This window comes from Enterobacter sp. EGD-HP1 (assembly GCF_000733275.2).
Lineage (GTDB): Bacteria > Pseudomonadota > Gammaproteobacteria > Enterobacterales > Enterobacteriaceae > Enterobacter.
Window position 1 is genome coordinate 1 of sequence record NZ_AVOP01000011.1, and the last position, 57,671, is coordinate 57,671.

Annotated in this window: 49 protein-coding genes (1 of these 49 running past the window's edge); 19 read left to right on the plus strand and 30 right to left on the minus strand. The window is 57.3% G+C overall.

Translation table 11 applies throughout. The annotated features are described in order from the left end of the window. Positions 1-16 precede the first annotated feature (16 nt). Together malQ and malP are read right to left on the minus strand one after the other, a co-directional pair. Positions 17-2,095, minus strand: coding sequence for a 4-alpha-glucanotransferase (malQ, locus tag N037_RS08725; RefSeq protein ID WP_032640350.1), 2,079 nt, complete (start codon positions 2,093-2,095; stop codon positions 17-19). A gap of 9 nt (positions 2,096-2,104) precedes the next feature. Continuing rightward, positions 2,105-4,498: a maltodextrin phosphorylase gene (gene malP / locus N037_RS08730; protein ID WP_032640352.1), complete on the minus strand. Its 2,394-nt coding sequence runs from the start codon at positions 4,496-4,498 to the stop codon at positions 2,105-2,107. 586 nt (positions 4,499-5,084) lie between these two features. Here malP and malT point away from each other — a divergent pair. After that, entirely contained in the window at positions 5,085-7,790 is a 2,706-nt protein-coding gene (gene malT / locus N037_RS08735) for an HTH-type transcriptional regulator MalT (RefSeq protein WP_032640354.1), read from the plus strand. A gap of 81 nt (positions 7,791-7,871) precedes the next feature. Here malT and N037_RS08740 read toward each other — a convergent pair whose 3' ends face one another. From N037_RS08740 to glpE, 3 genes are read right to left on the minus strand one after another with little or no spacing between them, the layout of a single operon-like run. After that, complete coding sequence (locus N037_RS08740; protein ID WP_008503060.1) at positions 7,872-8,630, minus strand: DeoR/GlpR family transcriptional regulator; 759 nt, start codon at positions 8,628-8,630, stop codon at positions 7,872-7,874. A 16-nt stretch (positions 8,631-8,646) separates the two neighbouring features. Beyond that, positions 8,647-9,477, minus strand: a complete 831-nt coding sequence (glpG, locus tag N037_RS08745; protein ID WP_023309506.1) for a rhomboid family intramembrane serine protease GlpG — start codon at positions 9,475-9,477, stop codon at positions 8,647-8,649. Positions 9,478-9,524: 47 nt separating this feature from the next. Continuing rightward, a complete protein-coding gene (glpE, locus tag N037_RS08750; protein WP_006177908.1) occupies positions 9,525-9,857 on the minus strand; it encodes a thiosulfate sulfurtransferase GlpE in 333 nt (110 codons plus the stop codon). A 188-nt stretch (positions 9,858-10,045) separates the two neighbouring features. Between glpE and glpD the strand changes: the two genes are divergently transcribed. Further along, positions 10,046-11,554: a glycerol-3-phosphate dehydrogenase gene (glpD, locus tag N037_RS08755; RefSeq protein WP_032640357.1), complete on the plus strand. Its 1,509-nt coding sequence runs from the start codon at positions 10,046-10,048 to the stop codon at positions 11,552-11,554. An 88-nt stretch (positions 11,555-11,642) separates the two neighbouring features. On the opposite strand, the gene glgP is transcribed toward glpD, so the two are convergent. The 6 genes from glgP to asd all read right to left on the minus strand — a co-directional run bounded on the left by glgP (position 11,643) and on the right by asd (position 22,364). Next, a complete protein-coding gene (glgP, locus tag N037_RS08760; RefSeq protein ID WP_023333723.1) occupies positions 11,643-14,090 on the minus strand; it encodes a glycogen phosphorylase in 2,448 nt (815 codons plus the stop codon). Positions 14,091-14,108: 18 nt separating this feature from the next. After that, positions 14,109-15,542, minus strand: a complete 1,434-nt coding sequence (glgA, locus tag N037_RS08765) for a glycogen synthase GlgA (protein WP_023309509.1) — start codon at positions 15,540-15,542, stop codon at positions 14,109-14,111. Continuing rightward, entirely contained in the window at positions 15,542-16,837 is a 1,296-nt protein-coding gene (glgC, locus tag N037_RS08770; RefSeq protein WP_023333724.1) for a glucose-1-phosphate adenylyltransferase, read from the minus strand. Before glgC ends, glgA begins: the two co-directional genes overlap by 1 nt. 17 nt (positions 16,838-16,854) lie before the next feature. Then, positions 16,855-18,828: a glycogen debranching protein GlgX gene (gene glgX, locus N037_RS08775; protein WP_032640359.1), complete on the minus strand. Its 1,974-nt coding sequence runs from the start codon at positions 18,826-18,828 to the stop codon at positions 16,855-16,857. Further along, a complete protein-coding gene (gene glgB / locus N037_RS08780) occupies positions 18,825-21,011 on the minus strand; it encodes a 1,4-alpha-glucan branching enzyme (protein ID WP_032640414.1) in 2,187 nt (728 codons plus the stop codon). The genes glgX and glgB overlap by 4 nt, the downstream gene beginning before the upstream one ends. A gap of 249 nt (positions 21,012-21,260) precedes the next feature. Beyond that, complete coding sequence (asd, locus tag N037_RS08785) at positions 21,261-22,364, minus strand: aspartate-semialdehyde dehydrogenase (RefSeq protein ID WP_023333727.1); 1,104 nt, start codon at positions 22,362-22,364, stop codon at positions 21,261-21,263. Between the two features lie 177 nt (positions 22,365-22,541). Between asd and yhgN the strand changes: the two genes are divergently transcribed. Next, on the plus strand, positions 22,542-23,135 hold the full coding sequence (yhgN, locus tag N037_RS08790) for an NAAT family transporter YhgN (RefSeq protein ID WP_003861574.1): 594 nt from the start codon (positions 22,542-22,544) through the stop codon (positions 23,133-23,135). A gap of 64 nt (positions 23,136-23,199) precedes the next feature. Here yhgN and tusA read toward each other — a convergent pair whose 3' ends face one another. Continuing rightward, positions 23,200-23,442, minus strand: coding sequence for a sulfurtransferase TusA (gene tusA / locus N037_RS08795; RefSeq protein ID WP_008503071.1), 243 nt, complete (start codon positions 23,440-23,442; stop codon positions 23,200-23,202). A gap of 167 nt (positions 23,443-23,609) precedes the next feature. Here tusA and N037_RS08800 point away from each other — a divergent pair, with 167 nt between their 5' ends. Together N037_RS08800 and N037_RS08805 are read left to right on the plus strand one after the other, a co-directional pair. After that, positions 23,610-24,275, plus strand: a complete 666-nt coding sequence (locus tag N037_RS08800) for a 7-cyano-7-deazaguanine/7-aminomethyl-7-deazaguanine transporter (protein WP_023333728.1) — start codon at positions 23,610-23,612, stop codon at positions 24,273-24,275. Positions 24,276-24,347: 72 nt separating this feature from the next. Continuing rightward, entirely contained in the window at positions 24,348-24,905 is a 558-nt protein-coding gene (locus tag N037_RS08805; RefSeq protein WP_023309515.1) for a DcrB family lipoprotein, read from the plus strand. 4 nt (positions 24,906-24,909) lie between these two features. On the opposite strand, the gene N037_RS08810 is transcribed toward N037_RS08805, so the two are convergent. After that, positions 24,910-26,127 carry an MFS transporter gene (locus N037_RS08810; RefSeq protein ID WP_023333729.1) on the minus strand — a complete coding sequence of 406 codons (1,218 nt, stop codon included), beginning with the start codon at positions 26,125-26,127 and terminating at the stop codon, positions 24,910-24,912. Positions 26,128-26,272: 145 nt separating this feature from the next. Here N037_RS08810 and N037_RS08815 point away from each other — a divergent pair, with 145 nt between their 5' ends. Together N037_RS08815 and acpT are read left to right on the plus strand one after the other, a co-directional pair. Beyond that, the gene (locus N037_RS08815) at positions 26,273-27,322 is read left to right on the plus strand and encodes an AI-2E family transporter (protein ID WP_023333730.1); all 1,050 of its coding nucleotides are present in this window, start codon (positions 26,273-26,275) and stop codon (positions 27,320-27,322) included. 104 nt (positions 27,323-27,426) lie between these two features. Continuing rightward, a complete protein-coding gene (gene acpT, locus N037_RS08820; protein WP_023333731.1) occupies positions 27,427-28,047 on the plus strand; it encodes a 4'-phosphopantetheinyl transferase AcpT in 621 nt (206 codons plus the stop codon). On the opposite strand, the gene arnF is transcribed toward acpT, so the two are convergent. From arnF to N037_RS08860, 8 genes are all read right to left on the minus strand, one after another. After that, a complete protein-coding gene (gene arnF, locus N037_RS08825; RefSeq protein ID WP_023333732.1) occupies positions 28,004-28,384 on the minus strand; it encodes a 4-amino-4-deoxy-L-arabinose-phosphoundecaprenol flippase subunit ArnF in 381 nt (126 codons plus the stop codon). The genes acpT and arnF overlap by 44 nt on opposite strands. Next, complete coding sequence (gene arnE / locus N037_RS08830; RefSeq protein ID WP_023333733.1) at positions 28,381-28,716, minus strand: 4-amino-4-deoxy-L-arabinose-phosphoundecaprenol flippase subunit ArnE; 336 nt, start codon at positions 28,714-28,716, stop codon at positions 28,381-28,383. The genes arnF and arnE overlap by 4 nt, the downstream gene beginning before the upstream one ends. Then, positions 28,716-30,371: a lipid IV(A) 4-amino-4-deoxy-L-arabinosyltransferase gene (gene arnT, locus N037_RS08835; RefSeq protein WP_023333734.1), complete on the minus strand. Its 1,656-nt coding sequence runs from the start codon at positions 30,369-30,371 to the stop codon at positions 28,716-28,718. The genes arnE and arnT overlap by 1 nt, the downstream gene beginning before the upstream one ends. Beyond that, positions 30,368-31,270 carry a 4-deoxy-4-formamido-L-arabinose-phosphoundecaprenol deformylase gene (arnD, locus tag N037_RS08840; RefSeq protein ID WP_032640363.1) on the minus strand — a complete coding sequence of 301 codons (903 nt, stop codon included), beginning with the start codon at positions 31,268-31,270 and terminating at the stop codon, positions 30,368-30,370. Before arnD ends, arnT begins: the two co-directional genes overlap by 4 nt. After that, positions 31,267-33,249, minus strand: a complete 1,983-nt coding sequence (gene arnA, locus N037_RS08845; protein ID WP_023333736.1) for a bifunctional UDP-4-amino-4-deoxy-L-arabinose formyltransferase/UDP-glucuronic acid oxidase ArnA — start codon at positions 33,247-33,249, stop codon at positions 31,267-31,269. The genes arnD and arnA overlap by 4 nt, the downstream gene beginning before the upstream one ends. Further along, the gene (arnC, locus tag N037_RS08850) at positions 33,246-34,229 is read right to left on the minus strand and encodes an undecaprenyl-phosphate 4-deoxy-4-formamido-L-arabinose transferase (protein ID WP_023333737.1); all 984 of its coding nucleotides are present in this window, start codon (positions 34,227-34,229) and stop codon (positions 33,246-33,248) included. Before arnC ends, arnA begins: the two co-directional genes overlap by 4 nt. A gap of 1 nt (position 34,230) precedes the next feature. Further along, on the minus strand, positions 34,231-35,370 hold the full coding sequence (gene arnB / locus N037_RS08855) for a UDP-4-amino-4-deoxy-L-arabinose aminotransferase (RefSeq protein ID WP_023333738.1): 1,140 nt from the start codon (positions 35,368-35,370) through the stop codon (positions 34,231-34,233). Positions 35,371-35,822: 452 nt separating this feature from the next. After that, positions 35,823-36,329 carry a phenolic acid decarboxylase gene (locus tag N037_RS08860; RefSeq protein WP_024908855.1) on the minus strand — a complete coding sequence of 169 codons (507 nt, stop codon included), beginning with the start codon at positions 36,327-36,329 and terminating at the stop codon, positions 35,823-35,825. A gap of 99 nt (positions 36,330-36,428) precedes the next feature. Between N037_RS08860 and N037_RS08865 the strand changes: the two genes are divergently transcribed. Next, positions 36,429-37,310 (plus strand): LysR family transcriptional regulator, encoded by an 882-nt coding sequence (locus N037_RS08865; RefSeq protein WP_032640365.1) that lies wholly within the window; start codon positions 36,429-36,431, stop codon positions 37,308-37,310. A gap of 32 nt (positions 37,311-37,342) precedes the next feature. Continuing rightward, complete coding sequence (locus N037_RS08870; RefSeq protein WP_021242161.1) at positions 37,343-38,137, plus strand: SDR family NAD(P)-dependent oxidoreductase; 795 nt, start codon at positions 37,343-37,345, stop codon at positions 38,135-38,137. A gap of 5 nt (positions 38,138-38,142) precedes the next feature. Here N037_RS08870 and N037_RS08875 read toward each other — a convergent pair whose 3' ends face one another. Next, positions 38,143-38,589: an NlpC/P60 family protein gene (locus tag N037_RS08875; protein WP_023333742.1), complete on the minus strand. Its 447-nt coding sequence runs from the start codon at positions 38,587-38,589 to the stop codon at positions 38,143-38,145. Between the two features lie 320 nt (positions 38,590-38,909). On the opposite strand from N037_RS08875, the gene N037_RS08880 reads away from it, so the two are divergent. Next, positions 38,910-39,569: an HAD family hydrolase gene (locus N037_RS08880; RefSeq protein WP_023333743.1), complete on the plus strand. Its 660-nt coding sequence runs from the start codon at positions 38,910-38,912 to the stop codon at positions 39,567-39,569. A gap of 84 nt (positions 39,570-39,653) precedes the next feature. Here N037_RS08880 and N037_RS08885 read toward each other — a convergent pair whose 3' ends face one another. Both N037_RS08885 and N037_RS08890 read right to left on the minus strand, forming a co-directional pair. Next, entirely contained in the window at positions 39,654-40,679 is a 1,026-nt protein-coding gene (locus N037_RS08885; RefSeq protein ID WP_023333744.1) for a TerC/Alx family metal homeostasis membrane protein, read from the minus strand. 164 nt (positions 40,680-40,843) lie between these two features. Continuing rightward, on the minus strand, positions 40,844-41,242 hold the full coding sequence (locus N037_RS08890) for a potassium channel family protein (RefSeq protein WP_023309546.1): 399 nt from the start codon (positions 41,240-41,242) through the stop codon (positions 40,844-40,846). Between the two features lie 318 nt (positions 41,243-41,560). Between N037_RS08890 and N037_RS08895 the strand changes: the two genes are divergently transcribed. After that, a complete protein-coding gene (locus tag N037_RS08895; RefSeq protein WP_032640369.1) occupies positions 41,561-42,895 on the plus strand; it encodes an MFS transporter in 1,335 nt (444 codons plus the stop codon). 37 nt (positions 42,896-42,932) lie between these two features. Here the strand turns inward: N037_RS08895 and N037_RS08900 are convergent, their stop codons facing one another. Further along, complete coding sequence (locus tag N037_RS08900) at positions 42,933-43,670, minus strand: IclR family transcriptional regulator (protein WP_029740245.1); 738 nt, start codon at positions 43,668-43,670, stop codon at positions 42,933-42,935. A 169-nt stretch (positions 43,671-43,839) separates the two neighbouring features. On the opposite strand from N037_RS08900, the gene N037_RS08905 reads away from it, so the two are divergent. Beyond that, entirely contained in the window at positions 43,840-44,532 is a 693-nt protein-coding gene (locus tag N037_RS08905) for an RraA family protein (protein WP_032640372.1), read from the plus strand. Continuing rightward, the gene (locus N037_RS08910) at positions 44,532-45,470 is read left to right on the plus strand and encodes an NAD(P)-dependent oxidoreductase (protein ID WP_032640374.1); all 939 of its coding nucleotides are present in this window, start codon (positions 44,532-44,534) and stop codon (positions 45,468-45,470) included. Before N037_RS08905 ends, N037_RS08910 begins: the two co-directional genes overlap by 1 nt. Positions 45,471-45,502: 32 nt before the next feature. On the opposite strand, the gene N037_RS08915 is transcribed toward N037_RS08910, so the two are convergent. Then, positions 45,503-46,699, minus strand: coding sequence for an NAD(P)/FAD-dependent oxidoreductase (locus N037_RS08915; protein WP_032640418.1), 1,197 nt, complete (start codon positions 46,697-46,699; stop codon positions 45,503-45,505). 228 nt (positions 46,700-46,927) lie between these two features. Here N037_RS08915 and pitA point away from each other — a divergent pair, with 228 nt between their 5' ends. Together pitA and N037_RS08925 are read left to right on the plus strand one after the other, a co-directional pair. After that, positions 46,928-48,427: an inorganic phosphate transporter PitA gene (pitA, locus tag N037_RS08920; RefSeq protein WP_008503116.1), complete on the plus strand. Its 1,500-nt coding sequence runs from the start codon at positions 46,928-46,930 to the stop codon at positions 48,425-48,427. A 185-nt stretch (positions 48,428-48,612) separates the two neighbouring features. Further along, positions 48,613-49,020, plus strand: a complete 408-nt coding sequence (locus N037_RS08925; protein ID WP_032640376.1) for a hypothetical protein — start codon at positions 48,613-48,615, stop codon at positions 49,018-49,020. A 43-nt stretch (positions 49,021-49,063) separates the two neighbouring features. Here N037_RS08925 and uspB read toward each other — a convergent pair whose 3' ends face one another. Next, positions 49,064-49,399, minus strand: coding sequence for a universal stress protein UspB (gene uspB, locus N037_RS08930; protein ID WP_003861224.1), 336 nt, complete (start codon positions 49,397-49,399; stop codon positions 49,064-49,066). A 283-nt stretch (positions 49,400-49,682) separates the two neighbouring features. Here uspB and uspA point away from each other — a divergent pair, with 283 nt between their 5' ends. Then, positions 49,683-50,120, plus strand: a complete 438-nt coding sequence (gene uspA / locus N037_RS08935; RefSeq protein ID WP_003861223.1) for a universal stress protein UspA — start codon at positions 49,683-49,685, stop codon at positions 50,118-50,120. A 133-nt stretch (positions 50,121-50,253) separates the two neighbouring features. Here the strand turns inward: uspA and rsmJ are convergent, their stop codons facing one another. Both rsmJ and prlC read right to left on the minus strand, forming a co-directional pair. Beyond that, the gene (rsmJ, locus tag N037_RS08940) at positions 50,254-51,006 is read right to left on the minus strand and encodes a 16S rRNA (guanine(1516)-N(2))-methyltransferase RsmJ (protein ID WP_032640378.1); all 753 of its coding nucleotides are present in this window, start codon (positions 51,004-51,006) and stop codon (positions 50,254-50,256) included. Between the two features lie 7 nt (positions 51,007-51,013). Continuing rightward, positions 51,014-53,056, minus strand: coding sequence for an oligopeptidase A (gene prlC, locus N037_RS08945; RefSeq protein WP_023333752.1), 2,043 nt, complete (start codon positions 53,054-53,056; stop codon positions 51,014-51,016). A gap of 207 nt (positions 53,057-53,263) precedes the next feature. Here prlC and N037_RS08950 point away from each other — a divergent pair, with 207 nt between their 5' ends. The 3 genes from N037_RS08950 (at position 53,264) to N037_RS08960 (ending at position 57,362) form a co-directional block, all read left to right on the plus strand. Next, entirely contained in the window at positions 53,264-54,106 is an 843-nt protein-coding gene (locus tag N037_RS08950) for a 23S rRNA (adenine(2030)-N(6))-methyltransferase RlmJ (RefSeq protein ID WP_032640380.1), read from the plus strand. 71 nt (positions 54,107-54,177) lie between these two features. Beyond that, on the plus strand, positions 54,178-55,530 hold the full coding sequence (gene gorA, locus N037_RS08955) for a glutathione-disulfide reductase (protein WP_032640382.1): 1,353 nt from the start codon (positions 54,178-54,180) through the stop codon (positions 55,528-55,530). Between the two features lie 182 nt (positions 55,531-55,712). After that, complete coding sequence (locus N037_RS08960; protein WP_032640384.1) at positions 55,713-57,362, plus strand: alpha,alpha-trehalase; 1,650 nt, start codon at positions 55,713-55,715, stop codon at positions 57,360-57,362. A gap of 120 nt (positions 57,363-57,482) precedes the next feature. On the opposite strand, the gene N037_RS08965 is transcribed toward N037_RS08960, so the two are convergent. Beyond that, positions 57,483-57,671 carry the 3' portion of an STY4199 family HEPN domain-containing protein gene (locus N037_RS08965; RefSeq protein WP_032640386.1) on the minus strand. 1,401 nt of this gene lie beyond the right edge of the window, so the window shows 189 of its 1,590 coding nt (coding positions 1,402-1,590); its start codon lies off the right edge, out of view; it ends in the stop codon at positions 57,483-57,485.

Here is a 57,671-nt window from a genome sequence, read left to right on the forward strand (position 1 = left end):
CTGGCGGGTTTTTTTATCACTTCTTCGCGGCCGCTTTTCGCCGCTTGTCCAAATCCTTAATCAGCCTGTTCACCCCGTCATCGGCAAACATCTTCTCAAGCGTTGTGGAGAGCTTGCGACGCCAGTTCTTGTACTGATAGCTGGTACCCGGGATGTTCACCGGTTCCGCCATATCAATCCAGTCTTCCGGCTGCAGGCCCAGCAGGGCGCTGTTGCTGTCGGCGATATAGCGCTGCAGGCCGCGATTGAGGGTAGCGGTCATCGACATCAATGACGCCTTATGTCCGGCACGTTTCGGCAGACAGCCCTGCTTGTGCAGCGCATCCAGCAGCCCCTGTTTCGAGAGCTCGCGATCCTGATACAGGCCGCGCAAAACCTCTTCATCAGGATACAGGCCCAGCGTTTTGCCGAGCGTCAGATCGCCGCTTTCCCAATAGCCACGAAGCGTAGGAAGGTCATGCGTCGTCGCGACTGCCATTGACTGTTCAGGGTACGCTTTCGGCGCGCGGAAGGTTTTCTCATGGTCGTTTTCAAAATAGAGCACTTTATAGGAGTAGACGCCGCTGTCGCGGAGCTTGCTGACAATTTCCACCGGCACGGTACCGAGATCTTCGCCGATCACCATGCACTGGTGACGCTTACTTTCCAGCGCCAGGATCGACAGCAGATCGTCAACCGGATACTGCACGTACGCCCCGTGATCCGCGGTTTCACCGTACGGGATCCACCACAGGCGCAGCACGGACATCACGTGGTCGATACGCAGTGCGCCGCAGTTCTGCATGTTCGCGCGCAGCAGGTCGATAAACGGCTCGTAGGCGCGCGCCGCCATGACGTGCGGATCCATCGGCGGCAAACCCCAGTTCTGCCCGAGCGGGCCAAGAATATCCGGTGGTGCACCCACGGAGGCTTTCAGACAGTAAAGTTCACGGTCACACCAGGTTTCCGCGCCGCCTTCTGCCACGCCCACGGCCAGGTCACGATACAGGCCGATCGGCATCTTATAGCCCTGGCTCACCTGCCAGCAGGCGGCAAACTGGCTGTACGCCAGCCACTGCAGCCACAGGTAGAAGTCCACCTCGTCGGCATGATTTTTACAGAACGCTTTGACTTCCGGCGTGTCGACGGACTGATACGCTTCCGGCCAGACCGGCCAGCCCCAGCGCATTTCATCCTCTTTCACCTGATACGCGTGCAGCGCATCAAACGCCGCCTGCCAGTACAGGCTCTCGCCCTCCTGCGTCACAAACTGGCGGAACGCGGCCATCTGCTCGTCGTCACGCTGTGAAAAGCCTTTCCACGCCAGACGCAGCGCGGCCATTTTCAGCGCCGTGACGGTGGAATAGTCCACCCAGTCTGCGTCGCGCGCCTGCTTGAGAGCCTGCTGCGTGGTACTGAGTTTCCACCACGCCTGCGCCTCTTTGCTGTTTTTGAAGTCATCTAACGCGTTAACGTCGATATAAATCACGTTCAGCCAGCGGCGGGACGACGGGCTATACGGGCTGGCGCTCTCCGGATTGGCCGGATAGAGCGCGTGGATCGGGTTGAGGCCGATGAACGCGCCGCCGCGCTCGCCCACGGATGCCAGCATCTTTTTCAGATCGCCAAAATCACCGATGCCCCAGTTGCTGTCGGAACGCAGCGTGTAGAGCTGCACGCAGGCGCCCCACAGCTTTTTGCCTTCGAGCAACGCCTGCGGCTCGTAGCAGCGTTTTGGCGCGACGATCACCCGGCAGTGGAAACGCCGATCGTCCTGGGTGAGCGTGAGGGTGTGATAGCCCTCCGGCAGCTTCGCCGGAAGGTTTAACGTTTTGCCGCCGGTGGCGTGGCCTTTGTGCTGATGCCCCTCTTCGGTGGTAAGCAGCCAGCTAAACTCGCCGCGCCCCTCCACCGCCAGCGGCATCTTTTTGCCAGCGGTGAATACCTTCACGTTCGGCACCGGCGCAACCGACGCTTTCGCGTCGGCTTTGTGCATGGCATCCAGCAAACGTCTTTTGGTATCGGCGCCAATAGACTGCGGTTTGCCGTGAGCATTAATGTAACTGAGGCTGATCCCCGCCGCCTGCGCGGCGCTGTCCAGACGTTTACTCTCCATCGCGCTTCCTTAGCGTTTTGCCTGCCAGATACGGGCCTGATAATCACGGATTGAACGGTCAGAGCTGAACATACCGCAGCGGGCGGTGTTCAGGATGCACGCGCGGGTCCACGCTTCCTGGTCACGATACAGCACGTCGACCTGCTTTTGCGCTTCGACATAGGCCGTGAAGTCCGCCATCACCAGATACGGGTCACCGCCGTGTTTGTCCATGCTGTGCAGCATCTGGTCAAACGCGTGCTTGTCGCCGTCGCTGTATTTACCGCTTTCCAGCTCCTTCAGCACCGCGTCGAGCACTTTGTCTTTCTTACGCCATTTCACCGGGTCGTAGCCTTTGGCCTTGATGGCTTTCACCTCTTCCACGGTATGGCCGAAGATAAAGATATTCTCTTCACCCACCTTCTCGGCGATTTCGACGTTTGCCCCGTCGAGCGTACCGACGGTCAGCGCGCCGTTCAGCGCCAGCTTCATGTTGCCGGTACCGGACGCTTCTTTCCCTGCGGTTGAGATCTGCTCGGAGATATCCGCCGCCGGGATCAGCATTTCAGCCGCCGAGACGCAGTAATCCGGCAGGAACACGACCTTCAGCTTGTCGCCCACTTTCGGATCGCTGTTGATCGCCGCCGCCACTTTATTGATGGCGAGGATAATGTTTTTCGCCAGGTAGTAGCCCGGCGCCGCTTTCGCACCGAACAGGAACACGCGCGGCACGCGGTCGGCCTGCGGGTTCTCGCGGATCTCTTTATACAGCGCCAGAATGTGCAGCAGGTTCAGGTGCTGACGTTTGTACTCGTGCAGGCGTTTGATCTGGATATCGAAAATAGCATTCGGGTTGATCTCAATCCCGGTACGCACTTTCACGAACTCCGCCAGGCGAACCTTGTTCTCCAGCTTGATCGCGCGGTACTGCTCGCGGAACTTCGCGTCGTCGGCGTATTTTTCCAGGTTGATGAGCTGGTCCAGATCGTTGGCCCACTCTTTCTTCAGGGTCTTGTCCAGCAGGCCGGCCAGCAGCGGATTGCACTGCTTGATCCAGCGACGCGGCGTGATGCCGTTGGTCACGTTGTGGAATTTGGTCGGCCACAGCTGGTGGTATTCCGGGAAGAGATCTTTGACCACCAGGTCCGAGTGCAGCGCCGCCACGCCGTTAACGGCAAAGCCGCTGACCACGCACATGTTCGCCATGCGCACCTGCTTATCGTGAACCACCGCCAGCTTCGCCCAGACCGCTTTGTTGCCCGGCCAGGTTTTATCCACGAGCTTTTTAAACTGGTCGTTAATCTTGTTGATGATCTGCATATGACGCGGCAGCAGCGTTTTCACCAGCTTCTCATCCCAGCACTCCAGCGCTTCCGGCATCAGGGTGTGGTTGGTGTAGGCAAAGGTACGGCTGGTGATGGCCCAGGCGTCGTCCCAGCTCAGCTGATGCTCGTCGATCAGCACGCGCAGCAGTTCCGGGATCGCAATCGTCGGGTGCGTGTCGTTGAGCTGAATCACTTCGAAGTCCGGCAGCTGCGCCAGCTTGCGGCCCGCCAGGTGATGGCGACGCAGAATGTCCGCCACGGAGCAGGCGCACTGGAAGTACTGCTGCATCAGGCGCAGCTTTTTACCCGCCAGGTGGTTGTCGTTCGGGTAGAGGACTTTGGTCAGCTTCTCGGCGTCGATACCCTGCTGCTCGGCGCGCAGGAAATCGCCGTCGTTAAATTTGGTCAGGTTAAACGGATGCGCGTGCTTCGCCTGCCACAGACGCAGCGGCTGCGCCACGCCGTTACGGTAGCCGAGCACCGGCAGATCCCAGGCTTCACCGGTAAGGGTGAACGCCGGTTCCCAGAGCCCCTGCTTTGTGACTTTCCCGCCAATGCTTACCTGCACGTCCAGCTGCGCATTGTGGCGGAACCACGGGTAGGTATTGCGATGCCAGTCGTCCGGCGCTTCCATCTGATGTCCATCGGCAAACGACTGACGGAACAGGCCGTACTGATAGTTCAGACCATAGCCGATCGCCGACTGGCCGACGGTCGCCATAGAGTCCAGGAAACAGGCCGCCAGACGTCCCAGGCCGCCGTTGCCGAGCGCCGGGTCAATCTCTTCTTCCAGCAGGTCGGTCAGGTTAATGTCGTGCTCTTTCAGCACGTCCCCTACCTCCTGATACCAGCCGAGGTTCAACAGGTTGTTGCCCGTCAGACGGCCAATCAGGAATTCCATTGAAATGTAGTTTACATGACGCTGGTTCTTCACCGGCTTTGCCAAAGGCTGAGCATCCAGCTGTTCTGCGAGCGCACCGCTCACTGCCTGCCACCACTGGTGAGGCGTCATTTCGTTTGCAGCATGAAGGCCAAAACGCTGCCACTGACGCGTCAGGGCAGCCTGGAATTGAGCTTTGTTGAAGGTAGGCTGTGACATAGGGGATCGGCATCCTTTAGAAAGAAAACACAAGTTGGCGCTAGTGTGCCTGGCTCATTTCCCCTCTTCCTCCTCCCGTGGGGGATTAGACAGGGAGGAGTAGCGGGGATGAGCAGAAAAGTGTGATCAAGGCCACTCTCAGAGCATAGTTCGAGTGTGCCCTGAAGATAAAAAAGTAACCATCGAGAATGTCAAAGAAATGAAATGTGGTTTCGGGTGAAATTAAAACCCGCTGAAATGATTACTTACGTAGAATAATATTTCTGCAATCGGGTAATAACTAAGGAGATTATTAATCTCCCTTAACTTTACCCAGACTTTATTAAATTTGACGTCACTATCCCTTTCTGAAACCAGTTTCAGCGCAGCCGCAGCACAGCCATACAAGCCAGCATTGACGCGGCGTCAACGCCCTTTTCACAAAGTTCCATCATCTGTCTGAATGTTTTGTGACAGAGTGCAAATTCAGAGCCACCAAATCCAGACATAACTTGCAATAGTTCTCTTTCTGGCCGACCTTATATCGTATTAATTACGAAGCGCAAAAAAAATAAAAACTCTCGTTCCCCACAGTGAAGTGAAACCTATGTTGATTCCGTCTAAATTAAGTCGCCCGGTTCGTCTTGACCATACAGTGGTCCGCGAGCGTCTGTTGGCTAAACTTTCCGGCGCGCATAATTTCCGACTGGCGCTGGTTACGAGCCCTGCAGGCTATGGAAAAACAACGCTCATTTCGCAATGGGCCGCGGGTAAAAGCGATCTCGGCTGGTACTCCCTCGACGAGGGCGATAACCAGCAAGAACGTTTTGCCAGCTATCTGATTGCCGCCATACAGCAAGCAACCCATGGACACTGCGTCGCCAGTGAGGTGATGGTGCAAAAGCGCCAGTACGCCAGCCTGTCCTCCCTTTTCTCGCAGCTGTTTATCGAACTGGCCGAATGGCATCGCCCGCTTTACGTGGTGATTGATGATTACCATCTCATCACTAACCCGGTGATTCATGAGTCGATGCGTTTCTTCCTGCGCCATCAGCCGGAAAACCTGACCTTAGTCGTGCTGTCACGCAACCTGCCGCAGCTGGGTATTGCCAACCTGCGCGTGCGCGATCAGCTTCTGGAAGTGGGCAGCCAGCAGCTGGCCTTTACCCACCAGGAAGCGAAACAGTTCTTTGACTGCCGCCTGACATCACCTATTGAGGCCGCCGAAAGCAGCCGTCTATGTGATGACGTTGCCGGCTGGGCCACGGCGCTGCAGCTCATCGCGCTCTCTGCCCGACAAAACAACAGTCCGGCGCATCAGTCTGCGCGGCGTCTGGCGGGCATCAACGCCAGCCACCTTTCTGACTACCTCGTGGATGAGGTGCTGAACAGCGTCGATCCCTCGACGCGTAATTTCCTGCTGAAAAGCTCCCTGCTGCGTTCCATGAACGATGCGCTCATCGTGCGCGTGACGGGCTGTGAAAACGGTCAGCTGCAGCTCGAAGAGATTGAACGTCAGGGCCTTTTCCTGACGCGCATGGACGATCCGGGCGAGTGGTTTAGCTATCACCCTCTGTTTGGTAGCTTCCTGCGCCAGCGCTGTCAGTGGGAACTGGCGGTTGAACTGCCGGAGATCCACCGCGCCGCTGCCGAAAGCTGGATGGCGCAAGGCTTCCCGAGCGAGGCCATCCACCACGCGCTGGCCGCCGGTGATGCCAGCATGCTGCGCGATATCCTCCTCAATCATGCGTGGGGCCTGTTTAACCACAGCGAGCTGACCCTGCTGGAAGAGTCTCTCAAAGCCCTGCCGTGGGAAAGCCTGCTCGAGAACCCGCGTCTGGTACTGCTGCAGGCCTGGCTGATGCAGAGCCAGCACCGCTACAGCGAAGTGAACACCCTGCTGGCGCGCGCCGAGCAGGAGATGGAAAGCGAAATGGATACCACCCTGCACGGCGAGTTCAACGCGCTGCGCGCTCAGGTGGCCATTAACGACGGCGACCCGGACGAAGCTGAACGGCTGGCGATGGTCGCGCTGGATGAACTGCCGCTGGCTAACTTCTACAGCCGCATCGTTGCGACCTCAGTACACGGCGAAGTGCTGCACTGTAAAGGCGATCTCACGCGTTCGCTTTCACTGATGCAGCAAACCGAACAGATGGCGCGTCGTCATGATGTCTGGCATTACGCGCTGTGGAGCCTGATCCAACAGAGCGAGATTTTATTCGCGCAGGGGTTCCTGCAGGCCGCCTGGGAAAATCAGGAAAAAGCGTTCCAGCTGATTCGTGAACAGCACCTGGAACAGCTGCCGATGCACGAGTTTCTGTTGCGTATTCGCGCCCAGCTGCTGTGGGCATGGTCGCGTCTGGATGAAGCGGAAAGCTGCGCCCGCCAGGGTGTGGATGTCCTTTCCAGCTTCCAGCCTCAGCAGCAGCTGCAGTGTCTGGCGCTGCTGGTGCAGTGCTCGCTGGCGCGCGGCGATCTCGATAACGCCCGCAACCATCTTAACCGCCTGGAGAACCTGCTCGGCAACGGTCAGTATCATAGCGACTGGGTCTCTAACGCCGATAAGGTCCGGGTGATTTACTGGCAGATGACCGGCGATAAAAAATCCGCCGCCAACTGGCTGCGTCAGACGCCAAAACCGGAATTTGCGAACAACCACTTCCTGCAGAGCCAGTGGCGCAACATTGCCCGCGCGCAGATCCTGCTCGGTGAAGTAGAGCCCGCAGAGATTGTGCTGGAGGAGCTGAACGAGAACGCGCGCAGCCTGCGTCTGATGAGCGACCTGAACCGCAACCTGCTGCTGCTGAACCAGCTCTACTGGCAGGCGGGTCGTAAAAACGATGCCCAGCGCGTGCTGCTGGAAGCGCTGCAGCTGGCTAACCGCACCGGGTTTATCAGCCACTTTGTGATTGAAGGTGAAGTGATGGCGCAGCAGCTGCGTCAGCTTATTCAGCTCAACACGCTGCCGGAGCTGGATCAGCATCGCGCCCAGCGTATTCTGCGTGAGATTAACCAGCACCATCGGCATAAGTTCGCACATTTTGATGAGAACTTCGTTGAACGTCTGCTTAACCACCCGGAAGTGCCGGAGCTTATCCGCACCAGCCCGCTGACCCAGCGTGAGTGGCAGGTTCTGGGGCTGATCTATTCAGGCTACAGCAACGAGCAGATTGCCGGCGAGCTGGCGGTGGCAGCAACCACCATCAAAACGCATATCCGCAATCTGTATCAGAAGCTGGGTGTGGCGCATCGCCAGGATGCGGTACAGCATGCGCAGCAGCTGTTGAAGATGATGGGATACGGAGTGTAATTCATTGCCCGGCGGCGCTACGCTTGCACGGGCCTACGGGTTTTGTAGGTCGGGTAAGCGCAGCGCCACCCGACACACTTCCTAGCACAATTCCAGCTGCAAATTATTATCCTTAATCACCTGCATCACGCCCGCCGGCGGCATCACGTCGGTATAAACCGCATCCACCATGCTGATGCTGCCCATGTTCACCATCGCGTTACGGCCAAACTTCGAATGGTCCACCACCAGCATCACGTGGCGTGAGTTTTCAATGATCGCGCGTTTGGTGCGCACCTCGTGATAATCAAACTCCAGCAGCGACCCGTCGCTGTCGATGCCGCTGATCCCGAGAATGCCGAAGTCGAGGCGGAACTGAGAGATAAAATCGAGGGTCGCTTCGCCGATAATCCCACCGTCGCGGCTGCGCAGTTCGCCGCCCGCGAGGATGATGCGGAAATCGTCTTTCTGCATCAGGGTATTGGCCACGTTCAGGTTGTTGGTGACCACGCGCAGGTTCTCGTGATCCAGCAGCGCATGGGCGACCGCTTCCGGCGTGGTGCCGATATCAATAAACAGCGTCGCCCCGTTCGGGATCTGGCTGGCGACCTTGCGGGCAATACGCTCTTTCTCTGCCGTCTGCGTGGCTTTACGATCGTGCCAGGAGGTATTGACTGAACTGGACGGCAGCGCCGCCCCACCGTGATGGCGAAGAATGCGGTTCTGGTCGGCCAGGTCGTTCAGGTCACGACGGATGGTTTGTGGGCTGACGGCAAACTGCTCCACCAGCTCTTCGGTGCTGACGTATCCCTGTTTTTTTACCAGTTCGATAATAGCGTCATGACGTTGTGTTTGTTTCATCAATTATCCCTGAGAATTATGTTCGTTTTCGCGCATGGAGCGTGTCGGCAAACGCCATCGCCAGCCCCACGGCCAGCCCGGCGACGTGTGCACCGTTGGCGATAGACATACCAAACAGATCAAACCATCCGGCAATTAGCCATATTAACGCAAAGGTTATTAATCCGCGTTGCAGATAGATGCCGCTTTCCGGATCGCGCTCCCCGCGAAGCCAGACATAGCCCATCAGGGCATACACGACGCCCGACAGCCCGCCGAACCACGGTCCGCTAAACTTGTGCTGAACATAACCGCTCAGCAGGGCGCTGATCAGGGTGATAACGATCAGCTTGCCGCTGCCCAGACGCTTTTCAACGGCACCGCCGAGATACCACCACCAGAGCAGGTTAAAGAGGATATGCATCACCGAGAAGTGCATCAGCGCGTGGCTAAAGTAGCGCCAGACGTCAAACTCAAGAGACGGGTCATAGGGCCAGGCCAGGGCAATCATCACGCTCTGGTCGCCCACCACGTTCATAATAATGAAGACGATAATGCAGGCCGCCATCAGCAGCAGCGTAAACGGGCCCGCGCGTTCGCGGATGGTGGCAAGGAAGGGAAAACGGCTGTAATGCAATCCGCTGTCGGTCTGCCCGGACTGCCAGCTGGCCGCCAGATAGCGCGGGTCGCCGGGATTCTCAAGAAAACGCGCCAGCTCTTCGTTTACGCGCGCTGCCTGGCTCTCGTCGGCCAGCCAGACGTCGGTCTGGTTATGTTGCTGAATGGTCAGAATAACGCCCTGCGTCGCCATATAGTCGACAAACGCCTGGGCGACGCGCGGGTTGGTAAAAGAGGTGATCATCAACATGGGCAGCGGTCGCTTATTTCCACACAAAAGGGGACAGTATAGCGGGATCAGCGCTCAAAAGCGTATTCCACTTCTGCCGGGAAATGACGATGCCAGGCATCAAAGCCGCCGTCGACGCTGTACACCGCGTCGTAGCCCTGCTGAAGCAGATACTGCGCCGCGCCTTTGCTGCTGTTGCCGTGGTAGCACATGACCATGACCGGCGTCTCGAAGTCGTTATCGCGCATAAACGCGCCCAGCGTGTCGTTGGTGAGATGGAACGCGCCCGGCGTATGGCCCATCGCAAAACTCTGCGGATCGCGGATGTCCACCAGCACCGCTTTTCCCTGGTGCATCTTCTGGTGGGCTTCTTCTACGTTAATACATTCAAACTGATCCATGGTGTTCTCTTTACTGTGGTCAACGACAAGATTTTACCCCGTAGTGTACGTCCTGGCGGCGGGTAAACGCCATTATGTTATCCATATCACTCTAAATTGTTTTTTTGATGTTACCAAAAGCGCGTTCCTTTGCTATTATGAGCGATATCGAACATTTCTGAGCTTTAACGAAAGTGCATGAGGGTGTTATGGAAACCAAAGATCTGATTGTGATAGGCGGTGGCATCAACGGTGCCGGTATTGCGGTTGATGCCGCAGGACGCGGTTTATCCGTACTGATGCTGGAAGCTAACGATCTCGCCTGCGCGACGTCGTCCGCCAGCTCCAAACTGATTCACGGTGGCCTGCGCTACCTGGAACACTACGAATTCCGCCTGGTCAGCGAAGCGCTGGCCGAACGCGAAGTGCTGCTGAAAATGGCCCCGCATCTGGCGATTCCGATGCGCTTCCGCCTGCCCCATCGCCCGCATCTGCGTCCGGCGTGGATGATCCGAATTGGTCTGTTTATGTACGATCATCTGGGTAAACGCACCAGCCTGCCGGGTTCGAAAGGTTTGCGTTTTGGCTCAGAATCGGTCCTTAAGCCTGAAATCGTGCGCGGTTTCGAATATTCCGACTGCTGGGTGGACGATGCGCGTCTGGTGCTGGCGAATGCCCAGATGGTCGAGAAGAAAGGCGGCGAGGTGAAAACCCGTACCCGCGCGACCGCTGCGCGCCGTGAAAACGGCCTGTGGATTGTGGAAGCGGAAGACATCGATACCGGCGAGAAATTCAGCTGGAAAGCGCGCGGCCTGGTGAACGCTACCGGCCCATGGGTGAAGCAGTTCTTCGATGACGGCATGCATCTGCCTTCCCCGTACGGTATTCGCCTGATCAAGGGCAGCCACATTGTGGTGCCGCGCGTGCATTCGCAGAAGCAGGCCTACATTCTGCAAAACGAAGATAAACGCATCGTGTTTGTGATCCCGTGGATGGACGAATTCTCGATCATCGGTACTACCGACGTGGAGTACAAAGGCGATCCGAAGAACGTCGAGATCGACGAGAGCGAAGTGAACTATCTGCTCAAAGTGTATAACGCGCACTTTAAGAAACAGCTGTCACGCGATGACGTGGTCTGGACCTACTCCGGCGTGCGTCCGCTGTGCGATGACGAGTCTGACTCGCCGCAGGCGATTACCCGCGACTATACGCTCGATATTCACGACGTTGACGGTCAGGCGCCGCTGCTTTCCGTGTTTGGCGGCAAGCTGACCACCTACCGCAAGCTGGCAGAGCACGCGCTGGAAAAACTGGCGCCGTACTACAAAGGCATTGGCCCGGCATGGACCAAAGGCGCGGTACTGCCCGGCGGTGATATCGGCGACAACCGCGATGATTACGCCGCGAAGCTGCGCCGTCGCTTCCCGTTCATCACCGAAGGAATGGCGCGCCACTATGCCCGCACCTACGGCAGCAATACCGAGCTGTTCCTGGCCGATGCGAAGGACATTGCGGATCTGGGCGAGCATTTTGGCCACGAGCTGTACGAAGCCGAGCTGCGCTATCTGGTTGAGCACGAGTGGGTTCGTCGTCTGGATGATGCTATCTGGCGTCGTACCAAAGAAGGGATGTGGCTCAACGCCGAGCAGCAATCTCGCGTGGCGCAGTGGTTGCTGCAAAATGCGGGAAAGCGTGAATTGTCACTCGCGTCGTAATTAGAAAAAAAGCCCGGTGGCGCTGCGCTTACCGGGCCTACGGGATCGAGTAGGCCGGGTAAGGCGAAGCCGCCACCCGGCTTTGTTTTTACAACCTCACCGGATCAATATGCCAGATCGTCTCGGCATATTCCTTGATGGTCCTGTCGGACGAGAAATAGCCCATATTGGCGATGTTATACATCGCGGCGCTGGTCCACTTCTCCTGCTGACGATAAAGTTCGTCCACCTTATCCTGACAGTCCACGTAGCTGCGATAATCCGCCAGCACCTGGTAGTGATCGCCAAAGTTAATCAGCGAATCCACCAGGTCGCGATAGCGGCTCGGCTCATCAGGGCTAAACACGCCGGTCGCGATCTGCGTCAGCACCTGGCGTAGCTCTTCATCCTCTTCGTAATATTGACGTGGCGAGTAGCCTTTCCTGCGCAGCGCCTCCACCTCTTCCGTCGTATTACCGAAGATAAAGATATTTTCTTCGCCCACGTGCTCCAGCATCTCGACATTCGCCCCGTCCAGCGTACCAATGGTCAGCGCGCCGTTAAGGGCAAACTTCATGTTACTGGTGCCGGATGCTTCCGTGCCCGCCGTGGAAATCTGCTCAGAGAGATCCGCCGCCGGGATGATCAGCTGCGCCAGGCTGACGCTGTAGTTCGGAATGAACACCACCTTCAGCTTGTCGCCAATCTCCGGATCCTGGTTAACCACCTTCGCCACATCGTTGATGAGATGAATGATGTGCTTCGCCATGTAGTAGGCGGAAGCCGCCTTACCGGCGAAAATCTTCACGCGCGGCACCCATTCGGCCGTTGGATCGGCCTTGATGCGGTTGTAATGGGTGATCACGTGCAGCACGTTCATCAGCTGACGCTTGTATTCGTGGATGCGTTTGATCTGCACGTCGAACAGCGCTTTCGGGTTTGCCACCACGTTGAGGTGCATCGCCAGCCAGACCGCCAGACGCTTTTTGTTCAGCAGCTTGGCTTCGCGCACGGCTTTGTTCACCGTCGGGAAATCAATATGCTGTTCCAGCTCGCTCAGCTGGCTCAAATCGGTCCGCCAGGTACGGCCGATATTCTCGTCCAGCACCTCAGAGAGCGGCTGGTTGGCCAGCGCCAGCCAGCGGCGCGGCGTGACGCCGTTGGTCACGTTGCAGAACCGCGTCGGGAAGATCTTCGCGAAGTCCGCAAACAGCGACTGCACCATCAGGTTCGAGTGGAGCTCGGACACGCCGTTGACCTTGTGGCTGATGACCACCGCCAGCCAGGCCATGCGCACGCGGCGACCGTTCGATTCATCAATGATGGACGCGCGGCTCAGCAGCCCGGTATCGTTCGGGTACTGCTCCTGCAGCGTCTTAAGGAAGTAGTCGTTAATCTCAAAGATAATCTGCAGATGGCGCGGCAGGATTTTGCCGAGCATGTCCACCGGCCACGTTTCCAGCGCTTCGCTCATCAGCGTGTGGTTGGTGTAGGAGAACACCTGACAGGTCACTTCAAACGCATCATCCCAGCTGAACTTATGCTCGTCGATCAGCAGGCGCATCAGCTCCGGAATGGAAAGCACCGGGTGGGTGTCGTTAAGGTGAATCGCGGTTTTCTCCGCCAGGTTGGCGTAGGTTTTGTGCAGCTGATGGTGGCGGCTGAGGATATCCTGAATCGTCGAGGAGACGAGGAAATACTCCTGACGCAGGCGCAGCTCGCGGCCGGAGTAGGTCGAGTCATCCGGGTAGAGCACGCGGGACACGTTCTCGGAGTGGTTTTTATCTTCCACCGCCGCAAAGTAGTCACCCTGGTTGAATTTACCGAGGTTGATTTCGCTACTGGCCTGGGCACTCCACAGGCGCAGCGTGTTGGTAGCATCGGTGTCATAGCCGGGGATAATCTGGTCGTAGGCCACGGCCAGGATCTCTTCCGTTTCTACCCAGCGGGATTTTTTGCCTTCCTGCTGGATACGCCCGCCAAAGCGCACCTTGTAGCGCGTATTGTGGCGCTTGAACTCCCACGGGTTGCCGTACTCCAGCCAGTAGTCCGGCGACTCTTTCTGGCGCCCGTCGACGATGTTCTGTTTGAACATACCGTAGTCGTAGCGAATACCGTAGCCGCGGCCCGGCAGCGCCAGCGTTGCCAGCGAGTCGAGGAAGCAGGCGGCGAGACGCCCCAGACCGCCGTTGCCGAGGCCCGGGTCGTTCTCTTCATCGATCAGTTCTTCTAAATCTAACCCCATCTCTTCCAGTGCGGTTTTGACGTCGTCATAAATACCGAGCGACAGCAGCGCGTTGGACAGCGTGCGGCCAATCAAAAATTCCATCGACAGGTAGTAAACCTGACGCGTTTCCTGCGAGAGCTGGGCGCGGTTTGAGCGCAGCCAGCGTTCCACTAAACGGTCACGCACCGCAAACAGGGTGGCGTTCAGCCACTCGTGCTTGTTGGCGATAACCGGATCTTTCCCGATGGTGAACATCAGCTTGTAGGCGATGGAGTGCTTTAACGCCTCAACGCTGAGCGTGGGTGAAGAGTAGCTAAATGGAGCGTTCATATCAGTAACTTCGCCTCGTTACATCAAGCGTTGATAGAGATCGCGGTATGACTGCGCCGCGACATGCCAGCTAAAGTCCATGGACATCGCCTGACGCTGAACGTAACGCCAGAGCGATGGACGGGACCACAAGACGAAAGCACGCCGAATCGCCCGAAGCAGCGACCAGGCATTACTGTCCTCAAAGACAAACCCGCTGGCGATACCGTCCGCCAGGTTTTCCAGAGAGCTATCGGATACGGTGTCCGCCAGTCCGCCCGTGCGGCGTACCAGCGGCAGCGTGCCGTATTTCAGGCCATAAAGCTGCGTCAGGCCGCAGGGTTCGAAACGGCTTGGCACCAGGATGACGTCCGCGCCGCCCATGATGCGGTGCGAGAACGCTTCGTGGTAGCCAATCTGCACGCCCACCTGCCCCGGATGTTCCGCCGCGGCGGCAAGGAAACCTTCCTGCAGCACCGGGTCGCCCGCGCCGAGCAGCGCCAGCTGCCCGCCCTGCTCCAGTAAACCGGGCAGCGCCTCCAGCACCAGATCCAGCCCTTTCTGGCTGGTCAGGCGGCTGACCACCGCGAACAGCGGCACCTTGTCGTTAACCTTCAGGCCCATCGCAATCTGCAGCTGACGTTTGTTCTCCGCTTTGTCCTCCACGGAATCACGACCATAGCGCGCCGCCAGCAGGAGATCGGTTTCCGGGCTCCAGATCTGTTCATCCACGCCGTTCAGAATGCCCGACAGGCGGCCTTCGCGGTGGCGCTGCTGCAGCAACCCTTCCATACCGTAGCCAAACTCCGGCTGGGTGATCTCACGGGCGTAGGTTGGGCTCACCGCCGTGATGTGATCGGCATAGTACAGCCCGGCTTTCAGGAACGAGATCTGCCCGTTAAACTCCAGCCCGTGCATGTTATAGAACGATAATGGCAGATCGATTTCACTCATGTGATGGGCATAGTACATCCCCTGATACGCCAGGTTATGCACGGTAAAGACCGATTTGGCCGGATGGCCGCGCGCCGCGAGATACGCCGGGGCGAGCCCGGCGTGCCAGTCGTGCGCGTGCACCACATCCGGGCGCCAGAACGGATCCAGCCCCGTCGCCATTTCTGCGCCGACCCAGCCGAGCAGCGCAAAGCGCAGCACGTTGTCGGTATAGGCGAACAGGTTCGTATCGTGATACGGGCTGCCCGGTCGGTCGTACAGGTGAGGCGCGTCGATCAGGTAAATCCCTACGCCATTGTAATGTCCAAACAGCAGGGTGATGCGTCCGGCAAACGTTTCACGGCGGGTCACCACTTTTGCATCGGGAATACCACGCCGGATATCCGGAAAGGCGGGCAGCAGGACTCGGGTATCCACGCCTCCGGCGATTTGCGCTGCCGGTAATGCACCCAGAACATCTGCCAGACCGCCCGTTTTTAACAACGGGAACATCTCAGAACATACGTGTAAAACCTGCATCATCGCTCCTGTTTGATCTGCAGCTTCCGCAACATTTCCCGTGTGACTAACACGATCCCCTCTTCCGAACGATAGAAACGACGCGCGTCTTCTTCGGCGTTTTCACCAATCACCATCCCTTCGGGAATGACGCAGGCACGATCGATCACGCAGCGACGCAGACGGCACGAGCGACCTACCCAGACATCAGGCAGTAAGACTGCCGAATCGATATTACAGAATGAATTTATCCGCACGCGCGGGAACAGCACCGACTGCACCACCACCGAACCGGAGATAATGCACCCGCCGGACACCAGCGAGTTCAGCGTCATGCCGTGGCTGCCGGAGCGATCCTGAACAAATTTGGCCGGCGGCAGCGATTCCATATGGGTACGAATCGGCCAGTTCTGGTCGTACATGTCCAGCTCAGGCGTAACCGACGCCAGGTCGAGGTTCGCTTTCCAGTACGCTTCCAGGGTTCCCACATCGCGCCAGTAGGGTTCCGCATTCGGGTCGGACTGCACGCAGGACAGCGGGAAAGGATGTGCATACGCCATGCCAGCTTTCGTGATTTTCGGAATGATGTCTTTCCCGAAGTCGTGGCTGGAGTTTTCGTCTTTGTCGTCCTCTTCCAGCAGTTCATAAAGATAATCTGCATCAAAGACATAAATCCCCATGCTTGCGAGCGATTTGGTGTCATCGCCCGGCATGGTTGGCGGGTTCGCCGGTTTTTCAACAAAGTCGATAATTTTGTCGTCGGCATCCACGTGCATCACGCCAAACGCCGTCGCTTCAGCAACGGGCACAGGCAGACACGCCACGGTGCAGCGCGCCCCTTTTTCGACATGGTCGATGAGCATGTGGGAGTAATCTTGCTTGTAGATGTGGTCCCCGGCGAGGATCACGATGTATTCCGCGCTGTAGCGACGAATGATATCGAGGTTCTGCGTCACCGCATCCGCCGTCCCGCGGTACCAGTTCTCGCCGTGAACGCGTTGCTGAGCGGGCAGGAGATCGACAAACTCGTTCATCTCTTCGCTGAAGAATGACCAGCCGCGCTGGATATGCTGAACCAGCGTGTGCGACTGATACTGCGTGATGACGCCAATACGGCGAATGCCCGAGTTCAGGCAGTTGGAGAGCGCAAAGTCGATGATACGGAACTTACCACCAAAGTGAACAGCCGGTTTGGCGCGCTTGATGGTCAAATCTTTCAGACGGGTACCACGCCCACCCGCAAGTATCAGGGCAACCGTTTTTAATGGTAGCTGGCGTGCCAACATTAAGGGATCGTTCTTCTCTAATCTAACCATGACTAACTCCTTTTTTATCATCTTTGGAATACGCACACTCCGTGCGCAGGCCCGTGCCAGACAGCCATTACTACCGGATTATCCGCTCCGGCAAAGGGGGGAACAGCTCGCCATTCCCCTTCAGGTAAAACAATCTCTGCGACGTCATCCGTCGCGTTCAGCGTAACCAGCCATTTATCCGAGAGCAGGATTTGCAGGCGTGGTACGCCGTGTTGCCACTCTTGCGCGCTTAACGGTTGCGCGTCTTTATTCAGCCAGCGAACGTTGCCGTCACCCTCTTCCCACCAGCTGTTGGCGGTCAGCGCGGGGATCTGCTGGCGAAGATGGATCAGCGCAGCGGTAAAATGAATCAGCCCACTGTTGGCTTCACCCCAGTCGAGCCAGGTTAAGGTGTTATCCTGGCAATACGCATTGTTGTTACCGTGCTGGCTATGGCCGTGCTCGTCGCCCGCCAGCAGCATCGGCGTGCCCTGCGACAGTAAAAGCGTTGTCAGCAGCGCATGCACGCTGGCGCGTCGCCGCTCGATAACGTCAAGGCTTCCGCCTAACCCTTCTATACCATGATTAAAGCTATGGTTATTGTTAGTGCCATCGCGATTCTCTTCGCCGTTTGCCTCATTGTGTTTCTGATTGAAACAAACGCAGTCCCTGAGCGTAAAACCGTCATGCGCCGTCAACAGATTAACAGTGGCCGACGGGCGTTTGCCGTCGCGCTTAAAGAGATCGCTGGATGCGGCAAAGCGCCCGGCAAATTCCCCCAGCGACAGATTCCGCTCCAGCCAGAAGCGTCGCGCGGCGTCGCGGTAGTGGTCGTTCCACTCGACAAACAGCGGCGGGAAATTCCCGACCTGATAACCGCCGTCACCGATGTCCCACGGCTCCGCGATGAGCTTCACCTGCGAGAGCACCGGACAGTTTTTTATCGCCTCAAACAATGGCGCCTGCTGGCTAAACGCCGGCGTGCGCCCCATGACGGGCGCCAGGTCGAAACGAAAACCGTCGACGTGGAACGTTTCTACCCAGTATTTCAGGCACTCATAAGCAAAATGCGTGACCGCCGGATGGCTGAGGTTGAGCGTGTTACCGCAGCCGGTCCAGTTCTCATAATCGCCATCCTGCCTGATCCAATAATAGCTACGGTTATCAATTCCGCGCATGGAGAGCGTCGGACCGTCGAGATCGCTTTCTGCGCTGTGGTTCAGCACGACGTCCAGAATGACCTCAATGCCCGCCGCGTGGAGCGCCTTCACCGCATCGCGGAACTCGTCCCGCGCCTTTTCCGGATGGGCGGCATAGCGCGGCTCGAGCGCGAACATCGCCAGCGGGTTATAGCCCCAGTAGTTGCTCAGCCCCAGCCGCTGCAGACGCGGCTCGCTGGCAAAATGGGCAACGGGCAACAGTTCCAGGGCGGTGATGCCGAGGTGTTTCAGGTAGGCGATCATGGTGGGATGCCCGAGCGCCTTATAGGTGCCGCGCATCTCTTTGGGGATCGACGGGTGCAGGTACGTCAGCCCTTTGACGTGGGCTTCATAAATGACGGTATTGCCCCACGGCGTCTGCGGCGGGGCATCGTCTTCCCAGTCATAAAGATCGTTCACCACCACGCTTTTTGGCGCGACGGGCGCACTGTCGCGGTGGTCGGGCTCGCCGTAGCCCACGTGGAAGAGCGGGTCGTCTTTAAACTCGCCGTCCACGCGGTGCGCGCACGGGTCAATCAACAGCTTCGCCGGGTTAAACCAGTGCCCCTGCGCCGGATCCCACGGACCGTGTACGCGAAAGCCATAGTGCATGCCTGGCCGTCCTCCGGCCAGGTAGCCGTGCCAGGTATCCCCCGTGCGCTCGGGTAAATCGTAACGGTGCTCGTTACCTTCCCCATCAAACACGCACAGTTCTACCCGCTCAGCGTGAGCGGAAAAGAGGGTGAAATTGACACCCTTTCCGTCAAAACGCGCGCCGAGCGGTTCGGGTTCACCTGCCGTAAGCTGCGTCATTCGCCCTCCCGCATCAGCCAGATGGTGCCAAGCGGCGGCAGCGTCAGGCTCAGGGAGTTGGGTCGCCCGTGGCTTTCGATGGCATCGCTCTGTACCAGCCCGCCGTTACCGGCGTTGCTGCCGTGGTAGTGCATCGAGTCGGTATTCAGAATTTCGCGCCATTTGCCCGGCTGGTTAATGCCGAAGCGGTAGTGTTCGCGCGGCACCGGCGTGAAGTTGCTGGCGACGATGATCTCGTTACCCGCCTTGTCGCGGCGCACAAAGACAAACACCGAGCGCTCGTGGTCGTCCACCACCAGCCACTCAAAGCCGTACGGATCGAAGTCGAGCTCGTGCAGCGCTTTGTGGTGGCGGTAGGTCAGGTTCAGGTCGCGCACCAGACGCTGCACCCCGTGGTGCCAGTTGTCACCGCCTTCCAGCAGATGCCAGTCGAGGCTGGCGTCGTGGTTCCACTCGCGTCCCTGGGCGAACTCATTGCCCATAAACAGCAGTTTTTTGCCCGGGAAGGCAAACATCCAGCCGTAGTAGGCGCGCAGGTTGGCGAACTTCTGCCACGCGTCGCCCGGCATGCGGTCGAGAATGGATTTTTTGCCGTGCACCACTTCATCGTGGGACAGCGGCAGCATGAAGTTTTCGGTGTAATTGTAGAGCATCCCGAACGTCAGCTTATCGTGATGGTACTTGCGGTGAACCGGATCCAGCTTCATGTAATCGAGCGTGTCGTGCATCCAGCCCAGATTCCACTTATACCAGAACCCCAGGCCGCCTAATGACGGCGGACGGGAGACGCCCGCAAAGTCGGTCGACTCTTCCGCCATGGTCACGGCACCGTCCACCTGCTCGCCGATAATGCGGTTGGTATTGCGCAGGAACTCAATCGCTTCCAGGTTTTCACGGCCGCCAAACTCGTTCGGGATCCACTCGCCCTCTTTACGGCTGTAGTCGCGGTAGATCATCGACGCCACCGCATCGACGCGCAGGGCATCAATACCAAACCGCTCGATCCAGTACAGGGCATTCCCGACCAGGTAGTTTGAGACCTCACGGCGACCATAGTTGTAGATCAGCGTGTTCCAGTCCTGGTGATAGCCTTCGCGCGGGTCGCTGTGCTCGTACAGCTTCGTGCCGTCAAACTCTGCCAGCGCAAAATCATCCGACGGGAAATGGCCCGGCACCCAGTCGAGGATGACGTTCAGCCCGGCGGCGTGCGCGGCATCAATGAAATAGCGGAAGTCATCGCGCGTGCCGAAGCGGCGCGTTGGCGCATACAGCCCGGTGGGCTGATAGCCCCAGCTGCCGTCAAACGGATGCTCGTTGACCGGCAGCAGCTCAAGGTGAGTAAAGCCCATCCATTTGGCATACGGCACCAGCTGGTCGGCAAGCTCCCGGTAGCTCAGCCAGAAGTTGTTATCGGTGTGGCGACGCCAGGAGCCAAGGTGTACCTCATAGACGGAGATCGGCGCATCAAAGCGGTTGGCCCGTTTGCGCTCCTCCGTCTGAACGACCTTCTCAGGCAGGCCGCAAATCAGCGACGCGGTATCCGGGCGCATCTGCGCTTCGAAGGCGTACGGGTCGGCTTTAATGCGCAGCTTGCCGTTGGCGTCGATCATCTCGAATTTATAAAGCTGCCCGGGATGTGCGCCGGGGATAAACAGCTCCCAGATGCCGGTTTCCCGGCGCAGGCGCATCGGATGGCGGCGACCGTCCCAGTAGTTGAACTGACCGACAACGGAGACGCGCTGGGCGTTAGGCGCCCACACGGCGAACCGCGTGCCGGTAATGCCGTCCATGGTATCGGCATGGGCACCCAGCGTTTCATAAGGGCGAAGATGCGTTCCTTCGGAGAGCAGCCAGGCATCCATCTCTTTAAGCAGAGGGCCAAAGCTGTAAGGATCGTCAATCAGGTTTTGCTGACCGTGCCAGAGGACGGCGAGCTGATAGCGAAAAGGGTTTTTACGGCGGGGCATTACGCCCGAGAAGAAGCCACGGGAATCGAGGCATTCAAGATTACCGACCTTGCGGCCAGTTTTGGGTTCAATCACCCAGACCTCTGTGGCATCCGGTAACAGTGCCCGAACTTCAAGGCCATCCTCAGTTTGATGCATCCCAAGCACAGAAAAGGGGTCAGCAAAATGACCCGCAATAAGCGCATTAATCACGTCTCTATCCACACGATCGGACATGGTATTCATCCTGTTTTTTATGTCGTCCTTTTTAAGCGCTCCGGGACGACTTTTAATGTGACCTGAACGGGACAGCACAAAAATGTGCATCCATTCTGCTCCGTTCGAACCTCAGGTAAGAAATGACTCTTCCTTAAAGCATAGCCAACGCTCTAGATGACTCCTGATAAAAAATAAGACATACGCGTGTTACTCCATGTAGTACGCAAAAAAAAGGGGTGAAAATCACCCCCTGTAGTTAACAAATTATTACGCCAGCTGGCGCAGCATGCGACGCAGCGGCTCGGCGGCGCCCCACAGGAGCTGGTCGCCAACGGTGAACGCGGAGAGATACTCCGGCCCCATGTTCAGCTTGCGCAGACGGCCAACCGGCGTGGTCAGCGTGCCGGTAACGGCAGCCGGGGTCAGCTCGCGCATGGTGATATCGCGATCGTTTGGCACCACTTTCGCCCACGGGTTGTGCGCGGCCAGCAGCTCTTCCACGGTCGGAATAGACACATCTTTTTTCAGTTTAATGGTGAAGGCCTGGCTGTGGCAGCGCAGCGCGCCGATACGCACGCACAGACCGTCAACCGGAATGGTGTTCGCGGTATTGAGGATTTTGTTGGTCTCAGCCTGGCCCTTCCACTCTTCGCGGGTCTGGCCGTTATCCAGCTGTTTGTCGATCCACGGGATCAGGCCACCGGCCAGCGGTACGCCGAAGTTATCCACCGGCAGCTCGCCGCTGCGGGTCAGTTGGGTGACCTTACGCTCGATATCAAGAATCGCGGACGCCGGGTTTGCCAGCTCGGTCGCAACGCTGTGGTGCAGCTGGCCCATCTGGGTCAGCAGCTCGCGCATGTGGCGCGCGCCGCCGCCGGACGCCGCCTGGTAGGTCGCCACGGAGACCCACTCCACCAGATCCTGCGCGAACAGGCCGCCGAGGGACATCAGCATCAGGCTGACGGTGCAGTTGCCGCCGACAAAGGTTTTCACGCCGTTGTTCAGGCCGTCGGTGATGACGCCCTGGTTAACCGGGTCGAGAATGATGATGGCATCGTCTTTCATACGCAGCGAAGAGGCCGCGTCAATCCAGTAGCCCTGCCAGCCGCTTTCACGCAGCTTTGGATAGATTTCGTTGGTATAATCGCCGCCCTGGCACGTCACAATAATGTCGAGTGCCTTCAGCGCTTCCAGATCGTAAGCATCCTGCAACGTGCCTGTGGTACCACCAAAGGACGGAGCAGCCTGGCCGAGCTGGGAAGTGGAGAAGAAGACCGGGCGGATAGCGTCGAAATCGCGCTCTTCAACCATGCGTTGCATGAGTACAGAGCCGACCATACCGCGCCAGCCGATAAAACCAACGTTTTTCATAGCATTTTTTTCCTGCTGAGGGTGTGTGCTGTTTGTGCAAGCCAGTATTGAACTGGGATATGCTTCACATTACAAAATGCTGCCAAAGTCGCAAGCGAAATTAATCGATGATTGCCCGGCAATCAGAAATACAGCTAATTATCATAATAACCATAGAGAAATTCAGGGATAATTTACATGAGTGAAATCATTTCCGCAGCGGTTTTATTGATCCTGATAATGGATCCACTGGGTAACCTGCCGATCTTCATGTCGGTGCTGAAGCACACCGAGCCGAAGCGCCGCCGGGCGATCATGATCCGCGAGCTGCTCATCGCCCTGCTGGTGATGTTTATCTTCCTGTTTGCGGGTGAAAAAATTCTCGCGTTCCTGAACCTGCGCGCCGAAACCGTGTCGATTTCCGGCGGGATTATTCTGTTCCTGATTGCCATTAAGATGATTTTCCCGAGCGCAGAAGGCAGCAGCAGCGGCCTGCCTGCGGGTGAAGAGCCGTTTATTGTGCCGCTGGCGATCCCCCTCGTCGCCGGGCCAACCATTCTGGCCACGCTGATGCTGCTGTCGCATCAGTATCCGAACCAGATGAGCCATCTGGTGATTGCCCTGCTGATCGCCTGGGGCGGGACGTTCATTATCCTGCTGCAGTCGTCCCTGTTCCTGCGCCTGTTGGGCGAAAAAGGGGTAAACGCGCTGGAACGCCTGATGGGGCTGATTCTGGTGATGATGGCGACGCAGATGTTCCTGGATGGGATCAGGGCGTGGATGAAAGGATGACTTTCTCCCTCTCCTCGTGGGAGAGGGCCGGGGTGAGGGCATCAGGCCGCAGAGGACAGCCCATCTAACCCTTACGAATCAAATACCGGTACGGCAGCGCCTCGGTCTGCTGTGCCACCAGCTCATGCTCCATAAAGGTACAAAAACCGGGAATATCGCGGGTCGTGGCCGGGTCGTCGGCAATAATCAGCAGCGTTTCACCGGTCTGCATGTTGCGCACGGTTTTGCGTACCATCATTACCGGCTCCGGGCAGCGAAGGCCCTGGGCATCAAGGGTGTGGTCTGGGCTGGAAAACAGGTCGGTCATGGTCTTCTCGGTCTGGTAAAAACGGCTGTAGTTTACGCCCGGTTGCGATCAATGCAAACCAGGTTAACGATTGCGTAAAAACTAACCATTGCAATGTCCTGCCAAAGCAGTATCATGCTGCGGTTTTTATTGGGTTCCCTCACCCCAACGTATAAAAAGGTCACAATATGACGTCGTTTTCTGAATCACAGCGCGTAAAAGCGTTGTTCTGGCTTTCGCTTTTCCATTTGCTGGTGATCACCTCCAGCAACTATCTGGTGCAGCTCCCGATCTCCATCTTTGGTTTTCATACCACCTGGGGCGCGTTCAGCTTCCCGTTTATTTTCCTCGCGACCGATTTGACCGTGCGTATCTTTGGCGCACCGCTGGCTCGCCGCATTATTTTTGCCGTCATGCTCCCAGCGCTGTTCATCTCGTACGGGGTTTCCTCTCTGTTTTATATGGGAAGCTGGCAGGGCTTTGAGGCGTTAACCCACTTCAACCTGTTTGTTGCCCGTATCGCCGCGGCAAGCTTTATGGCCTACGCGCTGGGGCAGATCCTCGACGTGCACGTGTTTAACCGCCTGCGTCAGAATCATCGCTGGTGGATGGCCCCCACCGCCTCAACGCTGTTCGGTAACGTGAGCGATACGCTGGCCTTCTTCTTCATCGCCTTCTGGCGCAGCCCGGATGCGTTCATGGCTGAGCACTGGATGGAAATCGCGCTGGTGGACTACTGCTTCAAGGTCCTCATCAGCATTGTCTTCTTCCTGCCGATGTACGGCGTGCTGCTCAATATGCTGCTGAAAAGGCTGGCAGATAAATCTGAAATCACGGCATTGCAGGCTGGTTAAGGGTTCGCTTTATCAGTTGTGATAAGATGAGCGAATGAGCCGTTATGGCCGTTTATCGAAAGGAAGAAGTCAATGCGCAATCTGGTTAAATATGTCGGGATTGGCCTGCTGGTTGTGGGTCTTGCAGCCTGTGATAACAGCGACACGAAAACGCCTGCTCAGGGCGCATCCGCAGAGAGCAACGCGACCGGCCAGCCGGTGAATCTGATGGATGGCAAACTCAGTTTCTCTCTGCCAGCCGATATGACTGACCAGAGCGGCAAGCTGGGCACCCAGGCGAACAACATGCACGTTTACTCCGACGCAACCGGGCAGAAAGCGGTCATTGTCATTGTGGGCGACGACACCAGCGAAGACCTGGCCGTTCTGTCCAAACGTCTGGAAGATCAGCAGCGCGGCCGCGATCCGCAGCTGCAGGTCGTCACCAATAAATCCATCGAGCTGAAAGGCCACACGCTGCAACAGCTCGACAGCATCATCTCTGCCAAAGGCCAGACCGCCTACTCTTCTGTGGTGCTGGGCAAGGTTGATAACAAACTGCTGACCCTGCAGATCACCCTGCCAGCGGAAGATCAGCAGAAAGCGCAGACGGCTGCTGAAAACATCATTAACACCATCGTGATCCAGTAACGCTTCACGACGATGACGTGGCCTCCGGTGCCTGCACCGGGGGCCATTTTTTTAGCCGCCACGTCAGCAGCAGCGCAATCACCACCAGACCCGCTGCGGCAAGATAGATCACCGGAACCCCTGCCCAGGCCATAACCAGCCCCGCCAGCGGGCCGGTAATCCCTAAAGACATATCCATAAACACCGTATAGGTCGCCAGCGCCGCCCCCTGATTCTGCTGCGGCACGGCTTTTACCGCCACCACGCCCAGCGCCGGGAAGACCAGAGAAAAGCCTGCCCCCGCGAGGAACACGCCCACTTTGGCGACCCAGGGCACCATCGCTATTCCGGTCAGCAGCAGCCCGACAATCTCTATCGCAAAGCAGATCGTTGCCACATTCAGCCCGCCCAGACGGTTGATGCCGTTAGGGAAAAGCAGGCGGGCACCAACAAACGCACAGCTGAACAGGGTTAATGCAAAGGCCGCGCCGTCCCAGCCTTTCGCGTCGTAAAACAGAGTAATGAAGGTCGCGATCACGCCGAAGCCGGTGGTCGCCAGCGCCAGGGCCATGCCGTACGGCCAGACGCGCCCCAGCACCGCCCGAAACGGCAGCGGCTTGCCTTTGCTGGCCTTCACCTTCGGGCGCGGCAGCGCAAAGAGGATCGCCAGCAGCGCGACCGCCATAATGGTGATGGCCAGCCCATATAACCCGCCAAGCGCATAGCAGGCCACGCCGAGCGGCGCACCGAGCGCCATCGCACCGTAGGTGACAATCCCGTTCCAGGAGATCACCCGGCCAATGTGCGGCGCGCCAACCACCCCCACGCCCCACAGCGTCGAGCCGGTTCCCGCCAGACTTTGCCCGATGCCCAGAATGACGCGGCCCAGGCAGAGCAGCGCCAGGCTGACCAGCGGCCAGTGGCTGGTTGCGGCAGCCAGCAGATAGCTCAGGCCACTGAGGAAACAGCCGCACAGCCCCACCACCACGATGCTTTTGGGACCGAACGTGTCCGCGTAGCGCCCGGCATGCGGGCGGCTGAGGAGCGTGGCGAAATATTGCAGGCTAATCACCAGCCCCGCCCAGAAGGCGCTGAAGCCCATCACGTCATGGACATAGCCCGGCAGGACCGCCAGCGGCAGGCCAATGGTCAGATAGCTGGCAAAGTTGAAAATCACAACGGAAACGATGCGCAGATTGAGGCGCAGTCCGCTCAGTGCCGGTTCAGCGGCAGGTTCGGGCATGGGGTTCTACCTGGGTTTTTCACAACAGTGTTTCACTATTACCACGGCGCAATAAGAAAATCAGCCCCGACTTTCAGATTAACGGTGCCAGACGAAGCGGAGCCCGGGCACTACACTTACCGGGTCATCACATTAAGGAACACGCATGATCGCTAACCCGTCCGACAAAGCAGGACTCCACATCTTATTAAAACTCGCCTGTCTGGTGGTTATCCTTGCGGGTATCCATGCTGCCGCCGACATTATTGTCCAGCTCCTGCTGGCGCTCTTTTTTGCCATTGTGCTTAATCCTCTGGTCACCTGGTTTCTCCGCCGGGGCGTTAGCCGCCCGGTCGCTATCACCATCGTCGTCATCGTGATGATGATTGCCCTGACGGCGCTCGTCGGCGTGCTGGCGGCCTCGCTGAGCGAATTCTCCACCATGCTGCCGCAGTACAACAAAGAGCTGACGCGTAAGATTGTGGCGCTGCAGGAGATGGTGCCCTTCCTTAATCTGCATATCTCACCCGAACGGATGCTGCGCAGGATGGATTCCGAGAAAGTCATGACCTACGCCACCACCCTGATGACAGGGCTTTCCGGCGCGATGGCCAGCATTCTGCTGCTGGTCATGACGGTGGTATTTATGCTGTTCGAAGTGCGCCACGTTCCCTATAAGCTGCGCTTTGCGTTAAATAATCCCCAAATTCACATTGCCGGCTTACACCGGGCACTGAAGGGCGTCTCTAAATATCTGGCGCTGAAAACGCTCCTGAGCGTATGGACCGGGATCATTGTCTGGCTGGGGCTGATGCTGATGGACGTGCAGTTCGCGCTGATGTGGGGCGTACTGGCCTTTCTGCTGAACTACGTGCCCAATATTGGCGCGGTGCTTTCCGCCGTGCCGCCGATGATTCAGGCGTTTCTGTTTAACGGCTTCTACGAATGCATGCTGGTCGGCGCGCTGTTCCTCGTCGTGCATATGGTGCTGGGCAATATTCTTGAGCCGCGCATGATGGGGCACCGGCTGGGCATGTCGACGCTGGTGGTGTTTTTATCCTTACTGATTTGGGGATGGCTGCTGGGCCCGGTCGGCATGCTGCTGTCGGTCCCCCTGACCAGCGTATGTAAAATCTGGATGGAAACCACCAAAGGCGGCAGCAAGCTGGCAATCCTGCTCGGGCCGGGGAGGCCGAAAAGCCGGTTGCCTGGGTAAGCATTCTCGTATGGTTAGCCATTACCGGGGACAATAGATTATAGTAATGGTTTCACCGCGAAACTTTGCGACTCTCTCTGTTTTGACTGAAGGCCAGACGTTATATGTACCAGGTTTTTCTGGGAAAAATCTCCTCGCTGAGCACCAATCGCTGGGCAGAGGCACTCTCCCGACACGCGCCCGAAGGCACCCAGCGCGCGCGCTGGCTGGCGGGACGCGGGTTGCTTTCGCGTCTGCTGGCGCCGAAGTCACTCCCGGAGATTATCCACAACGAACAGGGGAAACCCCTTTTTGCCGGCGACTATCCGCTGTGGTTCAGCCTTAGCCACTCGGATGATGACATTGCGTTAATTATCAGTGACGAAGGTAACGTGGGTTGTTCACTGGAACGTATTCGCCCCCAGGATAACTGGCACACGCTCGCCAATGCCGTCTTCAGCAGCGCCGAGCATGAAGAGCTGGAAAAGGAAACGCCAGAGAGCCAGCTTAGCGCATTCTGGCGCATCTGGACGCGGAAGGAAGCGATCGTTAAACAGAGCGGCGGTCACGCCTGGCAAATGGTTAGCATTGACAGTACTGCCCGCGCATTTCACTCAGTAAGCCACTGCCGGATAGACTCGCTGAGTCTTGCGGTCTGTACCGAGACGCCCTTTGAGCTCAGGGCTGGGCTGATCCATTCCGCTAACGACGTGCTGGCCGAAAAATCGTCAACACCCCCAGAATAATAAACCCGACGCCCACCAGTCCGTGCCAGGAAAAACGCTCCTCCCAGCCCGGCAGCAGGATCGCGGCACCCCACACCAGAATATAGCTGAGGCTCAGCAAGGCATAGGCTTTGCTGAGCGCCATACGATGCAGCGCCAGATACCAGCAGCCCATAGAGGCCACGTACCCCATCAACCCCAGCATCAGGGCACCGGTGCCGGACGAGAAGTGCCACAGCGCGGAAACAAACACCATGGCCTCACTGACCGGTGGCAATGCCTGCATGGCCTCGCGCAGCAACAGCTGCGCCGCGCTGACTAACAGCACGCTGCATAATGCCCAGAACGCCCCTTTCACAGGCTTCCTCCCAGCACAATAATCCCAATGATGATGAACCCCACGCCCAGCCAGTGATGCGCAGCAACGTGCTCACGCCAGAATGCCTTCGCAGCCAGCGTCACCCAGACAAAATTGAGGCTCAGCATAGGGTAGGCAATGCCAACGGGCAGCCGTTGCAGCACCACCAGCCAGACCAGCATCCCACTCCCCAGCGCCAGCAGTGCCAAACCCAGCCACAGTGCGATATGCACCCCACGCCGCCCGGCTTTCGCCGGACGGGTAGCTTGTTTCTGACACAGCTGCCCCGCGCAGCTGAGCAAGCTTGCCAGTATCAGCCAGATCCAGGTCATCACTTCGGCAGATACTGCAGGTAGGCCAGACGGCCCTGGATATACAGGCTGTCCGGTTTCGGCAGATTCGCACGCGCGATTTCATCGTGTTTTGACAGAAGAATCACCAGCGATACGCGCCCCTGCTGACGATGCTCCGACAACCACTGCGCGAAGTCATCTTTATCAACATAACGATCTTTCGCATCGGGATAATCCAGCCCGTAGCGCAGTTCGCCGCTTTGATCGAACATCGTGATGTCATTGCGCTTCAGCTCCCAGGCCAGGCCAGCGGCCACGCCCACGTTATTAGCCAATACGAATCGGCTGTCCTGAAGCGGCTCGCGCACGGTATCCACCAGCGACTGCGGCTGTTTGGAATCCACCACCAGATTAGGAATGGCAAAACCAATCAGCAGCGCCAGCCCTGCTGGGCACAGTGCCGCCAGCCACCAGCGCTGCTGGCTCTGTCTGAACGTAAACCAGCCTACCGCCGCCCAGATGAGGAACGCCACCACCGCACAGAAGACTTTATACAGTTCGACCGACGTCCAGACCGGATGCTTAGACAGCCCCCACGGCGAGACCACCAGCGCCGCTATCACGCCGATGACGCCAAACGCCAGGTTAATCCCGCCGTTAATGCGTAACGCTCTGGCACCTTTTTCCGCCGCGAGGCAGGCATAGCGCGCCATCAGGATAGCCAGCGGGGCAAAGCACGGCAGGATGTAGGTCGGCAGCTTGCCTTTGGCGATGCTGAAGAACAGCAGCGGCATCACCACCCAGCCCAGCAGATAGAACCCGCCACCGGCGTTTTGCCTGTCATTCCAGCCGAGACGAAACGCGCCGGGCAGCAGCGCCAGCCACGGCAGGCTGCCCGCAATCAGGAACGGCAGGTAGTACCAGAACGGGGCCTTGTGCTGCGCGTCGCTCTGGGCAAAACGCTGAATATGCTCAACCCAGAAGAAGTAACGCCAGAAATCAGGCTCACGGTGCGCAATGGCCAGCGCCCACGGCAGAACAATCAGCACGCAGCTCAGGATCGCGAGCCAGCCAAAAATCAGCACCTCTTTCCAGCGCTTCTGGGCAATTACCCACGGCAGGACGCCAATCACCGGTACCGCCAGCGCCAGGAAGCCTTTGGTCATCACCCCCATCCCGCAGGCCAGCCCAAGCAGCACATAGCCACCCGCTTTTCCGGCAACGGTTTGGGCCTGCGACGCCAGCCAGAAGCTGCACATCGCCGCCACCAGCCACAGGGTGATGATAGGATCCAGCACCGCATACGTGCCGATGCCATATACCAGGAACAGAGTCAGGAAGATAAGGCCGGAGAAAATGGCCGTCCGCTTATCCCGCCAGAGACGCCAGGCCATCCAGATCACCAGCAGCGCCGTTAACCCGGTAGAGAATATGGATCCGGCGCGCACGGCAAGGTTCGTATGCCCAAACAGCAATTGTCCGATACTGTTGATCCAGTAGCCGGCAATCGGTTTTTCAAAGTAACGCAGCCCCAGAAAATGCGGGACAACCCAGTCTCCGGATGCCAGCATTTCGCGGCTGATTTCCGCATAGCGCGTTTCATCAGGCTGCCAAAGCAGGCGGATATCGACCGGAATGAGGTAGTAAACGATAAACAGTGCGAGAAGCGCTAAGCCATAACGGGCTGTTTTCATGGGGCCGGACTCACGGTTTGTTGATAGCCAAGCCAGCCTTCCCGGCCAGCCAGTTCATTACGTACGACTTTGCCCACAGGCAGGGTGCTGAGGTCGTCCGGCAGCAGCTCGCTCAACGGGCAAAATTCAATGCCCTCCTGAGCGGCCATCGTCAGCAGTTCGTCGAAATCATGCTGATACGCAATCCCTTCCACTTCGGCATGGATGGTATACACCGGCGTACCGGCGTCACGATGGATGCGGTCCAGAATGTAGCGATTGAACTCATCGGCCTTCACCTCGCGCCCGACCACCTCATCCCAGGTGGGAAGCGTGACTGGAATTTGCACCGTACCGTAGCGATTTTCGCCTAACAGCGGCAAAAATGGCCCGGTTCCGCGGCAATCGCTGTTGTAGCGAAACGCGAAGGCTTCTTTGGCTTTCACGACGCGCTGATCCGCACGCCATCCCGCCACGGCGGAGCAGCGCACGGGCTGACCGGTAATGGCCTCCAGCTCCAGCATCCCACGCTCAACCTCACGGGCCAGGCGCGGGATGTCCCAGACGCCGGCCCAGGCTTGCCAGGCATGGTGATCCCAGGCGTGCAGGCCGACCTCATGTAGCCGGGCCGCCTCGCGGATAACGGCTTCATTACCCGCGCCGATGCGTCTGCCTGGCCAGGCGGTGCCGGCCAGCAAAATATCCCAGCCGTAGAGGGATGCCGCGCGCGAGCGCAGCATTTTGAACAGAAATGCCGGTTTAACCAGACGCCATAAATGGCGTCCCATGTTGTCAGGCCCGACGCTGAAGAAAATGCTGGAACGCACACCGTGCTTGCTCAGCAGTTCCAGCAGTTTGGGTACGCCGTCACGCGTTCCCCTGAAGGTATCGACATCAATGCGTAAACCGACTTTTCTCATGAGGCCTGATCCGAGAGCTCCACGGTGCGCAGGAAGAAATCGAGCGTTTCGTCAATGGTCTGCTCCATCTTCACCGTCGGCGTCCAGTTGAGGCAGCGCTTCGCGTTGCGGATGCTTGGCTTACGGTGCTCAACGTCCTGATACCCTTTGCCGTAGTAGCTGCTGCTTTCCACTTCGCGGAAACCGGCAAACGGCGGGAACTTATCGCGCAGCGGATGGCGCTCAAAGCTGGCCAGCAGCATCTCTGCCAGCTCGCGAATGCTCGCTTCGTTGTCCGGGTTACCGATGTTGATGATTTCACCGTTGCAGCGGTTATCTTTGTTTTCGATGATGCGGAACAGCGCTTCGATACCGTCGCTGATATCCGTAAAGCAGCGCTTCTGTTTCCCGCCTTCGATAAGCTTAATTGGCGAGCCTTCGACCAGGTTCAGGATCAGCTGGGTGATCGCACGGGAGCTGCCGATACGCGCCGCGTTCAGGTTATCCAGACGCGGCCCCATCCAGTTGAACGGACGGAACAGGGTAAAGCGCAGACCTTCTTTCTCACCGTAGGCCCAAATCACGCGGTCCAGCAGCTGTTTGGAGACGGAGTAAATCCAGCGCTGTTTGTTGATCGGCCCGACCACCAGGTTGGAGGTGTCTTCATCGAAGTTCTTATCGGTGCACATGCCGTACACTTCAGACGTGGACGGGAAGATGATGCGCTTGTCGTATTTCACGCAGTCGCGGATGATCTTCAGGTTCTCTTCGAAGTCCAGCTCGAACACGCGAAGCGGGTTACGGGTGTACTCGATTGGCGTGGCAATGGCGACCAGCGGCAGCACCACGTCGCATTTTTTAATGTGGTATTCGATCCACTCGGAATGGATGCTGATATCCCCTTCCACGAAGTGGAAACGCGGGTTGTCGAGGAAACGGCTGATCGCATCAGAGCCAATATCCAGACCGTAGATTTCGTAGTTATCGTCTTTGAGCAGACGTTCAGTCAGGTGGTTACCGATAAAGCCGTTCACGCCGAGGATCAGCACGCGGGTACGGCGTTTGATGGCGACAACCGGTGCGCTGGTGATGAGCGCCCCGGCCACCAGACCCAGAGACTGTGCCAGCTGCGTGCCCTGAACGTACAGGCCGTTGTCGGTTTGTCCGGTGACGATCTCCAGCGCCTGCTCGCCGCAGGTCACAATCAGCGGGGAGACAGAAACGACGGTGCCCGGTTTAGCGGCAGGGATGTCGTCACGCACGCGGGATTTCCAGACGATAAATTTGCTTACGCCAGCAAAGCTGTACGCGCCCGGCCACGGGTCGGTCACGGCGCGCACCAGGTTGTGCAGCTGGCGGGCGGGTTTATTCCAGTCCAGACGACCATCTTCCGGCGTGCGGCGGCCAAAGCTGCTTGCCTTGCTCTCATCCTGCGCGGTCTCGCTGAAGGTACCGTTGAGGATGGCGGGAAGGGCATCACGCAGCAGCGTCTGCGCCGTCGCATTCAGCTTTTGATGCAGCTGCAGCGCCGTTTCGTCCGCATCAATAGCGACCTTCTGCTGTGCCACGATAGCGCCCGCGTCCGCGCGGCGCACCATGCGGTGCAGCGTCACGCCCGTTTCCGTTTCACCGTTTACCAGCACCCAGTTCAGCGGAGCGCGGCCACGGTAGGCAGGCAGCAGAGAGCCGTGAAGATTAAAGGCGCCTTTTGCGGCCAGACCTAAGATTTCGTCGGAGAGCAGGTTGCGATAGTAGAACGAGAAGATCGCGTCAGGCGCGAGCGCGCGGATGCGATCCACCCACAGCGGGTGGTTGACGTCGTCCGGTGCATAAACCGGGATCCCGCGCTCGGCGGCGATACGCGCCACGGAGCCAAAAAAGTTATTCTCTCCGGCCGTGTCCGGATGGGTAAAGATTGCCGCAATGTCATAGCCCGCTTCCAGCAGGGCCAGCGTGCCCGTGCACCCCATATCGTGATAGGCAAATACAACAGCTTTCATGGGTGAATTTCCTCTTGAGATGCTTTGTGTTCCTGACGGACAACACGTTGAATAAAGTAGCGCGGACGCGCGCGAACATCGTTATAGATACGGCCAATGTATTCACCGAGAAGGCCCATCCCGACAAACTGGGCGCCGATGAACATAAACAGCACGGCAAAGAGCATGAAGACCCCTTCCGCCGCCCACTGCGGGCCAAAGACCAGTCGCAGCACCACCAGCAGAACGGACAGCGCAAACCCGGCCACGGCGATGATGCTGCCGAAAACGCTCAGCAGACGCAGCGGTGTGGTGGTCAGGCAGGTGATGAGGTCATACATCAGGTTGATGAGACGCATAAAGCTGTACTTCGATTCCCCATGCTCGCGCTCGGCGTGCAGAACCGGAATTTCCGTTGCCTTACGGGCAAAGGTGTTGGCGAGGATCGGAATAAACGTGCTGCGCTCATGGCAATGCAGCATGGCGTCGACAATATGGCGGCGGTAAGCGCGCAGCATGCAGCCGTAATCGCCCATCGCTTTACCGGTCGTACGCTGGATAAGACGGTTGATGGTACGTGAGGCCAGCTTGCGGAACAGGCTGTCCTGTCGGTTCTGACGTACCGTGCCAACCACGTCATAGCCTTCATCGGCTTTGGCGACCAGACGCGGGATCTCTTCCGGCGGGTTTTGCAGGTCAGCGTCCAGGGTGATGATCAGATCGCCCGTGACGTGGCTAAACCCCGCCATAATCGCCGAGTGCTGGCCGTAGTTGCGGTTGAGCAGCACGGCAACAATGTGGCTGCCTTCAGCCTGCGCGGCCTCGGTCAGCATTAGCGCGGAATTATCGCTGCTGCCGTCATCCACCAGCAGAATTTCGTAAGCCTTGCCCATCGTGTCGCAGGCGGCCGTTGTACGGCGGATCAGTTCGGGCAGGCTCTCCTGCTCGTTATAAACCGGGATTACCACGGAAACTTTTTGTACTGGCGGTGCACTGAACATATCAATGTCCTGCAAGCTGATGGAGTGCGGTAATGACGCGGGTTGTGTCGTCATGAGTCATGTCCGGGAAAAGAGGGAGGGAACAAATACGCGCGCTATTCCATTCAGAATTCGGGAGCGATACATCAGGAAAACGCTCGCGGTAGTATTTTTGGGTGTGCGCCGCGCGGAAGTGGAGGCCGGTACCGATGCCTTTCTCTTTCAGCGCCGCCATCAGGTTGTCGCGTGAGATCCCACAGCGCGCTTCATCAACGCGAATAATAAACAGGTGCCAGGCGTGCACGTGCGGCCATGACGGAATGGTGAGCGGCTGGAACGGCGTATCGGCAAGCTCCCGCAGGTAGCGTTCGGCGATGTCCTGGCGGCGTCTGTTGGCCTCTTTCAGCTTGCCTAACTGCACCAGCGCCAGCGCGGCGTTGATGTCTGCCAGGTTGTATTTATAGCCCGGCGCGATCACTTCCGCCTGCGGCGCACGACCGTGCGTCTGCCGGTCATAGGCATCCACGCCCAGGCCATGGAATTTCAGACTGCGGATCCGCTGTGCCAGCTGGGCATTATCCGTGACGACTAAGCCGCCTTCCGCGCAGGTCATATTTTTAATGGCGTGGAAGGAAAAAATCGCCGTCCCTTTCCAGCCCACATGACGGTTCTTGTAGTACGTTCCGGCGGCATGGGCTGCATCTTCAATCACCGGAATACCGTGACGTTCACCGATGGCATGGATAGCGTCGATTTCACACGGCGCGCCGGCATAATGAACGGGAATAATGGCTTTGGTACGCGGGGTAATGGCGGCTTCAACGGCTTCTGGCGTCACCATTAATGTATCTTTGTCCACATCGATCATGACCGGCGTGGCACCCAGCAACACGATCATATTCAGCGTGGATACCCAGGTCTGGGAAGGCGTAATGACTTCATCGCCCGGGCCAATATCCAGCGCCATCAGCGTGACGTGCATACCTGCGGTGGCTGAACAGACGGCAATCGCATGCTGATTCCCGGTAAGTTGACAGAATGCCTCTTCAAGTTCCTGATTCTTAGGCCCCGTGGTGATCCAGCCCGACATCAAAACGTCCTGAAGCGCCGCAATTTCCTCAGCGCCCATCGACGGTCGCGAAAAAGGCAGAAAATCACTCATTATTAATTTCCTTGCTGTATTAAAGGCGTCATCTTTTACTGCGCTGTCGTAATGGGCAGCTCAATGGGATCATGCAAGATGGTTATTAAATAAAGACCAAATAAAATTAAGTCGCGATACCAGTTATGTCAACAAACCATCAACTGAAGCAAAAGTAACGTCGTTTTCTTAGGAAAAAATTAAGACAGGCGAGAAGCAGAAGGGAAACAGTACATAGAAGAGAATAGAAAATTGTTTTACAACAGCAAGATAGCGATTCTAACTATTTTTTTTGTTTTTTGTGGATGGACTCACAGCGATTACTCTACTATTTCATTTCGTTTACATTAAAATTATAAGAAAAGTAAATGAATACTCAACCAAAATAAAAATCCCGGAGGTTTGGGCGGGAATTCCGTCATCCTCCGGGAACTTTCTATTAATATCAATTGTCGCGAATTCAACTGTCGCGCTTAGTTAAGATTAGCAGGAAAATCATTCGGTAATTCGCTGGCCGCGCAGGCGATAACGCTTTCATTATTTGCTCCGCAGTCGCGTACAAAGGTGATTGTGGCAAATTCATCAATTACTTCCGTTGGATACGCCGGGCCCGCATCGCGATAGCTATTCATCAGCGGAATATGGTCGTTCTGGAAGCAGACGGTTTTTTCCGGGTTGTTCATGACCCAGCGTGGGAAGAAGATGGTGCCGTGGAACAGTTTGTCGCCCAGGTTCACGATCAGGCTGACGTCGGTACCGGTTGGTTCGGTCCAGGAAATTTTATAGATGCTTTCCCCTACCCGCACGATGTAAGCCTGCTGATCTTTCACCCAACGGTTGGCCACGAGACCGCTGTGAATACGGTAATCAAGCGTGGTCTCATTTTTTACATAAATCTCGTAGTTCCAGCCGTTATCGTAAGTATAAACAAGGTGTTTGCCAACGAAGCCGCTTAAGTCGTGTTTGTCGAAGGTGTTCATAAGATGTCTCCTTTGTTTTGATGAGACGATCGTACCCCTTCAAAAAATGAATGAATAACGCTATGTTTTAATCAAATTCATCCAAATTTTAGATAAATTATGCACAAGACGACGCTGGAACAATGGTCCTTACTGGCGAAGGTGGTTGAAACGGGCAGCTTTGCCAAAGCCGCGGAAGAAACCCACCGCAGCCAGTCCTCGGTGAGCTATAACCTGTCGCTGCTGCAGGAGCGGCTCGGCGTGGCGCTCCTGGTGCCGGAGGGGCGACGGGCGGTGTTAACCCCGGCCGGCGAACTGCTTCTCAACCAGGTTAAACCGCTGCTGAAAGCGTTTTCGTACGTCGAGACGCGCGCAGCGACCCTTCGCAACGGGATGCGCACGCGGTTGGATCTGGTGGTGGACTCCATTTTCCCGCGCCGCCGCCTGTTCGCCATCCTGCGTCAGTTCCAGCAGCAGTATCCGCAGACCCAGGTCCGTCTCACCGAGGTGCTGGAAAATACCCGCGCCGACGCCATTAACGACGAAGCCGACGTGATGATCTTAACCCGCCGCCAGGACATTACCGGGCTCGGCGAATGGCTGATGAATATCGACTTTGTTGCCGTGGCCCATCACCAGCATCCCCTCTTTCACCTCGACGCGCCGCTAAATGATGAGATGCTGCGCCCGTGGCCGCTTATCCAGATTGCGGACAGCCAGCCCGCCGCGCGTGCTGCCGGCGAGTCGTGGACCTTCTCCACCATCGATGCCGCCATAGAGGCCGTCGTCTCTCAGGTCGGCTACGGCTGGCTGCCAGAGGAACGCATCCAGACCCAGCTGGATCAAGGCGTACTGAAACGCCTGCCGCTGAGCCACGGTGCGCGCAGGGCAACGCCGCTTCACCTGATCGTTAAGCGCTCCCTCGCCCCGCTTGATGAGCAGGTTGAGACGCTGCTGCGCCTTTTTAGCCAGGAGCCGTCATCCCCACCTGCTACGCTTTAAGGTCCGAACGTTAAAACGATAAGGAGCAGATGATGAAAATCGACTTTACGGGGAAAGTGGCGCTGGTGACCGCCTCAACCGGCGGGATCGGGTTCGCCATTGCCAGAGGTCTGGCAGAAAGCGGTGCCGAAGTGATCGTCAATGGCCGCAGCACGGAATCGGTGAATAAAGGCATTCAGCAGCTCCAGCAGGTGGTGCCGGGCGTGCAGGTGCGCGCCGCGATTGCCGATCTCAGCACGGCGGAAGGGGTCGAGTCGCTCCTGAAGGTGGCGAATAACGTCGATATCCTGGTCAACAACGCCGGGATCTACGGTCCACAGGATTTCTATGCCACCGACGATGAGACCTGGGAGCGTTACTGGCAGACCAACGTGATGTCCGGCGTGCGTCTGTCCCGCGCCCTGCTGCCGGGCATGGTGCAGAAAGGCTGGGGACGCGTGGTGTTTATCTCCTCCGAGTCGGCCTGCAATATCCCGGCGGATATGATCCACTACGGCGTGACCAAAACGGCGCAGCTCTCGCTGGCGCGCGGGCTGGCGAAGTTCGTGGCGGGAAGCGGCGTGACGGTCAACAGCGTACTGCCGGGCCCGACGATGTCTGACGGTTTCGCCGAGATGATGAAAGATGAAATCGAAAAAACCGGCAAATCGCTGGAGCAGCTGGCGAAAGAGTTTGTGATGGCCAACCGCCCCAGCTCGGTTATTCAGCGCGCGGCCACGGTTGAAGAGGTGGCCAATATGGTGATTTATGTCTGTTCGCCACAGGCATCCGCCACTTCGGGTGCGGCATTGCGCGTCGACGGCGGCGTCGTGGATGACATCATCTGATGCTGTCAGGCCGCACTGCCTGCGATCCGACGGGCGGTAATGTAGTGCGCTTGCCAGTAATCATCCGTCAGGGTTGAGACCGTTACCCCCTGGCTGCTTGAGGCATGAATAAACTGGCTATTGCCAATATAAACGCCGACGTGCTTGCGGTTCGGGCCGGTCTGGAAGAAGACCAGATCGCCGGCTCTCAGGCGGTATTGCGCCACCTGAACGCCGCGATGGATCTGCTCGCGCGTCGTGCGCGGTAAATTAAGATGCGCCGCATCGCTGAACAGGTGCTGCATCAGCGCGGAGCAATCCACCCCGCGATGCGTGGTTCCGCCCCACTGGTACTGGGTGCCTTTCCATTTCTGGTATTGATCGAGAATACGCGAGCGCAGCGGGCCTGTTTCAGGATGCACCAGCGCAGATTTCGCCGGCGATACTGCCAGCTCACTGTTCATCGATAGCATCGACGCTGGGAGTTGAAAGCTGAACGCAGAAAACGAAGCAAAACTTAACGTGAGGATTGAAATAAACGATCTAAGAGTCATATCAATAAAGAAGTAGTGAGTGAGTTTTTCCTTACCTGTGGGGCCCAATGGTTCCCCGAAATATCTTGCGATGTGGCGATAATATAGACAGTTCGTTTTTTCACCAATCCTTATCGAGGCCAAAATTGGACTCACTTTGAGATCGCAAGATCGAGAAAAAAATGGTGGTGATATAAGGACTGTCCAGCTAAAGCAGGTAAACTGATCCGCAGAATGTGTATTTCAGCTAAGACGTATTTATGACCAATATGATTGCCGACGAGACGGTGGCAAAATCCAGCGTGCTCTCCGTCTTTGACTTTGATGGGACGTTAACGCACCACGACAGCTTTATTCCTTTCCTGCGTTTTGCCTTCGGTAAACGTTACTTCGCGGGCCGCCTGGTGCGTATGGCGCTGCCCACGCTCCACTGCGTGCGTCGTAAGCTGACGCGCGATGAGCTGAAGGAAGTGCTGATTAAAACGTTCCTGACGGGCGTGGATGAACACTGGCTGCGCCAGCAGGCGGAAGCCTTTTGCGAAAAATACTGGAACAAGCTGATGCGCCCCGAAGGGGTTCTGGCGGTGGCGGCGGAGGTGAATTCCGGTGCGGAAGTGACCATCTGTTCCGCCTCCCCGGCGCTGGTGCTCCAGCCGTGGGCCGACAAGCTGGGCATTAAGCTGATTGGCACGCAGCTGGAAGTGAAAGACGGCAAGCTGACGGGGCGCATCACGGGCAATAACTGCCGCTGCGCCCAGAAGGTGGCAAGGCTGGAGAAAGTGTATGGCGATCTGAACGCCTATCACCTGCGCGCCTGGGGAGACACTCGCGGCGACCACGAGCTGCTGGCGGCGGCGCAGGATCCGCACTGGCGGCACTTCCACCACCCGCGCAAGCGCCGGAATTCACCCATCAAGTAGCCTTTTTGCCGGGTGGCGGCTGCGCCTTACCCGGCCTACATTCGAACAGTAGGCCCGGTAAGCGAAGCGCCACCGGGCGATGCATCAGGCAGTACGTTTCCCCGGGAACATCACGCTCGCAATAATCCCCAGCGCCAGCACGCCTAATACCACAAACAGACTGGCGGTCGCGCCAATGCTGTAACCGTGGTGCCAGAAGTGGTCGGTGGCATTTAATCCCAGCTTGAACGCCACGAAGAACAGCAGCAGCACCACGGCTTTCTCGAGGTGCACCAGATACTGCTTCAGCGCTTCCAGCACGAAGTAGAGCGTACGCAGGCCGAGAATGGCGAACATCATGGCGCTGTAGATAATCAGCGGTTCGCGGCTCACGGCAATAATGGCCGGCACGGAGTCAAAAGCGAACATGACGTCAGAAAGCTCGACGACGGCCACGCAAAGCAGCAGCGGCGTCGCATAGCGCTTCGCCTTCTTCACGCGGCCAACCATCACGTCCTGGTTTTCCGGCTTCTCCAGCTCCGCATCCACCTCTTTCTGCGTCAGAATGAAGGCGTTGCTGCTGATTTTCGGCCAGACCGGATAGAAGCGCTTCACCAGGCGATAGGCGAGATGACCCGAGTAATCTTCCACTTCGTCGCTCTCTTCATTGCGCCTGAGCATCATCACCGCCGTCCAGCCGACGACCAGCGCGAAAATCACCTCAACGTACGGCCCCAGGCTTAACAGGCTGGTGCCGATAGCCACAAAGATGCCGCGGAAGACAATCGCCCCCAGCACGCCCCAGTAGAGCACGCGGTGACGGTACTTATCCGGCACGCCGAACCAGGCGAAGATCGCCATCATCACAAACAGGTTGTCGACGGAGAGCACCTCCTCCAGCGCATAGCCGGTGAGAAACAGGCTCGCCATCTCGGCGCCGTGGTGAACATACAGGAATCCGGCGAAGGCCATCGCCATCATGACCCAGAAAATGGACCACATCGCCGCGCTTTTCAGCGAGACGGGTTTATCGTGACGGTGCATAAAGAGGTCGATAAACATCGCCCCAACGGCCATCACCACAAAGACAACAACGGTTTCCGTCGGGAAACCGAGATGAGCAGCAGACATACAAAACCCTTTTGGCAGACAAAACACCATGCAAACTGGCGTAAACCAGGAACAGAAAAGGGCGGGCCGATAATCAGCCTCTTCGCCCTCAAAGCCGCAGCCCTGTCGGCTGCGTAAAGAGGGGTGTACTTTACCTTACCCGAAGGGGATCGTGCATCTGCCGTTTAGGCGCTCATGCCGCGCAAACGCTGCAGAACTGCCACCAGAACCGCCACAGACCAGCCCACCATCAACGCGCCCACCAGCCCTTCCACACCGCCGATAAGCCGCCAGTGCTGGGGTAATGTGACGTCGCCGTATCCCACCGTGGCGTAACTGACCAGTGAAAAATAGAAGCTGGTGTTCCAGTCATTAAACGCGTCGATGACGAAATAAAACGCAGCAAACAGTCCGGCTTCAAGAAGATGGGCGAAGATCATGGAGATCACGATGCCGACATTGCGTAAAACAATGCGTACCGCCGAATCGACTTCTAATTTGATGAATTTTAAAACGCCAAACATCCACAGCGAATGGATCACCACGGTGAGGGTAAGCAAAATAATAATACTGAGTAGCTGCATGACGCGTGCTCGACCAAAAAGGAATAAGGCCCCACGAACGCGGCGGGGCAACCGGTCGAAGCTTAGTTGAATCGAGAGGAAAAGTTGGTGCAATAATTGCGTTGCGTGATTATTTCCCTTTCAGCGTGCCCTCTTTGCGGCTGGTTCGACTGCTGTGAGCGAAAGATCTGAAGCGCACTATCTGTGAGTCACCTCTTATTTACATCATTTAAACCTTCCGTTAACTGGATAAAAATAACGCGCCGTCGCTATAGTGGTTTTGTTTAATAAAACTGAGTTGTACCTAATAAAACAAAGAACAAACCCTGCGAGGACACAATGACAGAACATTTACGTAACGGCGCTACCGCCACCGAGGACATAGAAAGAGAGACGATGCGGAAGGTGATCTGGCGTATTCTCCCGTTTCTGATTGTCAGTTACCTGGTCTCCATTATCGATCGCGGGAATATCGGCATGGCTTCGCTGCAGATGAATGAGGACCTTGGCCTCAGCAAAGCGGCGTTTGGCTTCGCCAGCAGCCTTTACTTCGTGGCCTATTTTTTGTTTGAAGTACCCAGCAACCTGGCCATGCAGAAAGTCGGCGCCCGGCTGTGGATCCCGCGCATTATGATCAGCTGGGGCATCGTTTCCATGTGTATGTCCCTGGTGCAGAACACCACGTCGCTCTATATCGTCCGTTTTCTTCTCGGTGCTGCAGAGGCGGGCTTCTTCCCGGGCGTCGTGCTGTATCTGACCTGGTGGATCCCGTCCCGCTACCGCGCACGCATTATTGCGTCCTTTATGGTCGCTATCCCGCTCGCTAACTTCATCGGCTCCCCGCTTTCCGGGTTGATACTGTCACTGGATGGCTGGCTGGGTCTTCGCGGCTGGCATCTGCTGTTCATTATTGAAGGCTTGCCGGCGGTGCTGCTGGGTATTGCAGCCTGGTTTATTCTCCGGGATCGCCCGCATCAGGCGAGCTGGCTTAGCAGAGAACAGAAACAATGGCTGGAAACGACGCTTGAGACCGAGCGCAATCAGCAAAAGAATATCGGACACCAGACCACGTGGCAGCTGCTGAAGCATCGCCAGATCTGGCTGATGGCGCTGATTTACGCGGGCGCATCGTCCGCGGGCACCACCATCAGCGTCTGGTCTCCTCAACTGCTGAAATCCTTCCATCTCGATAATCTTGAGACAGGTCTGCTTAACGCCATTCCTTACGGTCTGGCATCTGTTCTCATGATCGTATGGGGACGGAATTCCGATCGTACCAACGAACGCCGCTGGCATACCGCACTCACGCTGTTCATGATTGCCGCAGGCGTGTTCGCCGCCTTTGTGAGCGTCTCGCTGTCTGCCACGATCGTTATCCTCAGCATTATGCTGATAGGCGCTTATTCAATGAAAGGGCCTTTCTGGGCGCTGGCGTCCGGTTGGCTGAGCAGTACCTCAGCGGCAGCGGGACTGGCCGCGATTGGCGCCATCGCAAACCTGATAGGCGGGGCAGTGATGGTAAACGCATACGGCATTATCAATGAGCGGACGGGAAGCTACACGCTGGCTATGCTTCCGCTGGCCGCGCTGTGCGTGGCCGGGGGGATCGCGGTGCTGATTATGGGGCGGCAGGCCCGCCGCGCTCAGCTACACGAAAAACAGGTTACGCATTAACGATGACAGAAGCGGGACATTTGTCCCGCTTCTGCGTTTATAGATTTTCTTCCGCCGTATCGCTCGTTTCACCAAAGAACTGCTGACAGAAGGGCTTGCTGGCGCCCATTTTCTGCGACAGACGGCTTGCAGCCGCCTTCATCAACTGTCCTATCTCCTTCTCACGACGATCTTCCGTCAGCCGCGAGATGGGGCCGGTCAGGGCTAACGCCGCAACCAGCTTGTCGTGAACGCCGAAGACAGGCATCGCAAACGCAGCGGTGTGGGGATCGCGTGCGCCTGACGTGTAGAAAGGGAGTTCAGCATCTTCCTCCGGCAGGCTCTCATTGAGCCCCCAATGACGTAATACCTTGCTGATGGCCGAATTATCGAGCGGGAACTGGCTGCCGGGAAGATTGCTGTGTCGCAGGCCGTGCGACGCTTCCGCGCGAAACAGGCAAAGGCGCTGCCCTCCCTCCAGCACATACCAGCTGGCACTCTCCTGAGACGCCAGGGAGAGGGCCTGAAGCTCTGGCTGAACCACCCGGGAAAGATGGAAAGATTGTTCATACAGCTTGCCGAGGTAAAGCAGACGTGGGCCAAGCGCATAATTGCCGTCTTCATGCCTGACGACGTAATTCATCCGTTCAAGAGAATTCATCAAGCGGTAAACCGTGGTTTTATGATAACCCGACAGCTGTGCCAGCGCGGTCAGCGTCAGGCTCTCATCTCCAGGACGGAAGCAATCCAGTAAAGCCAGCGCTTTTTCAACCGCTACAACGCCTTCATTCCCCATCGTTATCTCCTTGTTAGCCCGGCAGTGAGTGTACCTCAAATTTTGTGAGTCACTTCGTGTTTACATCACAAACGCCACCTCAGATCTGGCTAAAAGCAAAGCAACACCGCTATAGTTGTTTTGTTCTGTACACCTGCATTGTACCCAGTAAAACAATATGGAGGCATTTATGTCCGTTAATGAAAAAAAACCGATTAATCGCCATTTCGAGCGCGTTTCTGCCGAGGACGTTCGTCGGGCTGCCGAGTATCAGGCAGCTATTCTGGCCGACGTGGCTGGCCGCCGCGGTACGCTTCATGGCCGCATCAAACCGCTGGCCCCACACATGTCCGTTGCGGGTCCGGCCATCACCGTTGAAGTCCGTCCGGGTGATAATCTGGCGATTCATGCCGCGATGGCGGTGGCGCAGCCCGGCGATGTCCTGATCGTCGATGGCAAAGGCGACCTGAGCTGCGCGCTGCTTGGCGAAATCATGGCCACTCAGGCTCAGGCGAGCGGCATTGCGGGCATTATTATTGACGGCGCTGTACGTGACGCCGATACCCTGAGCAAAAGTCACTACCCCGTCTTTTCTGCCGGTCTGAACCCCTGCGGCCCGACAAAGTTAATTTCTGGCCGGGTTAATCATCCCATTTCAGTCGCCGGGGCGACGGTTCAGGCCGGGGATCTGGTTGTCGCGGATATCGACGGCGTGGTCGTTATTCCGCGCGATGAGGTTCAAGAGGTTATCGCTCTGGCAAAAGAAAAGCTGGAGATGGAGACCCGGCGTCTTGCTGCCATCCGTGAAGGCGATTTACGTCCACACTGGCTTGATGACGCGCTTCGTAAGGCGGGTATGTTGAGCAACGGGGAGACGCTTTGATGAGGGGCAAAGACGTCGTTCTGGTTACCGGAAGCGACCTGGCGGAGCAGGCCATGGTGATGTTGCAGGGCTTTGAGGTGGTGTTTGCGGGCCGCCAGCCCACAGAAGATGACCTGATCGCGCTGTGTAAACGACACAATCCTGTGGCGATCCTGGTACGTTACGGCAGGATCACCGCGAAAGTCATGGATGCCGCCCCGGCTTTGCAGGTTATTTCCAAGCACGGAAGCGGGATCGATGTGATAGACCAGACGGCAGCGGCCGAGCGCAACATCGCCGTCCGCGCTGCCCCGGGCGCAAACGCGGCGGCAGTGGCTGAACATACCTGGGCGCTGATCCTCGCCTGCGCAAAGTCAGTGGTGCCTCTGGACAAGCGGCTGCGAGACGGGCACTGGGATAAGGCGACGCATAAATCCATTGAACTGGAGGGCTTAACGCTAGGGTTAATTGGGCTGGGTGCTATCGGCTCGCGCGTGGCGACTATTGGGCACGCTTTCGGCATGAAGGTGCTGGCTTATGATCCCTATGCTAAGTCCATGCCTGCCCTGTGCGAACGCGCAGAGACGATCACCGGACTTCTTTCCCGTTCCGATGTCATCTCTTTGCACTGTCCGCTGACCGATGAGAATCGGGAATTGATCAATAGCGAGACGCTCGCACACTGCAAGCGGAACGCCATTCTGGTCAATACGGCACGCGGCGGACTGATCCACAGTGAATCGTTACTGACGGCGCTTCGAGATGGCACGCTGCACAGCGCAGCGCTGGACAGCTTTACCCACGAGCCGCTGACCGCGCCGCATCTCTGGCAGTCCGTAGAAAACGTGGTCATTTCTCCCCATATTGGCGGCGTTACCGCAGCGTCATATATCAAGATGGGAACCGTGGCCGCAAGCAATATTCTGGCCGTGACGGACATCACCACCGTCGGTCCGTAAAGCCAGCCGCGACGAGTGGCAGCGATCTTATGTCACTTGTCTTCTGCCAGCGCCTGAGCACACGCCCAGGCACTTGCCCATGCCCACTGGAAGTTGTATCCGCCGAGCCAGCCGGTCACATCCATCACTTCGCCAATAAAATAAAGCCCCGGCACGTTGCGTGCTTCCATGGTGCGGGACGAGAGCTCATTCGTATCGACCCCGCCCAGCGTGACCTCTGCCGTACGGTAGCCTTCGGTGCCGTTTGGCTGCACGCGCCAGTTTGTTAGCGTCTCGACCAGCGTTTCCTGCTCGCGGCTGTTAAGCTGCTTGAGCGACACATCCGGGATCTGCCCCAGCGCCTGCAAACATTCCACCAGTCGTTTTGGCAACTGCATTGCCAGCGTGTTTTTCAGGCTTTGATTCGGGTGCGCGGTACGCTGCTCGTTAATGAACGCGTCGAGATCGCAGTCCGGGAGCAGGTTCACCGTAACAAACTCCCCCGGCTGCCAGTAGCTGGAGATTTGCAGTACCGCCGGGCCGGAGAGGCCGCGATGGGTAAAGAGCAGATTTTCGCGGAACACGGTCCCGTCTTCGGCGGTAATAACGGAGGGAACAGACACGCCAGACAGCGTCTGAAGCTGTTCAAGAAGCGGTTTATGCAGCGTAAACGGCACCAGCCCGGCGCGCGTGGGCAAGACTTTCAGGCCAAACTGTTCGGCAATCTTATAGCCGAACGGGGAAGCGCCCAGCCCCGGCATGGACAGGCCGCCGCTGGCGATCACCAGGCGGTCCGCGCTGACGGTTTCACCGTTCAGCTGCAGCGTGTAGCCCTGCTCGTCGCGCGTGACGTCCAGCACTTCCGTGCGCAGGCGCATGACGACGCCGCCCTTCTCGCACTCGGCCACCAGCATATCGACAATCTGCTGCGCGGAGTCGTCGCAGAACAGCTGTCCCAGCGTCTTTTCATGCCACGCGATGCCGTGCTTACCCACCAGGTCGATAAAATCCCATTGGGTGTAGCGCGCCAGCGCAGATTTACAAAAATGACGGTTTTGGCTCAAATAGGCCGCGGGTTCAACATACAGATTAGTGAAGTTACAGCGCCCGCCGCCGGACATCAGGATCTTACGGCCTGGCTTTTTACCGTTATCCAGCAGCAGCACGCGACGACCCGCCTGTCCGGCCATGGCCGCACAAAACATACCCGCCGCACCGGCGCCAATTACCACGGCATCAAACCTTTCCACGTCAAAACCCTCTTTGTTAACTGCCGCGGATTGTAAAGTTTCCTCTGTGGTCACACCAGCGTAAAAAGATATTACAAAGCCATTTCATTGAAATTTAAAGAATATCCTTTCAGGCACTTTTCTCAAATCAGATGGTATGTCAAAAAAAGTCTATATTTCACTTTGCCCGCCGTGCATTTGTCCTGGATAATGCGCCGCGTTCATGTCCTCAAAATGGCGTAACGTCCTATGCTACATTTGTTTGCCGGCCTGGATTTACATACCGGGCTTTTATTATTGCTTGCTCTGGTTTTTGTACTGTTTTACGAAGCGATCAACGGCTTCCACGACACTGCAAACGCAGTAGCGACGGTTATTTACACTCGCGCAATGCGATCGCAGCTTGCGGTTGTTATGGCGGCGGTATTTAACTTTTTTGGTGTCCTCCTGGGCGGACTGAGCGTTGCGTATGCCATTGTGCATATGCTGCCAACGGATCTGCTGCTTAACGTTAGTTCTGGCCATGGCCTTGCTATGGTGTTCTCAATGCTGCTTGCTGCAATTATCTGGAACCTCGGTACCTGGTATTTCGGCCTGCCTGCATCCAGTTCTCACACACTCATCGGCGCGATTATCGGTATCGGGTTAACGAACGCCCTCATGACCGGTACATCGGTTGTTGATGCGTTAAATATCCCGAAAGTACTGGGGATCTTCGCCTCACTCATCGTCTCCCCTATCGTGGGTCTGGTGGTGGCTGGCGGGCTGATCTTCATCCTGCGTCGTTACTGGAGCAATACTAAAAAGCGCTCCCGTATTCACCTGACGCCGGCAGAGCGTGAAAAGAAAGACGGCAAGAAAAAGCCGCCATTCTGGACGCGGATTGCCCTGATCATTTCCGCTATCGGCGTGGCTTTCTCACACGGCGCGAACGATGGTCAGAAAGGCATTGGTCTGGTGATGCTGGTACTGATTGGCGTCGCACCGGCAGGATTCGTGGTCAACATGAACGCCTCTGGCTACGAAATCACCCGTACCCGCGATGCGGTGAACAACGTCGAAACCTATTTCCAGCAGCACCCTGAGCTGCTGAAAAAAGCGACCGGCGTTGACCAGTTAATTCCTTCTCCGGAAGCCGGTGCCACAACTGCACCAGGTGAGTTCCACTGCCATCCGGCAAACGCGATTAATGCGCTGGAACGTGCGAAAGGCATGCTGGGCAATATCGAAAGCTATGACAAACTGACCGTAGAGCAGCGTGGTCAGCTGCGTCGCATTATGCTGTGCATCTCTGATGTGACGGATAAAGTGGCGAAGCTGCCTGACGTGAATGCTGACGACCAGCGTCTCCTGAAGAAACTGAAAGGCGATATGCTCAACACCATCGAGTACGCGCCAATCTGGATCATCATGGCCGTCGCGCTGGCGCTCGGTATCGGTACGATGATTGGCTGGCGTCGTGTGGCGACCACCATCGGTGAGAAGATCGGTAAGAAAGGCATGACCTATGCGCAGGGTATGTCCGCGCAGATGACGGCGGCGGTTTCTATCGGTCTGGCGAGCTACACCGGTATGCCGGTATCCACCACCCACGTACTCTCTTCGTCCGTGGCAGGTACCATGATTGTTGACGGTGGCGGCCTGCAGCGCAAAACCGTGACTAACATTCTGATGGCCTGGGTGTTCACCCTTCCGGCCTCAATCCTGCTGTCCGGCGGTTTGTACTGGATTTCGCTGAAGCTGATTTAATCGGTTGAAGGCGACAAAAAGCGGGTCAGGAAACTGACCCGCTTTTTTTATGGCTGTTTTTTTTACTCAACCCAGTGCTGTAATCAGGGCAATCTGAACACTATCTGTTCAGATTTTTAGTTCACAAATAACTATTATCCTCGCGAATGTTCTCAATCCAAACAACACCCATGACGGAATAGACTATGCCATTCAAAACGGCTACTAAATGGATTCACTCCCTTGTGACGCTTTCGCTTCTGATTCTGGTCATTGGATTTGTATGGCTAAACCACCAGCCTAATCAGCGAAATCACGATGAACTTCAGCGCGTTTATAAATTATCTGACAGCGTCTGGCTCTATATGACCGTGAACAATCAGGGTGGCACAACCGTATCACCAATTTACCGTTACTATCTCTCGGGGGAGATCGCAGGAAAAGATTCAGACATTATCCATCAGTTGACCATGAAGCATCCTGTCATCGAAGGTACAGGCACGATAACCTCAGCCAGTATTGATACAAGCGGGGAAGTGAAAATTGCCTATAGCGGGAAGGTTATTTCGATTGAGAGCGATATCTCCGATCTCCGGTTCTCAGTTAAGCCCTGAGCCAGAGGAAAGAAGGCGGGGCTGACCCCGCCTGCTGTGGTGCTCAGTGCCAAATCATCAATGCAATCATACTGACCACGACCAGCCCGCACAGGGCGCTGGTCAAAATGAACTGACGACGCAGGCGCTCGCAGCGACGAATAAATTCTTCATCGTGATGATCGCGGTAGCGCTGGTAGTAGATGTATCCCACCAGACGCATCTGCTTGCTGGGCTGTCCATGCGAGGTGAAGAAACCTCCACCGTCCACATACTGATAAAGCAACGGATCGCAACCACGAAGTACCACTAACAGCGCACGTAACGATGAGAAGTAGCGCGCCATATTCACTATGCAAACCACGCATAACGCCCAAAACAATGCGACGGTGCTAATCATACATCCTCCCCGGCGTCCGCCCACGAAGCAAGGCTCCTGAGCTACCGCACCCCAATGCCCTGACAGACAGTTCAGTGAAAGAATGACCAAAAGTCGATCCGGTTCGCGTTTTAATATCCGAACGGCTCATTTAATAGTGTAGGAGATCCGTTAATTTTTTTGCCACAAGGTTAATCGTTATCAACACCAAAGCTTGAAAAATATGTTTAACTGGGCCGTAATGAAAGCATCAGACGACGGCTTTCCCATTTAGTCATCGATAACTTAAGGAAGGAGTAACACTATGGCTTACAAACACATTCTCATCGCGGTTGACCTCTCCCCGGAGAGCAAAGTGCTGGTTGATAAAGCGGTATCCATGGCACGTCCTTACAACGCGAAAGTTTCGCTGATTCACGTTGACGTGAATTACTCCGACCTCTACACCGGTCTGATCGACGTGAATCTTGGCGACATGCAGAAACGCATCTCCGAAGAGACTCACCACGCCCTGAGCGAACTGTCCACCAACGCGGGCTACCCGATTACCGAAACCCTGAGCGGTAGCGGCGACCTGGGCCAGGTGCTGGTTGATGCGATCAAGAAATACGACATGGACCTGGTGGTGTGCGGTCACCATCAGGACTTCTGGAGCAAGCTGATGTCTTCAGCGCGCCAGCTGATTAACACCGTTCACGTGGATATGCTGATTGTTCCGCTGCGTGACGAAGAAGACGAGTAAGTGCAAATAAGCCCGGTGGCGCTAACGCTTACCGGGCCTACAGGGTAAAAGCAAAACGGCAACATGGTTGCCGTTTTTAATGTTTGTTCCCTCTCCCTGTGGGAGAGGGTTAGGGTGAGGGCATCAGCCCGCACTATTCTGGCGTTCCCGAATAAATATCAAACCGGTGCCCTTTGGTGGTCACCGCATTGGTCGTGGCAACGTCCGCCAGCGGCGGCGCATAGTCCGGGCGCTTTACCACCACCCGCTTCGTTGCAAGCTGACGAGCTGGCTCCAGAAGGCCATCTGCATCCAAATCCGGCCCCACCAGCGACTGAAACACCCGCATCTCTTTCTTCACCAGCGCGCTTTTCTGCTTATGCGGGAACATAGGGTCGAGATAGACCACCTGCGGGCGCGGGGTGATATCCGTCAGCGCCGTCAGGCTGGACGCATGGATCAGCTGTAGTCTTTCCTGCAGCCATGGGCCGATTTCCGGGTCCGCATAGCCCCGCGCTAGCCCATCGTCGAGCAGCGCAGCGACCACCGGATTACGCTCCAGCATCCGCACGTGACAGCCAACAGAGGCCAGCACAAACGCATCGCGCCCCAGCCCCGCCGTGGCATCAACCACGTCCGGCAGATAGCTTCCTTTAATCCCAACCGCTTTAGCCACCGCCTCGCCGCGACCGCCGCCGAACTTGCGCCGGTGCGCCATCGCGCCGCCGACAAAGTCGACAAAAATCCCGCCGAGCTTCGGTTCGTCGCGCTTGCGTAATTCAAGATGCGCTGTCGTCATCACCAGCGCCATCAGGTTTTCTTCATCGTGCTCCAGCCCCCAGCGGGCCGCCAGAACAGATAAGGCGCCGTCTCCGGCACCTGTTTCATCCACTAAGCAGATCTTCACGTAACAATCAGCCTTTGATCCCGTAATGCTCAAGCATCGCATCCAGCTGCGGCTCGCGGCCGCGGAAGCGTTTGAACAGCACCATCGGCTCTTCAGACCCGCCACGGGTCAGGATGTTATCGAGGAACGACTGCCCGGTTTCGCGGTTGAAGATCCCCTCTTCTTCGAAGCGAGAGAAGGCATCTGCCGCCAGCACGTCGGCCCACAGGTAGCTGTAGTAACCCGCCGCGTAGCCGCCTGCGAAGATGTGGCTGAAGGCATGCGGGAAGCGGCCCCAGGTTGGTCCAGGAATAACGGCAACCTGCTTTTTAATCTCGGCCAGGGTTTCAAGGATTTTCGCGCCCTGCTCCGGGCTGAACTCCGCGTGCAGGCGGAAGTCGAACAGGCCGAACTCCAGCTGACGCAGGATGAACATCGCCGCCTGGTAGTTTTTCGCCGCCAGCATTTTATCCAGCAGTTCCTTCGGCAGCGGTTCGCCGGTTTCATAGTGACCGGAGATAAACGCCAGCGCGTCCGGCTCCCAGCACCAGTTTTCCATAAACTGGCTTGGCAGCTCGACCGCATCCCACGGCACCCCGCTGATGCCCGCCACGCCTGCGGTTTCGATGCGGGTCAGCATGTGGTGCAGACCGTGACCGAACTCGTGGAACAGGGTGATCACTTCATCATGGGTGAACAGCGCCGGTTTGCCGTTCACCGGACGGTTAAAGTTACAGGTCAGGTAGGCGACCGGCTTTTGCAAAGAGCCGTCGGCTTTACGCATCTGGCCCACGCAGTCGTCCATCCACGCCCCGCCGCGCTTGTTCTCACGCGCGTAGAGATCGAGGTAGAAGCTGCCACGCAGCTCGTTTTTCTCGTCATAAAGCTCGAAGAAGCGCACGTCCGGGTGCCAGACGTCGATATCGGTACGCTCTTTGGCGGTGATGCCATAGATGCGTTTTACCACCTCGAAAAGGCCGTTAACGGCTTTGTTTTCAGGGAAATACGGGCGCAGCTGCTCGTCGCTGATGCTGTAGAGGTGTTGCTTCTGTTTTTCGCTGTACCAGGCGATGTCCCACGGCTGCAGCTCGTCCACGCCGAACTCCGCTTTCGCGAAGGCGCGCAGCTGGGCCAGCTCTTTCTCACCCTGAGGACGGGCGCGTTTCGCCAGATCGGTCAGGAAGTCGAGCACCTGCTGCGGGTTCTCCGCCATTTTGGTGGCGAGGGATTTATCGGCGTAGTTTTCGAAGCCCAGCAGCTGTGCCAGCTCGTGACGCAGGGCAAGGATTTCCGCCATTACCGGGCTGTTGTCCCACTTACCGGCATTCGGCCCCTGATCGGAGGCGCGGGTGCTGTACGCGCGGTACATCTCTTCGCGCAGGGCCTGGTTGTCGCAGTAGGTCATTACCGGCAGGTAGCTCGGGATATCCAGCGTTAACAGGAAACCGTCCTGCTCTTTCGCTTCGGCCTGGGCTTTTGCCGCCGCCAGCGCGCTTTCCGGCATACCCGCCAGCTCCGCTTCGTCGGTAATCAGCTTCGTCCAGCCCATAGTGGCGTCGAGGACGTTGTTGCTGTACTGGTTGCCCAGCTCGGACAGACGCGCGGCAATTTCACCGTAGCGGGTCTGCTTCTCTTTTGGCAGGCCTATCCCGGACAGCTCAAAATCACGCAGCGCGTTATCGACCGATTTCTTCTGCGCCGTGTTCAGTTCGGCATAATGGTCGCCGTCGCGCAGGTCGCGGTAGGCTTTGTAGAGCCCTTCGTGCTGGCCGACCCAGGTGCTGTACTCAGAGAGCAGCGGCAGGGTCTGTTCGTAGGCTTCGCGTAGTTCCGGGCTGTTCTTTACCGAGTTCAGGTGGCTCACCGGGGAGAAGATACGCCCCAGCACGTCGTCCACTTCGGCCAGCGGCTGACACAGATTTTCCCAGGTGTACGGCGCGCCCTGCGCTACCACGCTTTCTACCGCCGCGCGGCAGTTGTCCAGCGATTGCGTAACGGCTGGAACCACATGCTCAGGGAGGATTTTAGAAAACGGCGGCAACGAAAAAGGCGTCAGTAATGGATTGGTCATAAACGCTGTCCTGTTGAAATAGGTGAATGAAGCGCGCATCCGGCGCTGTGCATATGGGATCTAGAATGGGGTTAAGTGTAGAGGATTTCAATGCCGAAGGTTGTCGAAAAACGCCCGGTGGCACTGCGCTTGCCGGGCCTACGGGTAATCTGCGCCGTTCTGCTGTAAACTGTGGCAAATCGTCAATTCAGCGGAATATCATTACCCATGCTCAGTTATCGCCACAGCTTCCACGCAGGCAACCACGCCGACGTCCTTAAACACACCGTTCAGAGCCTGATCATCGAATCGCTCAAAGAGAAAGAGAAGCCGTTTCTCTATCTGGACACGCACGCGGGCGCGGGCCGTTATCAGCTGAGCGGCGAGCATGCCGAGCGTACCGGTGAATATCTGGAAGGGATTGCCCGCATCTGGCAGCAGGACGACCTGCCTGCCGAGCTGGAGCCGTACATCGGCGTGGTGAATCACTTCAACCGCAACGGCCAGCTGCGCTATTACCCGGGCTCGCCGCTGATTGCACGCCAGCTGCTGCGCGAGCAGGACAGCCTCCAGCTGACCGAGCTGCACCCGAGCGATTTCCCGCTGCTGCGTTCTGAATTCCAGAAAGACAGCCGCGCCCGCGTGGAAAAAGCCGATGGCTACCAGCAGCTGAAAGCCAAATTGCCGCCGGTTTCCCGTCGCGGCCTGGTGCTGATCGACCCGCCGTACGAAATCAAAACCGACTATCAGGCGGTGGTAACCGGTATCCACGAAGGCTACAAACGCTTTGCTACCGGCACCTATGCCCTGTGGTACCCGGTGGTGCTGCGCGCGCAAATCAAACGCATGATCAAAGACCTGGAAGCCACCGGCATCCGCAAAATCCTGCAGATTGAGCTGGCGGTACGCCCGGACAGCGATCAGCGCGGCATGACCGCCTCCGGGATGATTGTGATCAACCCGCCGTGGAAGCTCGAAGCGCAGATGAACAACGTGCTGCCGTGGCTGCATAAAACGCTGGTGCCAGCGGGTACAGGCCACGCCACCGTCAGTTGGATCGTGCCGGAGTAATCGCAGCCATCGGTGGAAACTATTGATTTCAGGTATACAATCGCGGCAATTCACGATTAAGGACAAAAGCTATGACTAAGCATTATGACTACATCGCAATCGGCGGCGGCAGCGGCGGCATCGCCTCCATCAACCGTGCGGCCATGTACGGCCAGAAGTGCGCGCTGATTGAAGCCAAAGCGCTGGGCGGCACCTGCGTGAACGTGGGTTGTGTACCGAAGAAGGTGATGTGGCATGCGGCGCAAATCCGTGAAGCTATCCATATGTACGGTCCGGATTATGGCTTTGACACTACCATCAATAACTTCGACTGGGACAAGCTGATCGCCAGCCGTACCGCCTACATCGACCGCATTCACACCTCGTACGACAACGTGCTGGGCAAAAATAACGTCGACGTGATCCGCGGCTTCGCCCGCTTTGTGGACGCGAAAACGATCGAAGTGAACGGCGAGACGATCACCGCCGATCACATCCTGATCGCCACCGGCGGTCGTCCGAGCCACCCGAACATCCCGGGCGTGGAATACGGCATCGACTCCGACGGTTTCTTCGAGCTGCCTGCCCTGCCTAAGCGCGTTGCCGTTGTTGGCGCGGGTTACATCGCGGTAGAGCTGGCCGGCGTGATTAACGGCCTGGGCGCAGAAGCGCACCTGTTCGTGCGTAAACACGCGCCGCTGCGCAGCTTTGACCCGCTGATTGTCGACACGCTGGTTGAAGTGATGAACGCCGAAGGCCCAACCCTGCACACCAACGCCGTGCCAAAAGCGGTGGTGAAAAATGCGGACGGCAGCCTGACCCTGGAGCTGGAAGATGGCCGCAGCCAGACCGTCGATTGCCTGATCTGGGCGATTGGCCGTGAACCGGCGAACGATAACTTCAACCTGGGCGTGACCGGGGTGAAAACCGACGAAAAAGGCTATATCGTCGTCGATAAATTCCAGAATACCAGCGTACCGGGCATTTATGCAGTCGGTGACAACACCGGCGCGGTTGAGCTGACGCCAGTGGCCGTTGCGGCGGGTCGTCGTCTCTCCGAGCGCCTGTTCAACAACAAGCCGGACGAGCATCTGGATTACAACCTTATCCCAACCGTAGTCTTTAGCCACCCGCCAATCGGCACCGTCGGCTTAACCGAGCCGCAGGCGCGCGAGCAGTACGGCGACGATCAGGTGAAAGTGTATAAATCAGCGTTCACCGCGATGTATACCGCCGTCACCTCGCACCGTCAGCCTTGCCGCATGAAGCTGGTCTGCGTGGGCCCGGACGAGAAGATTGTCGGTATCCACGGCATCGGCTTCGGCATGGATGAGATCCTGCAGGGCTTCGCCGTGGCGCTGAAGATGGGCGCAACCAAGAAAGACTTCGACAACACGGTGGCAATCCACCCGACGGCCGCGGAAGAGTTTGTGACCATGCGTTAATCCTGATGCCCCTCCCCGGAGGGGCATTTTTTTTAACATTCATAAATCGTTGCAAAACGAATGCTCCGAAAATAGTGATCTACCGCACATATCCCTCCCCAACTACCGAAGCGAATGTCTACGCTTATAAGACGCCCGGATAAACCTGTCTTTTGAACACACAACCGGAGGTCCCTATCACCATGTTCAACCAGAAACTACAGGCTACCGAGAACATCGAATTCGAGATTGCAGAAGAGCTGCGCTACGAGACCGATCCCTGCGAGTTGAAACTGGATGAAATGATTGAGGCGGAGCCGGAACCCGAAATGATCGAGGGGCTACCCGCCTCCGATGCGTTGACGCCCGCAGACCGCTACCTTGAACTGTTCGAGCATGTGCAGTCGACGCGGCTGTTTGCTGACAGTAAAACCTTCCCCGACTGTGCGCCGAAGATGGATCCCCTGGATATCCTGATCCGCTACCGCAAGGTCAGACGCCACCGGGATTTCGACCTGCGCCAGTTTGTGGAGAACCACTTCTGGATGCCTGAAACCTACGGCACAGAATATGTCTCCGACCCGGGACTCTCCCTGAAAGAGCACATCGATAACCTGTGGCCGGTGCTGACGCGCGAGCCGCAGGATCATATTCCCTGGTCTTCCCTGCTGGCGCTGCCGCAGGCCTATATCGTCCCCGGCGGGCGCTTCAGCGAGACCTACTACTGGGATTCCTATTTCTCCATGCTGGGGCTGGCGGAGAGCGGCCGTAACGATCTGCTCAAATGTATGGCGGACAACTTCGCCTGGCTGATTGAACGCTACGGCCATATCCCCAACGGCAACCGCACCTATTATCTCAGCCGTTCGCAGCCGCCGGTCTTTGCCCTGATGGTGGAGCTGTTCGAGGAGGACGGCGTACGCGGTGCGAAACGCTATCTGGATCACCTTAAAATGGAGTACGCCTTCTGGATGGACGGCGCGGAGTCGCTGCTGCTTAACCAGGCTTACCGAAGCGCCGTGCGCATGCCGGACGGTTCATTGCTCAACCGCTACTGGGACGACCGTGATACCCCACGCGACGAATCGTGGATTGAAGACGTGGAAACTGCGCGCCACTCGGGTCGTCCGCCCAATGAGGTGTATCGCGATCTGCGCGCGGGTGCGGCATCCGGCTGGGATTATTCGTCCCGCTGGCTGCGCGATCCGTCGCGGCTCGCCAGCATCCGCACGACGCAGTTTATTCCTATCGATCTGAACGCCTTCCTGTTCAAGCTGGAAAGCGCTATCGCCAACATTTCGGCGTCGAAAGGGGATAAAGAGACGGCAGAGGAATTCCGCCAGAAAGCCAACGATCGCCGCGCGGCGGTGAACCGCTATCTGTGGGATGAGGAGAGCGGCTGTTACCGCGATTACGACTGGCGGCGAGAAGAGCTGGCGCTGTTTTCTGCCGCCAGCATTGTGCCGCTGTACGTTGGCATGGCGACGCACGAGCAGGCCGATCGCCTGTCTGACGCGGTCAAAGCGCGGCTGCTGACCCCGGGCGGAATTCTGGCTACCGAGTACGAAACCGGCGAGCAGTGGGATAAACCCAACGGCTGGGCGCCACTGCAGTGGATGGCTATTCAGGGGTTCAAGCAGTACGGCAACGATTCGCTGGGCGATGAGATCGCCTGGAGCTGGCTGCATACGGTGAACCATTTTTATCAGACGCATCATAAGCTGATTGAGAAGTACCACATCGCCAGCAGTACGCCGCGAGAAGGTGGCGGGGGTGAGTATCCGCTGCAGGATGGTTTCGGCTGGACGAACGGCGTGGTGCGGCGGCTGATTGGGTTGTATGGGGAGCCTTGAGTGGGGTGCGGTCTGGTGCCCTCACCCTAACCCTCTCCCCAGAGGGGAGAGGGGACTGCACGGTGCGCTCTTTATCTCCCTCGCCCCTTTGGGGAGAGGGCTGGGGTGAGGGGAAAAATTTTAGCGGATCACCTCATAAATGGCACTCTGAATAGACTGCCATTTTTTCGTGGTGGCATCCGGCTGTGACTGCGCGCGGCGTGTGGCCATGTCGAGATCGTGCTGCTGGCGTTTCACCACGGCAGGCACGGTGCAGAAGGCTTTGAGGTACTCTTTACGTACCGAGGTCAGAGACTCGCCGTTCGACAT

Excerpts from the sequence above, each read along its gene's own strand:
- glpD (WP_032640357.1), top strand. The coding sequence starts at position 10,046 with ATGGAAACCAAAGATCTGATTGTGATAGGCGGTGGCATCAACGGTGCC.
- N037_RS08880 (WP_023333743.1), top strand. The coding sequence starts at position 38,910 with ATGACCAATATGATTGCCGACGAGACGGTGGCAAAATCCAGCGTGCTC.
- arnC (WP_023333737.1), bottom strand. The coding sequence starts at position 34,229 with ATGTTCAGTGCACCGCCAGTACAAAAAGTTTCCGTGGTAATCCCGGTT.
- N037_RS08865 (WP_032640365.1), top strand. The coding sequence starts at position 36,429 with ATGCACAAGACGACGCTGGAACAATGGTCCTTACTGGCGAAGGTGGTT.
- asd (WP_023333727.1), bottom strand. The coding sequence starts at position 22,364 with ATGAAAAACGTTGGTTTTATCGGCTGGCGCGGTATGGTCGGCTCTGTA.
- glgA (WP_023309509.1), bottom strand. The coding sequence starts at position 15,542 with ATGCAGGTTTTACACGTATGTTCTGAGATGTTCCCGTTGTTAAAAACG.
- malP (WP_032640352.1), bottom strand. The coding sequence starts at position 4,498 with ATGTCACAGCCTACCTTCAACAAAGCTCAATTCCAGGCTGCCCTGACG.
- pitA (WP_008503116.1), top strand. The coding sequence starts at position 46,928 with ATGCTACATTTGTTTGCCGGCCTGGATTTACATACCGGGCTTTTATTA.
- N037_RS08960 (WP_032640384.1), top strand. The coding sequence starts at position 55,713 with ATGTTCAACCAGAAACTACAGGCTACCGAGAACATCGAATTCGAGATT.
- glgB (WP_032640414.1), bottom strand. The coding sequence starts at position 21,011 with ATGTCCGATCGTGTGGATAGAGACGTGATTAATGCGCTTATTGCGGGT.
- arnT (WP_023333734.1), bottom strand. The coding sequence starts at position 30,371 with ATGAAAACAGCCCGTTATGGCTTAGCGCTTCTCGCACTGTTTATCGTT.
- N037_RS08860 (WP_024908855.1), bottom strand. The coding sequence starts at position 36,329 with ATGAACACCTTCGACAAACACGACTTAAGCGGCTTCGTTGGCAAACAC.
- N037_RS08870 (WP_021242161.1), top strand. The coding sequence starts at position 37,343 with ATGAAAATCGACTTTACGGGGAAAGTGGCGCTGGTGACCGCCTCAACC.
- glpG (WP_023309506.1), bottom strand. The coding sequence starts at position 9,477 with ATGTTGATGATCACCTCTTTTACCAACCCGCGCGTCGCCCAGGCGTTT.
- N037_RS08905 (WP_032640372.1), top strand. The coding sequence starts at position 43,840 with ATGTCCGTTAATGAAAAAAAACCGATTAATCGCCATTTCGAGCGCGTT.
- N037_RS08815 (WP_023333730.1), top strand. The coding sequence starts at position 26,273 with ATGATCGCTAACCCGTCCGACAAAGCAGGACTCCACATCTTATTAAAA.
- N037_RS08800 (WP_023333728.1), top strand. The coding sequence starts at position 23,610 with ATGACGTCGTTTTCTGAATCACAGCGCGTAAAAGCGTTGTTCTGGCTT.
- N037_RS08950 (WP_032640380.1), top strand. The coding sequence starts at position 53,264 with ATGCTCAGTTATCGCCACAGCTTCCACGCAGGCAACCACGCCGACGTC.
- arnD (WP_032640363.1), bottom strand. The coding sequence starts at position 31,270 with ATGAGAAAAGTCGGTTTACGCATTGATGTCGATACCTTCAGGGGAACG.
- N037_RS08900 (WP_029740245.1), bottom strand. The coding sequence starts at position 43,670 with ATGGGGAATGAAGGCGTTGTAGCGGTTGAAAAAGCGCTGGCTTTACTG.
- malT (WP_032640354.1), top strand. The coding sequence starts at position 5,085 with ATGTTGATTCCGTCTAAATTAAGTCGCCCGGTTCGTCTTGACCATACA.
- tusA (WP_008503071.1), bottom strand. The coding sequence starts at position 23,442 with ATGACCGACCTGTTTTCCAGCCCAGACCACACCCTTGATGCCCAGGGC.
- uspA (WP_003861223.1), top strand. The coding sequence starts at position 49,683 with ATGGCTTACAAACACATTCTCATCGCGGTTGACCTCTCCCCGGAGAGC.
- N037_RS08885 (WP_023333744.1), bottom strand. The coding sequence starts at position 40,679 with ATGTCTGCTGCTCATCTCGGTTTCCCGACGGAAACCGTTGTTGTCTTT.
- N037_RS08805 (WP_023309515.1), top strand. The coding sequence starts at position 24,348 with ATGCGCAATCTGGTTAAATATGTCGGGATTGGCCTGCTGGTTGTGGGT.
- malQ (WP_032640350.1), bottom strand. The coding sequence starts at position 2,095 with ATGGAGAGTAAACGTCTGGACAGCGCCGCGCAGGCGGCGGGGATCAGC.
- glgC (WP_023333724.1), bottom strand. The coding sequence starts at position 16,837 with ATGGTTAGATTAGAGAAGAACGATCCCTTAATGTTGGCACGCCAGCTA.
- arnE (WP_023333733.1), bottom strand. The coding sequence starts at position 28,716 with ATGACCTGGATCTGGCTGATACTGGCAAGCTTGCTCAGCTGCGCGGGG.
- gorA (WP_032640382.1), top strand. The coding sequence starts at position 54,178 with ATGACTAAGCATTATGACTACATCGCAATCGGCGGCGGCAGCGGCGGC.
- glpE (WP_006177908.1), bottom strand. The coding sequence starts at position 9,857 with ATGGATCAGTTTGAATGTATTAACGTAGAAGAAGCCCACCAGAAGATG.
- arnB (WP_023333738.1), bottom strand. The coding sequence starts at position 35,370 with ATGAGTGATTTTCTGCCTTTTTCGCGACCGTCGATGGGCGCTGAGGAA.
- prlC (WP_023333752.1), bottom strand. The coding sequence starts at position 53,056 with ATGACCAATCCATTACTGACGCCTTTTTCGTTGCCGCCGTTTTCTAAA.
- N037_RS08875 (WP_023333742.1), bottom strand. The coding sequence starts at position 38,589 with ATGCTATCGATGAACAGTGAGCTGGCAGTATCGCCGGCGAAATCTGCG.
- glgX (WP_032640359.1), bottom strand. The coding sequence starts at position 18,828 with ATGACGCAGCTTACGGCAGGTGAACCCGAACCGCTCGGCGCGCGTTTT.
- N037_RS08895 (WP_032640369.1), top strand. The coding sequence starts at position 41,561 with ATGACAGAACATTTACGTAACGGCGCTACCGCCACCGAGGACATAGAA.
- arnA (WP_023333736.1), bottom strand. The coding sequence starts at position 33,249 with ATGAAAGCTGTTGTATTTGCCTATCACGATATGGGGTGCACGGGCACG.
- glgP (WP_023333723.1), bottom strand. The coding sequence starts at position 14,090 with ATGAACGCTCCATTTAGCTACTCTTCACCCACGCTCAGCGTTGAGGCG.
- N037_RS08810 (WP_023333729.1), bottom strand. The coding sequence starts at position 26,127 with ATGCCCGAACCTGCCGCTGAACCGGCACTGAGCGGACTGCGCCTCAAT.
- acpT (WP_023333731.1), top strand. The coding sequence starts at position 27,427 with ATGTACCAGGTTTTTCTGGGAAAAATCTCCTCGCTGAGCACCAATCGC.
- N037_RS08740 (WP_008503060.1), bottom strand. The coding sequence starts at position 8,630 with ATGAAACAAACACAACGTCATGACGCTATTATCGAACTGGTAAAAAAA.
- N037_RS08890 (WP_023309546.1), bottom strand. The coding sequence starts at position 41,242 with ATGCAGCTACTCAGTATTATTATTTTGCTTACCCTCACCGTGGTGATC.
- uspB (WP_003861224.1), bottom strand. The coding sequence starts at position 49,399 with ATGATTAGCACCGTCGCATTGTTTTGGGCGTTATGCGTGGTTTGCATA.
- N037_RS08925 (WP_032640376.1), top strand. The coding sequence starts at position 48,613 with ATGCCATTCAAAACGGCTACTAAATGGATTCACTCCCTTGTGACGCTT.
- N037_RS08910 (WP_032640374.1), top strand. The coding sequence starts at position 44,532 with ATGAGGGGCAAAGACGTCGTTCTGGTTACCGGAAGCGACCTGGCGGAG.
- yhgN (WP_003861574.1), top strand. The coding sequence starts at position 22,542 with ATGAGTGAAATCATTTCCGCAGCGGTTTTATTGATCCTGATAATGGAT.